The organism is Paenibacillus amylolyticus, from assembly GCF_036894225.1.
GTDB classification, from domain to species: Bacteria; Bacillota; Bacilli; order Paenibacillales; family Paenibacillaceae; genus Paenibacillus; species Paenibacillus amylolyticus.
Map to the genome: position 1 here is coordinate 2652887 of NZ_CP145892.1, position 57671 is coordinate 2710557.

Annotated in this window: 67 protein-coding genes and 1 pseudogene (2 of these 68 running past the window's edge); 61 read left to right on the top strand and 7 right to left on the bottom strand. The window is 42.2% G+C overall.

From position 1 onward, the window contains the following. A protein-coding gene (gene hrpB, locus V6668_RS12020; RefSeq protein ID WP_338708517.1) for an ATP-dependent helicase HrpB crosses the window boundary here: on the top strand, positions 1-1478 show its 3' portion. 1042 nt of this gene lie to the left of the window's left edge; only the last 1478 of its 2520 coding nucleotides appear in the window; its start codon lies off the left edge, out of view; it ends in the stop codon at positions 1476-1478. A gap of 868 nt (positions 1479-2346) precedes the next feature. Next, on the top strand, positions 2347-2952 hold the full coding sequence (locus V6668_RS12025; protein WP_017689064.1) for a general stress protein: 606 nt from the start codon (positions 2347-2349) through the stop codon (positions 2950-2952). Positions 2953-3129: 177 nt separating this feature from the next. Here the strand turns inward: V6668_RS12025 and V6668_RS12030 are convergent, their stop codons facing one another. Continuing rightward, positions 3130-3522, bottom strand: a complete 393-nt coding sequence (locus V6668_RS12030) for a YidH family protein (protein WP_289392078.1) — start codon at positions 3520-3522, stop codon at positions 3130-3132. Between the two features lie 72 nt (positions 3523-3594). Between V6668_RS12030 and V6668_RS12035 the strand changes: the two genes are divergently transcribed. The 7 genes from V6668_RS12035 to V6668_RS12065 all read left to right on the top strand — a co-directional run bounded on the left by V6668_RS12035 (position 3595) and on the right by V6668_RS12065 (position 10020). Next, the gene (locus V6668_RS12035) at positions 3595-4743 is read left to right on the top strand and encodes an acyltransferase (protein WP_338708518.1); all 1149 of its coding nucleotides are present in this window, start codon (positions 3595-3597) and stop codon (positions 4741-4743) included. A gap of 514 nt (positions 4744-5257) precedes the next feature. Then, on the top strand, positions 5258-5632 hold the full coding sequence (locus V6668_RS12040; RefSeq protein ID WP_036609188.1) for a helix-turn-helix transcriptional regulator: 375 nt from the start codon (positions 5258-5260) through the stop codon (positions 5630-5632). Positions 5633-5634: 2 nt separating this feature from the next. Continuing rightward, on the top strand, positions 5635-6642 hold the full coding sequence (locus tag V6668_RS12045; RefSeq protein WP_076249771.1) for a Gfo/Idh/MocA family protein: 1008 nt from the start codon (positions 5635-5637) through the stop codon (positions 6640-6642). A 269-nt stretch (positions 6643-6911) separates the two neighbouring features. Further along, a complete protein-coding gene (locus V6668_RS12050) occupies positions 6912-7352 on the top strand; it encodes a ribonuclease (protein WP_036609184.1) in 441 nt (146 codons plus the stop codon). Between the two features lie 14 nt (positions 7353-7366). Beyond that, positions 7367-7642 carry a barstar family protein gene (locus V6668_RS12055; protein WP_076249770.1) on the top strand — a complete coding sequence of 92 codons (276 nt, stop codon included), beginning with the start codon at positions 7367-7369 and terminating at the stop codon, positions 7640-7642. 262 nt (positions 7643-7904) lie between these two features. Continuing rightward, positions 7905-9194: an MFS transporter gene (locus tag V6668_RS12060; protein ID WP_338708519.1), complete on the top strand. Its 1290-nt coding sequence runs from the start codon at positions 7905-7907 to the stop codon at positions 9192-9194. Positions 9195-9327: 133 nt separating this feature from the next. After that, positions 9328-10020, top strand: coding sequence for an ArsR/SmtB family transcription factor (locus V6668_RS12065; protein WP_076326798.1), 693 nt, complete (start codon positions 9328-9330; stop codon positions 10018-10020). A 189-nt stretch (positions 10021-10209) separates the two neighbouring features. On the opposite strand, the gene V6668_RS12070 is transcribed toward V6668_RS12065, so the two are convergent. After that, positions 10210-10776 carry a TraR/DksA C4-type zinc finger protein gene (locus tag V6668_RS12070; protein WP_036609176.1) on the bottom strand — a complete coding sequence of 189 codons (567 nt, stop codon included), beginning with the start codon at positions 10774-10776 and terminating at the stop codon, positions 10210-10212. Between the two features lie 199 nt (positions 10777-10975). Here V6668_RS12070 and V6668_RS12075 point away from each other — a divergent pair, with 199 nt between their 5' ends. The 20 genes from V6668_RS12075 to V6668_RS12170 all read left to right on the top strand — a co-directional run bounded on the left by V6668_RS12075 (position 10976) and on the right by V6668_RS12170 (position 29748). After that, positions 10976-11353 (top strand): DivIVA domain-containing protein, encoded by a 378-nt coding sequence (locus tag V6668_RS12075; protein ID WP_017689054.1) that lies wholly within the window; start codon positions 10976-10978, stop codon positions 11351-11353. 42 nt (positions 11354-11395) lie between these two features. Then, positions 11396-11830, top strand: a complete 435-nt coding sequence (locus tag V6668_RS12080) for an Rrf2 family transcriptional regulator (protein WP_076208829.1) — start codon at positions 11396-11398, stop codon at positions 11828-11830. 59 nt (positions 11831-11889) lie between these two features. Further along, complete coding sequence (locus V6668_RS12085) at positions 11890-12387, top strand: metallophosphoesterase family protein (RefSeq protein WP_221825166.1); 498 nt, start codon at positions 11890-11892, stop codon at positions 12385-12387. Positions 12388-12734: 347 nt separating this feature from the next. Continuing rightward, a complete protein-coding gene (locus tag V6668_RS12090; protein ID WP_338708929.1) occupies positions 12735-13649 on the top strand; it encodes a sugar phosphate isomerase/epimerase family protein in 915 nt (304 codons plus the stop codon). After that, positions 13646-14818, top strand: coding sequence for a Gfo/Idh/MocA family oxidoreductase (locus tag V6668_RS12095; protein ID WP_338708520.1), 1173 nt, complete (start codon positions 13646-13648; stop codon positions 14816-14818). The genes V6668_RS12090 and V6668_RS12095 overlap by 4 nt, the downstream gene beginning before the upstream one ends. A 61-nt stretch (positions 14819-14879) precedes the next feature. Beyond that, the gene (locus V6668_RS12100) at positions 14880-15977 is read left to right on the top strand and encodes a Gfo/Idh/MocA family oxidoreductase (RefSeq protein WP_338708521.1); all 1098 of its coding nucleotides are present in this window, start codon (positions 14880-14882) and stop codon (positions 15975-15977) included. 391 nt (positions 15978-16368) lie between these two features. Next, positions 16369-17055 carry a hypothetical protein gene (locus V6668_RS12105; protein WP_338708522.1) on the top strand — a complete coding sequence of 229 codons (687 nt, stop codon included), beginning with the start codon at positions 16369-16371 and terminating at the stop codon, positions 17053-17055. A gap of 266 nt (positions 17056-17321) precedes the next feature. Continuing rightward, entirely contained in the window at positions 17322-18293 is a 972-nt protein-coding gene (locus V6668_RS12110) for an HNH endonuclease (RefSeq protein WP_338708523.1), read from the top strand. Between the two features lie 185 nt (positions 18294-18478). Then, on the top strand, positions 18479-19270 hold the full coding sequence (locus tag V6668_RS12115) for a GNAT family N-acetyltransferase (protein ID WP_338708524.1): 792 nt from the start codon (positions 18479-18481) through the stop codon (positions 19268-19270). Between the two features lie 174 nt (positions 19271-19444). Continuing rightward, positions 19445-20164, top strand: coding sequence for a ferritin-like domain-containing protein (locus tag V6668_RS12120; RefSeq protein WP_051449699.1), 720 nt, complete (start codon positions 19445-19447; stop codon positions 20162-20164). Positions 20165-20403: 239 nt separating this feature from the next. Next, entirely contained in the window at positions 20404-21063 is a 660-nt protein-coding gene (locus tag V6668_RS12125; protein ID WP_338708525.1) for an HAD hydrolase-like protein, read from the top strand. A gap of 355 nt (positions 21064-21418) precedes the next feature. After that, entirely contained in the window at positions 21419-21904 is a 486-nt protein-coding gene (locus V6668_RS12130; protein WP_338708526.1) for a hypothetical protein, read from the top strand. Positions 21905-22520: 616 nt separating this feature from the next. Further along, a complete protein-coding gene (locus tag V6668_RS12135) occupies positions 22521-22898 on the top strand; it encodes a hypothetical protein (protein WP_338708527.1) in 378 nt (125 codons plus the stop codon). A gap of 805 nt (positions 22899-23703) precedes the next feature. Next, a complete protein-coding gene (locus V6668_RS12140; RefSeq protein WP_036670460.1) occupies positions 23704-24180 on the top strand; it encodes a GNAT family N-acetyltransferase in 477 nt (158 codons plus the stop codon). 263 nt (positions 24181-24443) lie between these two features. Continuing rightward, entirely contained in the window at positions 24444-25079 is a 636-nt protein-coding gene (locus V6668_RS12145) for a Type 1 glutamine amidotransferase-like domain-containing protein (protein ID WP_338708528.1), read from the top strand. Positions 25080-25290: 211 nt separating this feature from the next. Beyond that, complete coding sequence (locus V6668_RS12150; RefSeq protein WP_338708529.1) at positions 25291-26070, top strand: Cof-type HAD-IIB family hydrolase; 780 nt, start codon at positions 25291-25293, stop codon at positions 26068-26070. 201 nt (positions 26071-26271) lie between these two features. Then, the gene (locus V6668_RS12155) at positions 26272-27042 is read left to right on the top strand and encodes a nucleotidyltransferase domain-containing protein (protein ID WP_338708530.1); all 771 of its coding nucleotides are present in this window, start codon (positions 26272-26274) and stop codon (positions 27040-27042) included. A 550-nt stretch (positions 27043-27592) separates the two neighbouring features. Next, positions 27593-28138, top strand: coding sequence for a hypothetical protein (locus V6668_RS12160; protein ID WP_036670465.1), 546 nt, complete (start codon positions 27593-27595; stop codon positions 28136-28138). Between the two features lie 224 nt (positions 28139-28362). Further along, entirely contained in the window at positions 28363-29016 is a 654-nt protein-coding gene (locus V6668_RS12165) for a lysozyme inhibitor LprI family protein (protein WP_338708531.1), read from the top strand. A 240-nt stretch (positions 29017-29256) separates the two neighbouring features. After that, positions 29257-29748, top strand: a complete 492-nt coding sequence (locus tag V6668_RS12170) for a GNAT family N-acetyltransferase (protein ID WP_338708532.1) — start codon at positions 29257-29259, stop codon at positions 29746-29748. 22 nt (positions 29749-29770) lie between these two features. Here the strand turns inward: V6668_RS12170 and V6668_RS12175 are convergent, their stop codons facing one another. Beyond that, a complete protein-coding gene (locus V6668_RS12175) occupies positions 29771-30058 on the bottom strand; it encodes a hypothetical protein (protein WP_036609138.1) in 288 nt (95 codons plus the stop codon). A gap of 153 nt (positions 30059-30211) precedes the next feature. Between V6668_RS12175 and V6668_RS12180 the strand changes: the two genes are divergently transcribed. The 15 genes from V6668_RS12180 to V6668_RS12250 all read left to right on the top strand — a co-directional run bounded on the left by V6668_RS12180 (position 30212) and on the right by V6668_RS12250 (position 39369). Beyond that, a complete protein-coding gene (locus V6668_RS12180; protein ID WP_179086413.1) occupies positions 30212-30433 on the top strand; it encodes a helix-turn-helix domain-containing protein in 222 nt (73 codons plus the stop codon). Between the two features lie 133 nt (positions 30434-30566). Further along, on the top strand, positions 30567-30968 hold the full coding sequence (locus tag V6668_RS12185; protein WP_036670471.1) for a GNAT family N-acetyltransferase: 402 nt from the start codon (positions 30567-30569) through the stop codon (positions 30966-30968). Between the two features lie 100 nt (positions 30969-31068). After that, on the top strand, positions 31069-31272 hold the full coding sequence (locus V6668_RS12190; protein ID WP_338708533.1) for a helix-turn-helix transcriptional regulator: 204 nt from the start codon (positions 31069-31071) through the stop codon (positions 31270-31272). Positions 31273-31472: 200 nt separating this feature from the next. Next, entirely contained in the window at positions 31473-31997 is a 525-nt protein-coding gene (locus V6668_RS12195; protein ID WP_338708534.1) for a DNA topology modulation protein FlaR, read from the top strand. Between the two features lie 190 nt (positions 31998-32187). Continuing rightward, positions 32188-32616 carry a hypothetical protein gene (locus V6668_RS12200; protein ID WP_338708535.1) on the top strand — a complete coding sequence of 143 codons (429 nt, stop codon included), beginning with the start codon at positions 32188-32190 and terminating at the stop codon, positions 32614-32616. Positions 32617-32668: 52 nt separating this feature from the next. Further along, the gene (locus V6668_RS12205; protein ID WP_338708536.1) at positions 32669-33070 is read left to right on the top strand and encodes an NUDIX hydrolase; all 402 of its coding nucleotides are present in this window, start codon (positions 32669-32671) and stop codon (positions 33068-33070) included. A 181-nt stretch (positions 33071-33251) separates the two neighbouring features. Continuing rightward, positions 33252-33779, top strand: coding sequence for a YfiT family bacillithiol transferase (locus V6668_RS12210; protein WP_338708537.1), 528 nt, complete (start codon positions 33252-33254; stop codon positions 33777-33779). Positions 33780-33963: 184 nt separating this feature from the next. Then, entirely contained in the window at positions 33964-34518 is a 555-nt protein-coding gene (locus tag V6668_RS12215) for a helicase (protein ID WP_338708538.1), read from the top strand. A gap of 39 nt (positions 34519-34557) precedes the next feature. Further along, positions 34558-35211 (top strand): DUF4367 domain-containing protein, encoded by a 654-nt coding sequence (locus V6668_RS12220; protein WP_338708539.1) that lies wholly within the window; start codon positions 34558-34560, stop codon positions 35209-35211. A gap of 30 nt (positions 35212-35241) precedes the next feature. Continuing rightward, the gene (locus V6668_RS12225) at positions 35242-35724 is read left to right on the top strand and encodes a DinB family protein (RefSeq protein WP_338708540.1); all 483 of its coding nucleotides are present in this window, start codon (positions 35242-35244) and stop codon (positions 35722-35724) included. A 54-nt stretch (positions 35725-35778) separates the two neighbouring features. Beyond that, positions 35779-36318: a phosphotransferase-like protein gene (locus tag V6668_RS12230; protein ID WP_338708541.1), complete on the top strand. Its 540-nt coding sequence runs from the start codon at positions 35779-35781 to the stop codon at positions 36316-36318. Between the two features lie 84 nt (positions 36319-36402). Then, positions 36403-37200 (top strand): AAC(3) family N-acetyltransferase, encoded by a 798-nt coding sequence (locus V6668_RS12235; RefSeq protein WP_338708542.1) that lies wholly within the window; start codon positions 36403-36405, stop codon positions 37198-37200. A gap of 36 nt (positions 37201-37236) precedes the next feature. Further along, complete coding sequence (locus tag V6668_RS12240) at positions 37237-37716, top strand: DinB family protein (RefSeq protein WP_338708543.1); 480 nt, start codon at positions 37237-37239, stop codon at positions 37714-37716. Between the two features lie 87 nt (positions 37717-37803). Beyond that, positions 37804-38739, top strand: a complete 936-nt coding sequence (locus tag V6668_RS12245; protein ID WP_338708544.1) for an acetamidase/formamidase family protein — start codon at positions 37804-37806, stop codon at positions 38737-38739. 48 nt (positions 38740-38787) lie between these two features. After that, complete coding sequence (locus tag V6668_RS12250; RefSeq protein WP_338708545.1) at positions 38788-39369, top strand: haloacid dehalogenase; 582 nt, start codon at positions 38788-38790, stop codon at positions 39367-39369. A gap of 59 nt (positions 39370-39428) precedes the next feature. Here V6668_RS12250 and V6668_RS12255 read toward each other — a convergent pair whose 3' ends face one another. Continuing rightward, the gene (locus tag V6668_RS12255; protein ID WP_076249741.1) at positions 39429-39878 is read right to left on the bottom strand and encodes a DUF1569 domain-containing protein; all 450 of its coding nucleotides are present in this window, start codon (positions 39876-39878) and stop codon (positions 39429-39431) included. 157 nt (positions 39879-40035) lie between these two features. Between V6668_RS12255 and V6668_RS12260 the strand changes: the two genes are divergently transcribed. The 9 genes and pseudogenes from V6668_RS12260 (at position 40036) to V6668_RS12300 (ending at position 44971) form a co-directional block, all read left to right on the top strand. Further along, entirely contained in the window at positions 40036-40203 is a 168-nt protein-coding gene (locus tag V6668_RS12260; protein ID WP_338708546.1) for a hypothetical protein, read from the top strand. Further along, complete coding sequence (locus V6668_RS12265; RefSeq protein ID WP_338708547.1) at positions 40200-40811, top strand: class I SAM-dependent methyltransferase; 612 nt, start codon at positions 40200-40202, stop codon at positions 40809-40811. Before V6668_RS12260 ends, V6668_RS12265 begins: the two co-directional genes overlap by 4 nt. Positions 40812-40855: 44 nt before the next feature. Further along, a complete protein-coding gene (locus V6668_RS12270; protein WP_338708548.1) occupies positions 40856-41683 on the top strand; it encodes a methyltransferase domain-containing protein in 828 nt (275 codons plus the stop codon). 34 nt (positions 41684-41717) lie between these two features. Further along, on the top strand, positions 41718-42650 hold the full coding sequence (locus V6668_RS12275) for a hypothetical protein (RefSeq protein WP_338708549.1): 933 nt from the start codon (positions 41718-41720) through the stop codon (positions 42648-42650). A 75-nt stretch (positions 42651-42725) separates the two neighbouring features. Continuing rightward, positions 42726-43553: a phosphotransferase family protein gene (locus V6668_RS12280; RefSeq protein ID WP_338708550.1), complete on the top strand. Its 828-nt coding sequence runs from the start codon at positions 42726-42728 to the stop codon at positions 43551-43553. Positions 43554-43732: 179 nt separating this feature from the next. Further along, positions 43733-43867, top strand: a complete 135-nt coding sequence (locus tag V6668_RS12285; RefSeq protein WP_338708551.1) for a hypothetical protein — start codon at positions 43733-43735, stop codon at positions 43865-43867. Further along, a complete protein-coding gene (locus V6668_RS12290) occupies positions 43864-44034 on the top strand; it encodes a hypothetical protein (protein WP_338708552.1) in 171 nt (56 codons plus the stop codon). The genes V6668_RS12285 and V6668_RS12290 overlap by 4 nt, the downstream gene beginning before the upstream one ends. Positions 44035-44151: 117 nt before the next feature. Further along, on the top strand, positions 44152-44403 hold the full coding sequence (locus V6668_RS12295; RefSeq protein WP_338708553.1) for a hypothetical protein: 252 nt from the start codon (positions 44152-44154) through the stop codon (positions 44401-44403). 38 nt (positions 44404-44441) lie between these two features. Continuing rightward, positions 44442-44971 (top strand): annotated as a pseudogene (locus V6668_RS12300) (GNAT family N-acetyltransferase). Between the two features lie 150 nt (positions 44972-45121). Here the strand turns inward: V6668_RS12300 and V6668_RS12305 are convergent. The 3 genes from V6668_RS12305 to V6668_RS12315 are packed head-to-tail and all read right to left on the bottom strand — an operon-like array spanning position 45122 to position 49486. Further along, positions 45122-46072 carry a sugar ABC transporter substrate-binding protein gene (locus tag V6668_RS12305; RefSeq protein ID WP_338708554.1) on the bottom strand — a complete coding sequence of 317 codons (951 nt, stop codon included), beginning with the start codon at positions 46070-46072 and terminating at the stop codon, positions 45122-45124. Continuing rightward, the gene (locus V6668_RS12310) at positions 46065-47654 is read right to left on the bottom strand and encodes a response regulator (protein WP_338708930.1); all 1590 of its coding nucleotides are present in this window, start codon (positions 47652-47654) and stop codon (positions 46065-46067) included. Before V6668_RS12310 ends, V6668_RS12305 begins: the two co-directional genes overlap by 8 nt. A gap of 5 nt (positions 47655-47659) precedes the next feature. After that, positions 47660-49486 carry a sensor histidine kinase gene (locus V6668_RS12315; protein ID WP_338708555.1) on the bottom strand — a complete coding sequence of 609 codons (1827 nt, stop codon included), beginning with the start codon at positions 49484-49486 and terminating at the stop codon, positions 47660-47662. A gap of 228 nt (positions 49487-49714) precedes the next feature. Between V6668_RS12315 and V6668_RS12320 the strand changes: the two genes are divergently transcribed. The 8 genes from V6668_RS12320 to V6668_RS32215 form a co-directional block, all read left to right on the top strand. Next, positions 49715-50737, top strand: coding sequence for an ABC transporter substrate-binding protein (locus V6668_RS12320; RefSeq protein WP_100528760.1), 1023 nt, complete (start codon positions 49715-49717; stop codon positions 50735-50737). An 85-nt stretch (positions 50738-50822) separates the two neighbouring features. Beyond that, a complete protein-coding gene (locus V6668_RS12325) occupies positions 50823-52334 on the top strand; it encodes a sugar ABC transporter ATP-binding protein (protein WP_338708556.1) in 1512 nt (503 codons plus the stop codon). Positions 52335-52338: 4 nt separating this feature from the next. Next, complete coding sequence (locus V6668_RS12330) at positions 52339-53382, top strand: ABC transporter permease (protein WP_081745908.1); 1044 nt, start codon at positions 52339-52341, stop codon at positions 53380-53382. Beyond that, complete coding sequence (yjfF, locus tag V6668_RS12335; RefSeq protein WP_017689006.1) at positions 53372-54346, top strand: galactofuranose ABC transporter, permease protein YjfF; 975 nt, start codon at positions 53372-53374, stop codon at positions 54344-54346. Before V6668_RS12330 ends, yjfF begins: the two co-directional genes overlap by 11 nt. A 108-nt stretch (positions 54347-54454) precedes the next feature. Then, positions 54455-55507 carry an ABC transporter substrate-binding protein gene (locus V6668_RS12340; protein ID WP_338708557.1) on the top strand — a complete coding sequence of 351 codons (1053 nt, stop codon included), beginning with the start codon at positions 54455-54457 and terminating at the stop codon, positions 55505-55507. A 221-nt stretch (positions 55508-55728) separates the two neighbouring features. Continuing rightward, positions 55729-56793: a polysaccharide deacetylase family protein gene (locus tag V6668_RS12345; protein ID WP_315371766.1), complete on the top strand. Its 1065-nt coding sequence runs from the start codon at positions 55729-55731 to the stop codon at positions 56791-56793. Between the two features lie 190 nt (positions 56794-56983). Then, the gene (locus V6668_RS12350) at positions 56984-57514 is read left to right on the top strand and encodes an AAA family ATPase (RefSeq protein WP_076249727.1); all 531 of its coding nucleotides are present in this window, start codon (positions 56984-56986) and stop codon (positions 57512-57514) included. A gap of 62 nt (positions 57515-57576) precedes the next feature. Beyond that, positions 57577-57671, top strand: the 5' portion of a protein-coding gene (locus V6668_RS32215; protein WP_143781349.1) for a DUF952 domain-containing protein. Its footprint extends 55 nt past the window's final position; 95 of the gene's 150 nt are visible here — the first part of the coding sequence; it begins with the start codon at positions 57577-57579; its stop codon lies beyond the right edge, outside the window.

The following is a 57671-nucleotide window of genomic DNA, read 5'->3' on the forward strand; positions in this document are numbered from 1 at the left end:
TGCCTGAGGCAGCTCGCCCGGAGATCACCTCCGCGGATCTTGCGCCGCTGGCGCTGGAGCTTGCCGTCTGGGGTGTCCAGTCCCCAGCAGAGCTGCAATGGCTGGACACCCCGCCTGACGCCGCCTACGGCCAGGCTCAGGCGCTGCTGCGCCAGCTGGGCGGCCTGGACGACGCAGGCCGCATCACGCCCTTCGGGCGGCGGATGAACACGCTGGGCGTGCATCCGCGACTGGCCAGCATGCTGCTCCGCGCAGCGGAGCTTGGGCTGGCCAGCTACGCCAGCATGCTGGCGGCACTGCTGCAGGAGCCTGCCGGCCTACGCAGCAGTGGCAGTGCAGGCGCGGGCACGGACCTCCGCCCGCGCGTAGAGGCGCTGCTGACCGCGGACAGCAGCGGCATGCCGCAAGCGGCAGCGGCTGTCGCAGACGGCGCGGCCGTGCGGCGCATGCTCCAGGAGAGCCGCCAGCTGCGCTCGGCGCTCGGCCCGGCGGCCGATCCGGTACGGCCGGATGAGGACAGCTGCGGATTGTTGCTGTCCTTCGCCTATCCGGACCGGATCGGGCAACGCCGGGAGGACGGCCGCTATCTGCTGAGCAACGGCCGCGGCGTACGGCTCGCAGCGACAGAATCGCTGAGCCGTTCAGCGTATCTGGTCGCAGCCGAGGCAGACGACCAAGGCGCAGATGCGCGCATCCTGCTGGCTGCGCCGTTGCAGGAGCAGACCTTGTTGCAGGCAGGACAGCACTTGTTGCACAATGAAGTGCAAGTGGCTTGGGATTCCAATACCCGCAGCGTGCGGGCACATAAGAGACTTCGTATTGGAGCCCTTGTGATTAAAGAGAGCAGTATTGCACAGCCGCCTGAAGATCAGGTGCTGGAAGCACTATTATCCGGGATACGGATGGAAGGGCTGGATTGTCTGCCCTGGACAAAAACGTCCAGACAACTTGCGGACAGGCTACGGTTCCTGCATCTCCATTTACCTGAGTGGCCTGACCTGATCGAAGATGATCTGACCGAAGAGTTGGCAGAACATCTTACCCCTTATCTGACAGGCATGCGATCGGCAGCCGACCTGAAGAGATTGTCAATGCAGGATGTATTACTGGGTGGATTGAGCTGGGCGCAACGACAACAACTGGACGATGAAGCGCCGACGCATATACAGGTGCCCAGTGGCTCACGTATTCCTGTGGACTACAGTCGTCCAGAGGACCCGGCGCTGGCAGTAAGATTACAGGAGATGTTTGGACAACAGGAGACACCGCGTATAGCGGGTGGGCGAGTCCCGTTGACCATCCACTTGTTATCGCCAGCTCAGCGACCTGTACAGGTTACACGAGACTTGGCCAATTTCTGGCGAGAGACGTACTTTGACGTCAAAAAAGATCTGAAAGGTCGTTATCCGAAGCACTACTGGCCGGATAATCCACTTGAAGCGGTCGCCACAAATCGAGCCAAACCACGGGGCAAATAGATGAATTATTTCGTTTTTCAAATATCAACGATTTGGTTCCCAAAGGGCGCGTATCAGGGTTAGACTCTGCTGAACAACAGTCAGTTTTGTAGCTGATCGAATCATTCTCTGTCTTAAAGAATCACCCTTTAACCAGGACGTGTCTCCAAACTCGCTAACGTGCATCTTCTACTATCTTTTCGCTCCATGTTACGTCACTTTGCCTTTTCGTCCCATGCTGCGTCACTTTCCCTTGACGTGCCCCGGCACGCCTGCCGAAAACTTCCGGCATGGGACGAGAATTCGGCAAAATCTGCTTCTTTAGAGGTCGAAGGCACACCCCAGAGCGTATCTTCAAACCTGCCGAAGCCAAAGCGTAACTGCACGTGCCTGGGGAGCTGAACATGGAGCAAGAACCATGGAGCGGAGCGCTAACGAACTTGTGACGTCTTATTCAGCGATTTGAAGCGCCCACAGTAACCTAAGGAATCTGAAACACGCTATATTTGAATAACCAGCCATTTACAACGGGTTTGTCAGGTGATTTTGGTAAATAACGTGTCTCATGTTCCTTACAAAATATAAGGAGGGCCCGAAGGCTAAATAAGACGTCCTCGGTTCCTTAGAAAATTGTCTGGGACAATCCGCCAGGATCAGCCAGCCTAGACTTCAAGATGTTTTGGACCCCACGTCCTTCAACGTAGAGTATGCCTGACAACAACGTTCACATACCTGGGTTTGAAAGCACACCCTGATGAGGAGTAAAAAGGAATGAACCTCAGCAATTTTTTACTATCAACACATAGTATATTGACTTGCAAACGTTTAAAAGAAACTTAGGCGGGTAATAACATAGCGAACCACTCAATAATATGAGGAGGGATTCACTATGCAGAAGAAAATCGTAGGTGTGTTTAATACAGAACGTGAAGCATCGCAGGCTATCGAGGGTTTGAAAGCACAAGGATTCACTTCAGATGAAATCTCCGTTGTTACACAAGATCGGGATGAACTGAAGGCAATTCGGGAAGAGACAGGTACCAAAGCCCCTGAGGGCGTGGCTGCTGGTGCAGCAACAGGTGGTGTCCTTGGTGGCGTAGCCGGTCTGCTCGCAGGTATCGGTGCACTAGCCATACCCGGCATAGGACCGATTCTGGCCGCAGGCCCTATCGCGGCAGCATTTACCGGTGCAGCTGTGGGTGCAGGAGCTGGCGGATTGGTGGGTGGACTTGTGGGTCTTGGTATTCCGGAAGAGGACGCTAAACAGTATGAGGAGTATGTACAGAATGGTAAAATCCTGCTGCTCGTAGATTCTACGGATCGGGACTCCGATGTGTACGATGTGTTCAGTGGCAACAGCCAGCTTAACCGAGACAGAGCCGAAGCAGCTCATCGCGGAGATGTGCCAGCCGAACGTCCGGATCTGGATATGGAAGAACGCAGATTGGAAGCCCAAAACAAGGCAGCGCGATTCGGTAACAATACATTCCTGTAATCTTGCCGCGAATTTAATCAATATGAAATAAAACCCAATGACTTATTATCTGTAAAATGGAATGACATATATGATCCACCAGATGGTCATTAGCCGGTTTCCTTAAGGGAAGCCGGCTTTTGTCCCTGTGTTGCATATAGGTGGGTGTCAATAACGTCGGATGGTGTTTTTACCCAGTCAAGCAGGGAATAACAATACATATAACAGTACAGCCAAAGCGAGTCCAATCACCAGTAGCATCATGGTAAGAAACCGGATTAATCCGGTCGATGCCTGAAACGTCTGTTCATTGATTTGTGTACGCTTCCGATGATACGCTGCTGCCGAATACACAATGATGGATATGCCGCCAATCAGAGAAGTGATACCCGTAATAATCGCCGCAACATGTGCAAGTTGATCATACGCCGACGAATTGAAACCAAATCCGGCAGCAAGAAAGCCTATGCCCGCCATGGCAATACCCGTGCGCACCCAGGCCAGAAAAGTTCGCTCGTTAGCCAGATGTTGCTGGACATACTTGGAATCGGTAGTGGTTACGTCTTTGTCTGTTAAAGAAATGTGAATCAACTCCGTTCAATAAATATACGGCTTCATTGTACTTTGTTTTTATCGCAAAACCAAGAAAGGATGGCTGAATATATGCCTCGCAAAGAACGAATTACAGAAATAGAGAGCTTAAGGGGAATTGCCTTTGGAGCGGTGGTTCTCCAGCATTCCATCGCACATTACTCATTGGTCCCGGAAACGAGACTGGAGGATGGCGTGTTACTGGCCATACTGCTGATGCTCTCCAAATTTGCAGTTCCTTTATTCATATTCATAACAGGTATGGTGCTCTTCTATAACACGGGAGACAAGCTGAATTACGGCAAGTTTATGAGAAAAAGAGTAAACGACGTGATCGTGCCTTACCTGATCTGGTCACTCATTTATTTTACACTTGCACCGCGGGGCTGGACCGGATTTGGATGGAATGACATCCCAGACCTAGGCCTGAAGTTGCTTACGGGCAAAACGACTTCACACTTTTGGTACATCATTATGTTGATTCAGTTTTATCTGTTATTTCCGCTCTTTTTGCGAGCCATTCGTTATGTATATAACCGATATGAGGCCAAGGGGCGCTTGATCGCATTATTGATTTCTGGTGTGGTGTATCTTGTACTTGCGGATCAATTAAGAAACATCGCCAAGTTCATGGAACAGGTGAATATCCCGGTGCTGACAGATGCTTTTACAACGTATGCAGACCGTAATTTCCTCTATTTCTTTATTTATTTTGTACTTGGTGCAGCAGCAGGGTTATCTGTCCAGCACTGGAATGAATGGACTCATCGATTGCGCTGGATATACTGGACAGTGTTTATTGTTCTGGGTCTGCGGTTTACTTATTTATTAATGCTAGAGTTTCAGAAGCCGGAGGGAATCAAAATTACGTTCTACACGGTCAGCTTGATCCGCCCTGATATGGCAATCTTTCTGATCGCTTCCATTATGGTCATGTACCAGCTGGCCGGAAAACTTCATAACCTCAGGGCTACACGATTGCTGGGATGGATTGGTGGTGTATCGTATGGCGGTTATCTGATGCATATGTTGATGCTGCGGTATAGCTACATTCCGGATGAGTTGTTTTATGTTGCTATGGGCTGGAACCCTGTCGTCCGAATGATCATCACCTGGTTGTTGGCTCTTACATTATCCTGTGTAGTGACATGGCTTATCTCGCGTGTAAGCTGGGGCAAATGGATTGTGGGAGCCGTACCGAAATCTGTCCGCAATAAATGAAAACATCAACATATGAAAAATTCACAATAGATCACCACAGCCGCACAGAAGTGTACGGGAGTACGAGAGTATACGAACACAAGATACAGAGCACAGGTATTACAGCTTTTACAGCTTTTGCACAGACTTTCTTGTCATTAACATTCGATCTCACGACACCCTGAGCCCTGAAATAAACAACTTTTGAATCAATTTCATAACTCACTAAAAATGAATTTCTGTAACTGGATATAGACAAATTGAACCGTTTCGATCTATATCCAGCCTTGATTGAAGCAGCTAAAGGTATTATGAAATTGATTCTTTTGAATAAAAAATAAAATTTCATTACATGAAAAATTCACAACAGAAAACCTTTTTCCGTGCTTCCCCTAGGTTAACGCGTATTCACACGATTTCTTGCTCGCCCTCCTTGAAGATGGATAAAAGGGAGGCAAAGCGGAGAAAGATGGCAGAACCCGAACATAAGTTTTATAATACTAGATATATAGGTTCTGACAGGAGGGGAATGAACGTGGCTTTTATGATTGCACAGCGGGCATTTATCAAGCTGTATCTGATTACGATGGTTGAACAGCACAGGGGGTACGGTTACGAGATGCTGGAGGCGATGAAGCAGGAATTCAAAGACTACGGTTATGTACCACCCCAGAGCGAGGTATATCGGGCACTGCATGAATTGGTACAGCAAGGTGTTTTTTATCGCACAAAGAAGCTGAAGGGCAATGATCCAAAGGTCGATTTTCAGGAAATCGTTTTATATCATTTCACGGATGATGGTGCGGAGAAAGCCGAATTATACAAGAAACAGGTCAAAACGGACCTGGATCGTTGTCTCGGCATGTTACACAAGGCAGAAGAGGACAATTACGGTACGAAAGGAAGATGAGCATGAACAGACAGTTACAGTGGGGTGTACTCGGTACGTCAACCATTGCCAAAAATGCAGTCATTCCGGCGATCCAGCAGTCTGAACGTGGTGAGGTGTTGGCAATTGCCAGCCGCAGCAAAGAAAAGGCAGAAACCCTTGCCGAAGAACTCGGCATTGCCAGATCGTATGGCAGTTATGAAGAGCTCATCGCTGATCCGGACATTGAAGCCGTCTATATTCCTTTGCCTAACCATATGCACAAAGAATGGACCATCAAAGCGGCACAGGCTGGCAAACACGTGTTGTGTGAGAAACCGGCTGCCTTGAATGCAGATGAATCGGCAGAAATGATCGAGGTATGTCATCAGCATGGTGTTCTTTTTGCAGAAGCGATTATGTATCGATATCATCCCAAGCACAGACGTGTGCAAGAGATTATAGCTAGTGGAGAGATTGGCATCGTCAGAGCCATCCATGGTAATTTTACCTGTAATACCGCTGATGACAAGGAGAATGTAAGGTTCAAAAGAGAGATGGGCGGCGGATCATTATTCGATCTTGGCGTGTATCCGATCTCGGCGGCCCGGATGTATCTGGGACAGGAACCGGAAGCGGTGACAGTTCACGCTCTATTCTCGGACGAGCATGATGGCGTGGATATGATGGCGTCGGGACTGGTAGAGTTTCCGAATTCGGTAGCTTTAACTTTTGACTGTGGCATGTGGGCTTCAGGTCGAGCGGAGATGGAGATTCTCGGGACGGAAGGGCGGATTGAACTGCCAAAAGTATTTGGCTGGGAGAACAGCGATATTCCACCTCAGATTATTGTGCACACCGATTCGGTCAGCCGTGAGGAACGTGTATCCGTGTCGAATTCCTATGTGCTTCAGGTGGAGACGTTTGCAACGGCTGTGCTTGAAGGAGAGGCCTTACCTTTCAGTCCGGAAAATACCATTCAAAACATGCGCGTTATTGATGCGTGCCTGGAATCGGCTCGAACTCGTCAACGTGTGCAATTGATCGGTTAGATTAGGTCAGGTCAGTTTAAACATACTAGAAAAGTAGACTCCATCTTCAGGGATGAGAGTCTTGTTTTCTGTCTTAAAATGTTACCATTATAATATTTTACAAATTCAACGTCTTTATTTGATATTTCTACCAAAATGATGTGATATAAATAGTCATGAGATGACTTGTTTACTATAATCTAGCAGAACATACAACTAGACCATTACAGCTTGCAGAACGCATATCGTGACAACGTTCATCTACTTTGAGGGATCGGGAGGCCGGATTGATGAAAAAATTGATATCCACCGCATTACTGGCATTGTTGTTAACGTTTGTTTTCCTCACAGGTTCACAGTTCACTCCAGTCGCACAGCAGAAGGCATCTGCTGCAACATGTACCATCATCAATACGTTTACAGGTGTAGCAAATTATTTGAGTGCAAATGGAACGTTGCCATGTAACTTTATTACCAAATCACAGGCAACAGGACTTGGCTGGGTAGCGTCAAAAGGAAACTTGGCTGTAGTTGCTCCTGGGAAAAGCATCGGTGGGGATACATTTGGCAATCGGGAGGGGCTTCTGCCTTCGGCCAGCGGACGTACATGGCGCGAAGCGGATATTAACTATACTTCCGGCTTCCGTAATTCGGATCGAATTGTGTACTCCAATGATGGACTCATCTACAAAACGACAGATCACTATGCATCATTTACACGTTTGAAGTAGAGGAAGGAGCAGCCATGAATACCGTGATTCTGGATGGAGAAGGCTTTACGAGTAGCGCTGAACTTCATCAACAATTAAAGGACAAGCTGAAGCTACCGGATTTTTATGGCGGTAATCTTGATGCATTGTGGGATTGTTTGACGGGTACGATTGAACTGCCACTTGAGCTAAAATGGACCAACTACCAAATCAGCGAAGAACGCCTGGGGAATGAAGCAAACCGGGTACGTGATTTGATGTTGGAGGTACAGGCTGAACAGGCTGGATTTCAATTGCTTGTTGAGAAGTAGGCAGCAAATAAAGACAGTTCAAATACAATACGTCCAGCCGAGCAGACCACATGTGGTCTGTTTTTTTTTTGTTATAGGAGGTTGTTCAAAAAGGTTGTCCCAAAAGTCCCTGTGTTGATTACGAATTCTCTGAAAGAATAGCGAGCTATAACTTTGCTTATTTATCGTTAAAATTATTTTCACGGAGGTATTGATTTCTGCATAACTTACGTTAAAATAAAATTAACATGAAAAATATTTTAACGTTGAGGAGTGAAAAGGGATGAGTGATAACACAGCAGTTGGCAAGCAAGGTATGGGTGAGTTAATACGAATCAGACCGTACATGCAATTTATGCTTAGTAAAGTTGTATCCAGATTTGGTGATTCGATTGACTCGATTGCCTACAGTTGGATGGTTTACATTCTAACCGGTTCGAAAGTGTTGATGGGTACGTTGCTGGCGGTGAATTTTTTGCCCAATATCCTTCTGGGTCTGTTCGCCGGGGCTTTGGTTGATCGCATGTCTCCCAAAAAAGTGATTGTGATTACGAATACCGGTCGCGGGTTGTTGGTGGGTATTACAGCTCTGCTGTTTGGATTGGGCCAACTTGAAGTCTGGCATCTGTTTGTCATTACAATTCTGAATTCTTTGCTGGAATGCTTCACTAGTCCTGCAGAAGTGTCCAGTGTCCCCCGATTGCTTCCCCCATCAATGCTGCTTTCGGGTAATGCCATGTCCTCTTCCGCAACCAGAGTGGCCGAACTCGCAGGACTTGCAGTGGCGGGTGCCCTTATTGCTACAATAGGGATTGCCTGGACGATCTTGATTGATGCGGGGTTGTTTGCGCTAAGTGCTTTAATTATGAGCCGAGTAGGCTACCCTGAAGCCTTAACAGCTGCTAACAAGGGATATAAAACATCAATTGAAATGGATTCTCTTCCATCCGACAAAAGTAGTATATTCTCCGAAATGGCGGAAGCTTTTCATTTTCTCCGTAAACATGCCTTATTGTTAATTGTCTCCATCCTGTTTGCTTTCGTTAATTTCTGCCTGATGCCGTTTAATGTTCTTCGTACACCCTATGTCATTGAAACGTTGCATGCTGGCGCTGGGGGATTAAGTCTGCTTAGTGGGCTGATGGTGGGAGGTATGTTGCTTAGCGGTGTATGGTTGACACAAAGGGGAGCGAATTATCGTAAAAGTGTGCTGGTCATCAGCGGTATTGTCATGTTGGGTCTCAGTTATGCGATGACGGCACTACCCGCTTACATGACTTCCTTCCAACTGCCGGTTGCAGCGGCCTTTTGTCTACTGATGGGTATGGGGATTCCGCTGGCTACAACACCGCTGGCCACCTATCTTATGGAAGTTACCCCTTCGGAGATGCTGGGTAGAGTGTATGCCCTTCAAAGTATGCTCGTCTTGAGTGTTGCACCCCTTGGAAGTCTGGCTTCGGGAGCACTTGCAGATTGGATGACCATGCCTGTTCTGTTTATCGTCTTTGGTATTATGCTTGCCATGTCAGCAGGTATGCTGTTATTTAGCAAAAGTTTTCGAAGTGCTCTGTGAAGATATTCAGATGTGATCATTAGCCAATTTTCTGTATCAAGTCATTTCTCGCTCGTTTTGACCGAAGTCCTGACGCAACGTTATAATAGAGATATCGATGGACAACAGGTACCCCGGAAATGAGGATACAGGGATGGCGCACAAGGTTCTTTCAACAATTGAAGAAATTAAAATCTACTCCGATCCGTATCGGATACAGATCATGAATATGTTTAACAAGCAGGGCAGACCATCCACTGTCAAAGAGATCGCCGACCAGATGGGTGAGGTGCCAGCCAAAGTTCACTATCATGTAAAAAAGCTGGAGAAAATCGGTCTGTTGACCATCGTTTCCACGCGTGAGATTAATGGGATTATCGCCAAATATTATGAACCATTCACCGGAGAGATCCATCTCCGTCACGAAGATGAAGACAAGGAAAACTCTCCATTGAAACAGGTGTTTCGGTCCGAGACGCTCAAATTATTAAATGAAATGTTCGAACAGAGTCGTCAGCGATTCATGCATCAGGCGGAAAACGAAGATCGGATGTTTCTCTCGGACATCACGCTGTATGCAACCCGTGAGGAAGTAGAGCAGCTGTATAAAAACATCATAAAACTCTGTGAACCCTATACTACAAAAGAGAATCGACAAGGGGAACATGAGGTCTTTCAGTTATTCTCTGCTCTCTCTAAACCTATAGTGAAAATACCTGCTTCTAAGACAGATGCAAAAGAGAAAAAGAAAGCTACGTCCAGTAAGGGTAAAGCAACTCCGAAAACGTCTCGATCTGTGTCTAAGCGGCAGGAATCTGCATCATCTGGTAGTGAGTCGGAAGAATAAATGGATGGAATACATGGGTTTAGCGTTATCGCAGGAAGCAAGTAACGGCAAATGTGAGAGACTGCTATGGAGAAAACTAGAAAAAGCCGCCCAATGGCGGCTTTTTAATGCGTGATAAGGAAGGCTAATGGTGGAGCGGTCTATGGAATCAATCAATTTTGACGCTTAACGTTTCGGTTCATAACAAAGTTACATGTTCTCATCGTAGCCCTTCACATCACGTTTAGCTGCGGTTGCGGGGGAGTTGGATGTACCATATTCTTCGACCGCTTCCCAGGCATCTGCGTTGTCGAACTTGCCGGCCCGCTGCTGTCTTCCTTCTCCAGCACCACTCGGAGGCATGGTCATTACCTCTTCTTCAACGGGCCGATCGTTGCTGATCTCCCGGTTAGGCGTGTCGTCAATACAGTAAGCGGTATAAGGGATAGCCTCAAGTCGTTCGAAGGGAATATCTTCTCCGCACGTTACACAGGTTCCATATGTACCTTGCTCCATACGTTCCAATGCGTCGTTCACTTGATTGAATTCGTCTGTTAATGTATCGTCAATCGCCAGATCACGGCTACGTTCAAATGTTTCCGTACCGGCATCTGCCGGATGATTATCATAGGAGGACAGCTCACCGGTTGAATCTTTCAGCGACTCGACTGGAGCACCGTCTTCCATGCTGGATTCAAAATGACGCTGCAAGTTTTCACGTTGCTCCAAAAGGGCGTTTTTCAGTATTTGATGTTGATCTTTAGTTAATGTACTCATAAGGACATGCTCCTTTCCCGTTGTGGGGTGTAGTGTGTCTTTACCCGAATTGGAAGAAAAGCAATCATTTTCGTGAGGAATAGGGCTGTATCGTTTTATATCTGACGGATTATGTGTTATAAAAAATAGAGAGAGAAATTGCCGTGTGTTCTTCCCAGGAACTAGAACTACGGCTTGGCTTATAATGGAGGTTGTCAATATGGATGAACATATGAAACGAAGATTGGATAAACAAAGACAATTGTTCAAACAATTGGGTGTGCAGCTAGATGCGTTATCGATACATGAAAAACAATTTAATTATAAACTTCGTGGTTATGATCCGGATGAGGTAGATGCTTATCTTGATCTGGTCATCAAAGATTACGAACGTTTCTATGCCAATATTGCAGATCTGATGGACAAATGGCAAGAACAGCAGTTAACGATCCGCGATCTTAAGTCGTCCGCAAAACCGGTGGAAGATCCGACCAAGATTGATCGCAAACAACTGGATGATATTGTGAAACAACTGGAATACAGTGTGCGACAGCTCAAGATCAGAGCACGTCCCGAAAAGGATCTGTTCTCTGAATAAGGTCGGCATGTCCTGGATTATATTAAATAAAGGTGGTTAATCATGAGTACTCATTTTTCGGTCAGTGTGCATTGTTTGTTGTTATTGTCACTCAGCGCGCCTGAACGAATCACGTCTGCACATATTGCAGGTAGCGTGAATACCAACCCTGTCGTCGTCAGACGTATTCTGGGCGGGCTGAAAAAGGCAGGATTGGTGAATTCCTCTCCTGGAACAAGAGGTTTCTACTTAGCGAAGCCATCAAGTGAAATCACATTAGCCATGATCTATCAGGCTGCCAAGGACGAAGGTCCATTGTTCCCGATTCACGGCAATTGTAACCCGGATTGTGAGGTAGGCTTGCATATAGACGGCTTGCTGACTAATCTGTATCAGGTTGCCGAGGCGAAGGTGGAGCAGTTCTTTGCATCCATTACACTCGAAGATATGGAACGTTCCTGTACTCAGATGCAAGCTGTTCCATCACAGACAGAATAGATTGCAACAAGACTTAAAGTGCATGTTCATAAAGGCTTAAAGGAAAGGTGGGTTGTTATATGAAAATTGTAGTCATCTCTGACACGCATTGTTCACGTAAATCACGGAAGTTACCGACTAGGCTCTTGGATGTATTGCCGAGTGCCGATCTCATTCTTCATGCCGGTGACTGGTCGGATTGGAGTGTGTACCCATTGCTTAGTGAGTATGCACCAGTTGAAGGGGTAGCGGGTAATACAGACCCGTCCGAAATCGCTGAAAAACTGGGATATTCCCGTATTGTTGAAGTGGAAGGACTTCGTCTGGGGCTAGTGCACGGTCATCTGGGATCAAAGGGTACGGAGCAGAATGCAATTCATACCTTTGCAGGCCAGCATGTGGATGCTGTGATCTACGGACACTCACATATCCCGGTGATGCATACCGTGGACAACACACTGGTATTTAATCCGGGGTCGCCTACGGATCGGCGTTTTCAGAAACAATACTCATTTGGCATCATGACAATAGATCAGGGGAAAATACAGGCTGAACATGTGTTCTTTGATCGGGATTAGAGAGATAAGCGCTGGTTGCAAGTTGGACGAGTACAAGAGCTAGAACCAGAACCAGCTACTGAAGTGGCGACTTGATAACTGAGAGGGAACCTTCTCCTTAAATTTCATCTTATATATATGATTATTGTACAAGGCATCTTTGAGCAGAATTCAAATCTGTTCCAGGGATGTCTTTTTTGATTTCTGATCACATCATTCTCTTGGAAGTTATCTCTGAATGGGGAATGTGCTCTGTTCGTTATCTGTCATTCATCTGTTGGCGTTTTCCCCTATGGTGACGTTCAGTGGAGTGATACAATGCCTTTACGACATGAAATGAATACGTTTACATAAGGAGATGGATCATGATGAAACTGTCTGTATTCACGGTGGCTACCCCTGATCTGAATGCAGAAGAACTGGCATCGGCTGCGGCAGCAGCGGGAATTGATGGAATTGAGTGGAGATTCCGTGGAATTCCTGAAGATGCTATATCTGAAGAGCCTTCTTACTGGAGAAATAATCGATGCTCGGTAGATCCGAGCCGCTGGGAGGAACAGGTTCCTGTTTTTCGTGAAGCAGCGTTAGGGAAAGGTAGAAAATCGATCGCACTTGTACCGTATCTGAACTGTGAAGATCTGTCTGCCACCAAGCAAGCGTTTCAGGCTGCGGCTGGTTTAGGAGCATCTATGATGCGTGTGGGTGTTCCTGGATATGATCGCAAGACCAGTTATCCTGAGTTGTATCGTAAAGCCGTTGATTACCTGAGTGAAGTACAAGATCTGGCCAAACAGTACAACATCAAGGCGATTGTAGAGACACATCACCAGACGATTGCACCGACGGCATCGCTGGCCTATCGACTTGTGCAATCGCTCGACCCGCAGCATGTTGGTGTATTGTACGATCCAGGCAATATGGTGCATGAAGGATATGAGAATCATCGGATGGGACTTGAGTTGCTGGGGCCTTATCTGGCTCATGTACATGTAAAAAATGCCGGGTGGTTTGAACCAGAAGGGAAAGATTCACAAAAGGCTAATGTGACTGAGAAGAGCAGCGGAGTGGCTCTGAATACAGCCTGGAAATGTCACTGGACGCCGCTGACTGAAGGCATGGTGGATTGGGTACAGATGGTGCGGGATCTTCGTGCCGTCGGGTATGACGGATATTACGGAATAGAGGACTTTAGTGGTGCCTTGGAATCCAAGGCGATGTTACAGCATTTTGCAGACGTTTTCGCCGAAATTGAGCGTCGTGTGGACGAGGAGGAGCAGTCATGAGTATCGTACGAGTAGCGGTGATTGGTATTGGAAACATGGGAGCAGCACATGCCAGAACGTTGGTGGCTGGAGAAGTACCCGGTGCAGAACTGGTTGCCGTATGTGATGTAAGAAGAGAGATGGAGAGCTGGGTATCCAGTCATCTTCCGGCAACGGTAACCTATTGGCAGGATGCTGAGCAGATGATGGCTTCGGGTACGATTGATGCAGTCATTATTGCAACGCCGCATTATGATCATCCGGAACAAGCCATTCAGGCTTTCCAGCATGGCTTGCATGTCATGATCGAGAAGCCGGCCGGTGTATATACGAAACAGGTACGCAAGATGAATGAAGCGGCCGCAGCCAGCGGTAAAGTCTTTTCCATGATGTACAACCAGCGGACCAATCCACTCTATATTAAACTGAGAGACTTGATTGCTTCAGGGGAACTGGGAGAGGTACGGCGTACCAACTGGATTATTACGAACTGGTATCGATCCCAAAGTTACTATGATTCCGGCGGCTGGCGGGCAACATGGGCAGGTGAAGGGGGCGGTGTACTGATTAACCAGGACCCGCATCAACTGGATCTGTGGCAGTGGACCATCGGCATGATGCCGGTGCGAATGCGTGCTTTCTGTTCGTTTGGCAAGTATCGGAACATTGAAGTGGAAGATGATGTAACAGCTTATGTGGAGTATGAAAATGGAGCAACGGGTGTCTTCGTAACGACTACTGGAGAAGCACCGGGTACCAATCGATTCGAGGTCAACGGAGACCGGGGTAAAATCGTGATCGAAGATGGAAAACTTACGTTCTGGCGACTTCGGGAATCTGAACCTGAATTCAATCAGCGGTTTACCGGAGGTTTTGGACAGCCCGAATGTTGGAAATGTGAGGTTCCGATTACAGGTGTGGAAACGGGGCACCCTGGCCTGATTCGCAACTGGGTTGACTCGATTCGTACAGGCGCACCACTCATTGCTCCCGGTGAAGATGGTATACACGGATTGACGTTATCCAATGCGATGCTGCTGTCCACTTGGACGGATAACTGGGTGGATCTGCCGATTGATGAGGATCTGTTCTATGAGCATCTGCAGGAACGCATTGCTGGATCAACGACGAAGAAAGACAAGGCATTCAGTGGCAGTCAACCTGCTGATTTGAGTCAGACGTTTAAATGAAGACGATTTTATATAAAACGAGTTCATTGTAATCAACATTTTATAATAAGGATGGGATGACATGGCTAAAGATGGAATGTTCTATGCACCAAAAAGTGTTACAAAAGAGGTCGTATGTGGTCCGGGTGAGTTCACGATTGCTGCAGTTGCGCTGGATCATGGACACATCTACGGCATGGTTGGTGCATTGTTGGAGGCTGGAGCTACTCTCAAATGGGTGTATGATCCGGACCCGGCGAAGGTAGAGGCATTTCGGAAACAGTTCCCACAGGCTCAAGTTGCTGGATCTGAAGCCGAAGTGCTTGCGGATGATGAGGTGTTATTGGTGGCAAGTGCAGCGATCACTTCAGATCGTGCACCGCTTGGCATGAGAGTTCTGGCCGCAGGCAAGGATTATTTTACAGACAAAGCCCCGTTTACCACGCTGGAGCAATTAAAGCTTGCACGAGAAGAAGTGAAGCGAACAGGCAAAAAGTATATGGTGTATTACAGTGAACGACTGCATGTAGAAAGTGCGATTTATGCGGGGCAGCTTATCGAACAAGGGGCAATCGGCAAAGTAGTGCAAGTTATGGGCACAGGCCCGCATCGCTTAAATGCCGGAGGAAGACCCGACTGGTTCTTCAAGCATGAGCAGTATGGTGGCATTCTCTGTGATATCGGGAGTCACCAGATCGAACAATTCCTGACGTTTGCATCATGTTCGGACGCTGAGGTAAGGTTCAGTCGTGTGCATAACTTCAATCACCCGCAGTTCCCGGAATTGGAGGACTTCGGCGAAGCATCCCTGATCGGTGACAACGGAGCGTCCGGTTACTTCCGAGTGGACTGGTTCACACCGGATGGTCTGGGTACATGGGGCGATGGGCGTACAGTTATTCTGGGAACGGACGGTTATATCGAGCTGCGGAAGTATATCGACATCGCCAGGGAACCTGAGGGGGATCAGTTGTATCTGGTCAATCATGAAGGGGAGTACCGCTACAATGTAAAAGGCAAGGTTGGTTATCCTTTCTTTGGTCAACTCATTCGCGATTGTCTGGACCGGACCGAGACCGCTATGACACAGGAACATGCATTCAAAGCGGCAGAACTCTGCCTGATTGCACAGCATAAAGCGATGAGTGAGCGCGTGGTGTGGAGCAGCGGAGCGAAGTAAATGTTAGGTGAAGGAGCGCAAGGGGAGAAAAGTTTGATCACTGAAGGTTATCGGCATTCTTCTATTGTTCAGTGAGGAAAGAGCAGCCCGGGTGTAAACTGCATCCTACGTGTTAGTTATGGCTAACATATAGGACAGTTTACTCGGGCTGCTTTTTTGAGTACGTTTGTGACTTCGCAGATGGATTATTATGGGTTATATTATATGTAGTTCGGATGATGTTTGAAAAGAGAGGTATTTACGAAGTTCGTAGATATGATGTTAACTGAAATCTCCGAAACCAACGTAAAACTTCTTTAATATTGTTGTTATTGTTAATGAATTAGTTCAAGAATTAATAATTTAGTGCAAGTGAATAAGATTATTAATTTATTCAGAGAGGAAAATTACTGTGGAGATATTACAAGATGAAAAAATGATAATTAGAATTGGAGAGACTTTATTGCCTGTTTTGCTAACAAACTTAATTCGTTCTGGCGAGCTCGATATGGATAAGATTGACGATTCTGAGTATAGAACAGAAATAATAGAAAAAGGCATAGCATTAGTAGCTGAACTTCAAATTCAGATGCTCAATTATAGCGAATTTATTGAAGCTACCGAATCCGAAATAAAGTCAAAGAGATTTAAAAGTGCATTTATCATGGCAGGAACTTGTATAGAACATATCCTTAATCATTTTTATCGCGAGGTACTTTCCGTAAAGCAAGGGCTCGAAGCAGATGAAATTACAAAAGCTATCACTGGACTAAAGATTCCAGACAAAATAGGATGGTTTTTTAAAATGACAACGGGTGAAACGCTATCAGATAAAATGATTAATCAAATACGAGAGATAATAAGTATTAGGAATAAAATAGTGCACTATCAAGCGCTTCCAGATGATATTAATTTTACTGGAGGAAGTAGTCATAAATTAGAGGTTATTATAAATGGATTTAATTTCAACGAACTAGTACCTTTTCTGAATGAATTTGACTCTACTCTGGAAGGAATATTAAATAAGGTGATTCCGGAAATTGGTATTGGTAACGAAGTATTTGAAAAGTATTTTAAGAAGAATAAAACTCAGAATTAAAACCTAAGAAAACTAAAAAAATGTTTGAAAACCTTTATTAGAAATTTTGTGGGCAATTCAGGAAGTCGGAGACATCAGTTAACATAATATTCACGCTGCGGCTACTGTGGTGCCTTGGTCTACTCGATGGATTTCGAAGAAGAATTTCAGCAGACAACCACTTCGGGGTTCATGAACACAAGAACGTTATCCGAAAAAACTTAAATACTTATTAATAACAAAAGTGAAGCGAAAGCTATATCAGCTTGGATTAGGAGCAGAAGATTATGATGTGGATTGAAATGTCAACAGACGAAACACATGGAGGAAAAGGATGGGGATTTTCTCAATGTCTATGGTCTCCAGCATATAAGATCGTTAAGAACTCTAGAAGACCTTGGCCGTATTGGAATAGCTTGATACGTGTTAAAGAGGGAGACGTTATTTTACATCTTAAAGGTAATGCAGAGCCTGGATTTGTAGGATATTCTATTGCTGAAGCTGATGGCTTTGTTACAGATCTCAGACCGCCTAATCCCGGAAGCCAATGGGATTATGCAGAAAAGTTTAACAGAGTAAATTTAAAAGACTTTGAATTATTTACTAAAAAAATTTTGCTCAGTAAATTATTCAGTCAAAAGGAAAGTCAGCTTAGATACTATTTCAATATAAATAAAATCAAGAAAGGCAATGAAAAAAAACTTTTGTTTTATGTAGTTCAAAACGATAGTTTACGTAGGCAGAATGGAGCTTATTTGTCAGAGTTAGATAGGATATTAAGTGATATTCTATTTGATGAAATTACAAGCTATACAAACGTTAAAGAAACTAATATCAGAAAACAGGTAAAAGCATATGAAAGTCAATCAAGTTTAGCAATTCGAATCGGACAAAATGAATTTTCGAAAAATGTTAAAGAAAACTTTCACAATAAATGTTGCTTTCCTAGTTGCGAAATTAGCGATAAAAACTTTTTGATAGGGTCACATATAGCACGATGGTCGGACAGACCGGAATTAAGAGGAGAAATAGATAACGGTTTGTGTCTTTGTTTAATGCACGATAAAGCTTTTGAAATGGGCTTATTTACTTTAGATAGTGATTTGCTAGTATCAATAAATACTGAGCGCTTAGCCAATTATGGTAATCCAATAAATCGAATAAAAGAATTTAATGGTTATCCTATCAAGCAAGCGCAAACATGCGTTAACACTGATTATTTAGAACATCACTGGACAAGAATTGGTTTTAGACCTTGAACAAAGAAGTATAGCTGTTTCAAAGAAGCCTGTTTCTTCGGATAACATAATATTCACGCTGCGAGAATTCGCTCTTGGTCCGGCTTTCGCCGGACACCCGACATACGTCGGGTCGTGAATACAGGAACGTTATACGCAACCACCCAGGAGTAATTGTATGCGGATCAAGGAAGGGGATAAATTGAATGATATTGAATTTGGAACTAGCGGATATTTTAGAAAAATCTGAAATTAATTATATGGTTGATCGAATGACTGCAATTAGAGAACGAGAAGGAAACCCTGAGGGAATTGAAATAAAACGATTCGGGGAGAGCACGGCGTTTTATAGTAAAACCATGCCATGGGGTCTTTTTAATAATGTAAAGGGGAGGATTTCTGATGATGTCATTGAAGATATCCTAGACTTTTATAATGAGCGGGAAAGGAATTTTGAGATTCAAGTCATCCCGGGTAATATAAATCAAGAAGTTATGAAAAAACTCCATAATAAAGGCTTTTATCAATCAGGATTTCATACAACGCTTTTTTGTGAACCTGGAAATCTAAATTCGTTTGATCATCATAAACTGGAAATTCGTGAACTACTCGAAGATGAGTTCGATACATATGCAGAAATTCATTGTTTAGGTACAGGATTATCTCTTGATGGGAAAGAAGACGTAGCTGCAAATAACCGAGTACTGTTTTCCCGTCCTGGATGGCACTATTATTTGGGTTTGGATCAGGGCTATCCAGTTGCAGTAGCTGTAATGTATATAGAGAACAATGTTGCTTCATTAACATTTGCGACAACACTACCTGAATATCGAAATAAAGGATTTCAAACAAATTTATTACTTAGACGAATTCATGATACCTACAACAATTGTAATCTCGTTGTGAGTCAGTGCTCATTTGGCTCGCAAAGCCATCGGAATATGGAAAGAGTGGGTATGAGAATTGGATATACCCGGGCAACATGGACAAGGAATTAATTGTGAGGGGGAATTTAGGCTGGCATCGCCTAACATAATATTCAGGCAGCGGCCCTTCGGAGCCTTGGTCTGCGGGGTGGATTTCGAAGAGGCTTTTCAGCAGACAACCCCTTCGGGTTTCATGAATACTGAAACGTTATTTGACATAAAACTATTACATTTTAGGAGAAAATAATGAATATCACTTTCTCGAAATGGGTGCAATATTATCGAAGAAATAATCAAAACCTCAAATATATTCATTGGGATGACAACTATAAATTAACAACTAATGAAAGAGAAATAATCATTAAGTCAATTCAACAGTTTCAATTAGGAGAAAACTCTGAAGGTAAATATCTAATTAAACGTGCGCAAGAATATGTACATCAGACGCAAGATCAGGATTACTATGAAGCGCTTATAGAATTCATTAAAGAAGAACAGAGGCACGCTAGAGATCTAGGCAGATTTATGAAGGTACAGGGAATCCCACTCCTTCGTAGACATTGGGTGGACAATGTATTTAGAAGATTACGTCGATATGCGAGTTTAGAACAATCAGTCATTGTTCTATTAACTGCTGAGATTATTGCTAAGTTGTACTATAAAGCCTTGCAAAAATCTACAAAGTCAGAAGTATTAATCGATTTATGTAATCAGATTTTAAGTGATGAGGAGAAACATGTTCAGTTTCAATCTGAAACACTTCATAAATTTGCTCAAAATAGAAGCGTTCTCTTTAACAGAATAGTTCATATCCTTCGTAGAATCCTTTTTGAAGGAACGCTAATTATAGTGTGGTATCAACATAAGCCAGTATTTAAAGCTGGGGGATATAAACTCAAAAGTTATTACTATGAATGCCGTCATGAGTTTAACTTAACGAAGAAGATTATAGCTAATTCACAGTAGAGGTTTACGTCAGATAACATTATATCCAAGCTTTGGGTCCTGACGCTCCCTCGGTCAGCCCGAAGGGAATTGGCAGGGAAGTGGAATCTGGCGGACACATCCGCACCGACTAACCGCATCGCGGCCGTCTTTTGACGGAGCCTTAATTCGGTGGGACGTCGTGAATACAGAACTTTATAGGTGATCAGCGTAAAAACAGTATAACAATTCATTATTTTATTTTGAATAGGAGTGAAATCATGCTGGAAGCGGTTATTTTCGATATGGATGGTACACTATTTCAAACAAACAAAATCTTAGAGTTATCGTTAGAAGAAACATTTACTATCTTGAGGTCTCTAAATGAATGGTCGAGTGAGACTCCAACTCAAAAATATCGTGAAATAATGGGTGTTCCTCTACCAGTAGTTTGGGAAACGTTATTGCCGAACCATTCAAATGAAATCAGACGAATTGTGGACGATATCTTCCTAGAGAAGCTAATTGCAAATATTAATAATGGCAATGGCGCCCTATATCCGCATGTCAAAGAAATTTTTAATTACTTGAAACATGAAGGCTATTTCATTTTTATTGCAAGTAATGGACTAAACGAATACCTTAATGCCATCGTTAACTGCTACAAATTAGATAAGTGGGTGGCAGAAACTTATAGCATCCAACAAATAGGAACTCAAAATAAGGATGACTTAGTCGGTCATATTCTTAAAAAACATCACATCAGCAATGCAACTGTAGTTGGGGACAGGATTTCTGATTTCAATGCCGCAAAAAACAATGGGTTGAAGGCTATTGGTTGTCGATTTGATTTTGCTCAAGAAGGGGAGCTTGCACAAGCGAATTTTATTATTGACGACTTACTTGAATTAAAAAATATATTTAAACATCAAAGAAAATAGAATGCTTTTGTAATTATATCGAAGAAGACGCTGAAATCCTATAACACCATATTTAAGCTGCGGTTACCCCTTGGTCACAATGATGTTTTTGGCAGGGGAGTTGATTCATGTGACAACTTGCTGCGCAAGTTCGTGAATACAGAACGTTATACGCAACCCCTTAAGAATGTTAAACCATGCAACCAATTAATAACAGATCATAAATATAGGTGAAAGAATACATTTACAAGGTAGCAGTTGAAAACCAGGATGAACGGAATATTAGAAGGTGTACCATATAACAATAAATTTCCACATCGTTAGTTATGCTCCTTGGTCATCAAGAGGGATACCAGAGAAGCGGGTTCATAATAAAGTGCAAACTAAAGAATATTTTTTATTATGCGAAAGAGAGGATCAAATGAATTATCATTTTGGTTTTTCATGGAAGGGTCTGATAATCTTTTTATTGCCAATGATACCAAATATATTTTATTTTTTAATTCCTTCGTCAGATATATCAGGAAACCATGCAAATAGCCATTTGATTTTAGATGTTTTGGAGCACGGAAGTCAGGCGATATTTTTCTTTCTTCTGATATTTGTTGTAAGAAAACAAGCATCTGAAGTGCGATGTCCTTATATAATTGGTATGGCAATAATGTTGATTTTTTATTATGGGCTATGGATATTGTATTTTACAGGCAACGCAAACTCGATTATTTTTTTGGGGATGGCCGTTCTCCCGGTAGTATATTTTATATTAGCTGAGATTTGGCTTCAAAATTATTTGGCTATTATACCAACAGTACTTTTTGGTATTGTGCATGTCATTAATACATATTTGTCTATTGCGAATTAAAGGGAAGACAACAATTCTCTTAAATTTTGATTGTGCGTTCAGCATGTATTCTATATCAAGGATTAAGTCCTGAATGGTAAGGTTAGAAGTAAGCCATAGCTTAAGGCAGGGGTGTCCAACGTGAGCAGGAATCTGATTGAAGCCATCGGCAAATCTCCTGTCCGAGGAACACGAGCCTCTTATAAGGCTAGCGTTCATTGGATGAAGTTACTACACAAACCAAAGTTGATACTGCTGAAGGCGTACGAGAGTAAATGAGGGGATCTTTCCTATGCGGAAACGGATTTGATAGGAGCAAAAGATAGAATCCAAAAGATAAAACACGTAAAGACATATTAAATACATAAAACACACAAGACATATAAGGATGTGGAATCGAAGAAAAAGGGGCAGCGTATAACAATGCATTTTTGCTTCGTCGCTGACGCTCCTCGGTCTTCAAGAGGGATTTCGGACACATCCAACCAGCTAAGTGGCAAAGCCATCCGGACCTCCGGTCCTTAATCCGTTTGGACGTCAGAAATGCGCAACGTTATACGCAATACCCTAAAATTAAGAAGAAACTAAAGAACAATAAAAGAAGAAACATAATAAAACTTAATTGAAGGTGATAATTATGAAAGAATGGGACTACAGTAAGCCTTGGTTTCATGGCTCGCCATTATTTCTAAATGAATTACTAGTCGGAAGCACAATAACCCAAGATCGAGAGTTAGCAAGAATCTTTTCGCAGAAACCATCTATTGTTTCTTTTGATGAGAATGGCGCAAGATTTCATAATGGTAAGTTATGTGGATACATTTACATAATTGATGAGGAAATTATAAGTGAGGATGTATATCCACATCCAGCAACTACCATGAAACCTGGTGAAGAATGGCTCATAAAAAGAGGATTAAAAGTTCGAAAGATAGATGAAACAAAAACAAGAGCGGAAGAACAACTTTCAGAGGAAGAGGAGGTAGAATTATTGGAAAAGCTAAATAACAGATAGCCCATAGCTTAGTCACAGAAGAGGGCACTGCGTATAACAATATATTCACGCCTCGGGCCATTCGGCCCTGGGTCAGGCAGGGGAATTGGGAGCAGCCGGACAACCCTGCACTAGCTAAGTCCGTCAGACCCGGCTGTAGCCCTTAAGCCAGTGAGGGTTCGTGAATACAAGAACGTTATCTGTAAGATTGAAAAATGATTAAAACTGTAAAAAGAAAAAGTATATATTATCTAATTATAGAGTTAATTCAATTGCAACGTTCTGTTGCTAGAGGGGGAAGTGATCAAGATGCTAATTTTGATCCTGCTTATAATTATTGTTATGGGAGTAGCAATTATAGATGGGAGATTAAAAAAGAAACTTGAAAATGATAAAAGAATTATTGAAAGATTAGATGTGTTAATTAATGAAGTGAGAGATATCCGTAAAAAATAGAGAAATAATAATCACAAAAGAAAATAAAGGTTTATTGTTAATTGTAAATCGCTGAAACCTATCAAATTCAAATCAGATGGAAAATAGGATTAAGTGGACTTGTTCACAAAATGTTAATAAGAAATATTATGATTATCAATAAATAAGTTATAATTCAACGTGTTATTTCTGCTCGAAGAAAGTCAATCCATCAGATAACATAATATTCAAGCTGTGGCTCCGATGGAGTCTTGGTCTGCGGGAAGGAATTCAGAGAGGCAATTCAGCAGACAACCGTTGGGGTTCATGAATACAGGAACGTTAGATGAAATCCCCAATCAATAAAGACTAATACTTTTGAGTGCATTTCATTTTTAAGGGGGAAACATAAATGATAGAACTTAGGAAAATAACATTTGATAATTTTTCAGAATGTCTGGACTTAAGAGTTGAGGAAGAGCAAGGCAGATTTGTAGCATCTATTATTTATACTCTTGCGGAATTATATGTTGTTATAACAAATAAAAGCAGTTTTATTCCAATGCCATATGCGATTTATTGTAATGATAAGATGGTTGGATTTATCGCAATGTCATATGTTATTTCTGAGAGTGAAGATTCTGAAAATTATTATGACATATATAGATTTATGATAGATAAACGATATCAGCGCAAAGGATATGGCAAAAAAGCAATAGAAAAGTCAATTGAGTTACTTCGAACTTTGCCGCATGGAAAGGCCTCAGAAGTCGTGATTCTTTATTCGCCCGAGAATAAGGTAGCAAGGAAACTTTATTCTTCTCTTGGTTTTGTAGAAACAGGGGAGTTAGATGAAGACGGCGATATTTTCGCAAAACTGATCTTATAAAGCAAGCAGGACTTCTATGTAGTAATTCGAAAAAATAAGGTGAATCATCTAATATCATATTAACGCATCTGGTATTCGCCCTAGGTCGCTGGGAGGGATATCGAGGGAGATGGGTCAGGCGACAATCCTGCACTGACTAAGTCCGTCGGACCCGTGCTGTCGCGCTTAAGCCAGTGAGTGTTCGTGAATACAAGAACGTTATAGGAAATCAAGAGAAAGCCTAAATAAATTATAAAGATTAGATAAATCATTAGTTAAGGACGGTGATTTCAATAAGTAGCTTGTTACTAACCTCTTGTGGTTTTTATACTGAAGATATTAAAAATCAATTTCTGGATTTTATTGATGGAGATATTTCTCAATTAAAAGTCTCAATTATTACAACAGCATCCCCTAGAAAAGAAACTAATAGATATGCACAAAGAGCAATGCAAGAGTTTAAGGACATGGGATTTCAGCATATCAATTTTGTAGATATTGAATTTGATGACCCGCAAATACTCTTACATAGAGATGTTATATATATTAATGGTGGGAATCCATTTACACTATTGTATTACGCTAAGAAAAGTGGTGCTGATGAAATTATCAGAACACTGGCCGCACAGAATGTAATTATAGTTGGAGTAAGTGCAGGAACGTTATTACTGGGGCCGAATATTAACATTGTCGATTTCTTTACTCCACAAATGAACACAATGAATTTAACGGATTTTAAGGCATTAGGAGTAACCGACAAGCTTATTTTTCCTCACTATGATAGAGAGGACATATTTAAAGATAGTACTAATAAAACAATTGAAGAGAGAATAGTAGAATTTGAATCCAATGAGAACTGTAAGGTGACAAGGCTTAAAGATGAAGAATATATCTCAATCTTAATGAACCAAGCACATTGAATCGAAGAAGCCCCTGAAATCTTGCAAACACCGTATTCACGCTGGGGCTACGCCCCTTGGGCTGTCAGTGGGGTTTCGAGGAAGTAGTATCCAGCAGACAACTCCTGTGAGGATAAGTCTTCGACCCAGTCGCTCCTTTAAGTCTCTCGGGTTCGTAAATACAACAACGGTAAATAAAATAACGAAGCAGTTTATATTGGGAGTTGATTCATTGAAGTATTCAACTGTAGTTCTTGACTTGGACGGAACATTATTAAATTCAAAAAAAGAAGTATCTAAGAGAAACGTAGATGCGGTCTTATCTTGTTATCAGAAAGGAATGAGAATAATATTTGCAACAGCTCGACCGCCCAGGGCGGTTAATTGTTTGCTTCCACAAGGATTAGTAGATATCGGGGCTTTTGTATATTACAACGGAGCTCAAGTGATATGTAAGGAAACCAAGATAGAAATTAATGAATCAATCCCTGCTAATGTAACTACAGAAATTCTTGATTACTGTTTGAAGTGTGACCCTCAAATTGAACTGACTATGGAAGTGAAGGATGAGTGGTTTAGTTTAAGAGAGCTTGATTATATGAGCTCAATGAACACACAATCAAACCCCATAGTAAAACCCTTAAAAGAATTAAAGCAATATGATGCCACGAAGATACTTCTGACTGGCAATAATCACAATTCTGGATTGTTTGAAAAATTCGAGGGTAGAGTGAATATACTAATTACGGATAATAATAAATTAGTACAAATCATGCCTCTTCTGGCATCTAAGGAAATGGCAATTACTAAACTCTGTGAATTATATAATGTAGAATTGGATTCCATTATTGTATTTGGTGATGATCATAATGATGTAGGCCTCTTTAAGATGGCGGGATATTCTATTGCTATGGGAAATGCGATTAGGGAATTGAAGGAAATCGCTGATGAAATAACCGTTAATAATGATGAAAACGGTGTTGCTGTAAGTCTAGAAAGATTTTGTGGGTAACTCAAGGTTACTTTATCTCACAGTACATTCATACACCATCGCACTTGCTCCTCGGTCGCCAAGAAGGATATCGGAGAAGTTGATTAAGGCGACACATTCAATCAGTTAAGTCTATTGACCCGTTCCCTACGTTAAGCTGCTTGAACGTCAGGAATACAAAAACGTTAGCCGAAAGAAGTTCTTTTTTTAGGAGGAGTCTATATGATATTAGAAAAAGTTATAAATAGAATTACAATACAAAGTGAATATAAGGATTTGGTTGATAAGTATGTGGATCATATTCTTAACGAATTCAAAGATAAGATTCATAGCATTTATATGTGTGGCTCGATTCCCAAAGGAACGGCTCAACCTTTTAAGTCAGATGCAGACTTTACTATTGTATGTGCAAATCCCGAAGATATTGATTACGAAAGATTGTCAATGATTAAAGACAGGCTTTTGGAAGAATATTCATTCGTCACTAAGATGGATACGATCATTTGCTCGATTGATGATGTATTAAGTAGACCGAACGATTGGGGTTTTTGGGTTAAGATCATTTGTGTGTGCATACATGGGGAGGACATTGGTGAAAAAGTACCCCCGATCATAATTTCTCCAGAATTCATTTTAGACTTAAATACAGATACCAAGGAGGAAGTAGATCGTGTACATCGATCACTTTCTAATGTTAGTGATCACTCAATGAAAACTAGATATATTAAAGGTTACTCTAAGAGATTAATTCGTGCATTATACTCTTTGGTTTTAGAAGATACAGGGGTATGGGAAGATGAAATCATTAAGATGAAGAATGCCATATTAAACTATTGTGAGATTAACGCCGCTTTAGTTGAGTATCTATATGCTTGTTACTTGGATTGCAGCAATGTACTTGTTGAAGAGTTTTTGAGAATTGCAGATGAAGTATATCGCTATTTTGAGAACGCTCTAAATACAATGGCTGCTTCCAGAAATTCATTCAACTGACACCATATTGACGCTCGGGGTCACTCTGAGAAGCGAGTGACCCTATCCAGCCCCCTAAGTCAGTCGGGACGTTACTTCATTAGGTGTTCGGCAAGCCTCACAACTATAAGTAGCGACTCTAAGGGGCCAGGACGTCGTCAATACAAAACGTTAGAAAATTGCTGTAATAAGAAATAAATAAGAGGTGCGGACAAATGGGGCAGACTAGTCCTAAGTTTGCTGATAAAGAATTAATTGAAGTATTATAAAGAAATTACATTTACCGCCACTTACTCCGTTTTCACAGGACTGGGAATATACGTTGGCTGATTCTTCGAAAGTAAATGAATTTATTACATATTATGAAAATAATAAATTTAACAACAAAGAGAAATTTATGCTGATGATAGTTATAATATCTTCATTTGATGATTATCTTTCCGAGGGAATAGGAACTGAAGAGATCAGAATTTGGAATCGAATAAAACAAAATATACTTAAAGACGATAAATTACATACAACAACGTTATATACAATCAGGCAAGAATTTACACCCCGAGGAGAGGTTTAGTTGTTCAATACAAACGCAATAACAAAATTTATAGGTTTATGTTTTATGTTCTTAGGCTATTGGAGATTAACTGATTTTGTAATTTTAAATCCGGTATTTACTTTTAGTTTCTCTATTGCTGGCTTCTTTTTCATATTATTTGATTTAACAACTCACCATTTTGAGCAATTAAAAAGGGAAAAAGAAAAATACTATAGTTGGAAAGGGAAGATTCTTAGATTTTTAAAACTCTCTCTACTATTCTTAACTGCATTTTCTATAGTAGCATTGCCTCATCTCACACTTGGTTGGGAACAGGAATTAATTTTGAAATTAAATGATGCAATTGTTCTTTTAGGTTTAGGTATTGTTGTTTTCCTAATCGGACTAAAATCAGACCAAGAAATAGATAACGTACTAGAGGTCTTTGAAGACGTAGAAAATAGATTGAAAAATATCGATGATAAATTTAGCGGTATAATAGCTAGTAAAGATGAAGAGATAGAAAAATTAAAACATGAACTTAAAGAACTGAGAGATGACTCAGGAAGCCCGGGAAGCATATAACAACACATTCAACGCTTCGGTCGCTGTCGCTCCCTCGGTCCGTTAGAGGCATTTCGAGGAAGCTTATCCAGCGATAACACCTGCGAGGCTAAGTCTTCGACCCAGCAAGGCGATTACTTCGTTTTATCGCCGCGGCAACCTTAAGCCTCTCGGGTTCGTGAATGCGGAGAGCGTTATGCGCCATTACCTGTAAATATTAAAGATAATATTTAAGGAGAAAACTTATGAAAGGTAAGATACTCTTATTAGTTTTTATTACAATAGTGTTTTCATCTTGCCAAAATAGTAGTCATTCGACTACCTTGAACAGCGAAACTAAATCAAAAATGAATTCTGAACTGTCTCCTGATGAAGTGAGTACAGGTAATGGAACAGAACCGAAAGAAATAACTGAAGGTCGATCAGATGCTTCTAACAATGAAGTGTTATCCATTAGCATTGGGAACTATGAATTGAAAGGAGAATTTTATGATGAAATGCTTCGAAATCCTATAGATCATGATTATGAAGTGGAATTTGATGAGGCTCAAAATTCAAAAGAGATTATTACAACAATGGGATGGGGGGCGTTGGAAAGCAAATATACAGAGATTTGGGATAAAGAGTTGAATCAAATATATAAAAAACTTCTTTCTAAGTTGGATAGAGAACCAAGAGAAGCACTAATCGAATCGCAGAAAGAATGGTTACAGTATCACTTAAAGGAAACAAAATTTGTAGAGAAGACATTTATTAATAATGGTTACCTTGGAACACAAGGATCGGTAAGCCTAGGCATGGTTATACGGGAGAGAATTAGGGAAAGAACAATGCAATTATTTGAATATCGATATTTGCTAGATGGTGAAGTTGAGTTTTTATACCAAAGTAAAAAATAAAGTTGGAATCTGGATCAAAGGTTTTTAGGTGATGCCTCGAAGCAGTAACGGCACATAACAATGTATTCAAGCTGGGGGGATACCACGCCTTGGTCGCCTGCGAAGTTTCGATGAAATGAATCCATACGACACTTTAATTTTACTTAAGATAAGAGCTATCTAAGGGGAATCAAAGTCAGGAATTGACATACGTTAGGTGAAACCGCGAAGTGCATTGAAAAAAAGGAGTTAGATGCAAACATGGAATTAAAACTTGTCCGAGTAAATTCTGAAGATAAAAGTATACTAATCAATTTATATGAATTGTACGAGTATGACTTCAGTAAATATACAGGTCGAGATATAGATAGAAACGGAAAATTCGAAGTAAACATAAATTATTATTGGGAAGGCGACGAAAGATGGAATCCATTTTTTATAGAAGTAGCAGGTAAACTCGTTGGTTTTATAGTAGTCCTTTTTGAGAATATGGATACTGATCCAGATCCGACGCATGTGATATACGATTTCATGGTTTTACAGAAATACAGAAGATCGGGCATAGGTCGTAAAGCAGCAATAGAAGCATTTAAGATGTACAAAGCGAATTGGAAGATTTCGCAAATGGAGAGCAATCTTCCGGCAAGGACATTTTGGAGAAGTGTAATAGAAAGTTTTAAAGGAACTAACTACACTGAACACTATGCACAAGATCGAAAAATATGTATACAAGAATTTAGTACAAGAAATTAGAAAAAGAGGGTCATAAAACCCTCTAAATACTAGAATTCTGCAATTCACTAAATAGTTGTAGGGCATCTTTGAAACCTTGTATGTAGATACTTCTTTCTAGGATGGATTGGAGTGAGATTTGTGCGTCTTCGTAAAGAAAAACTGTATGTTGAAGTTGATCGGGCAAAGCATCACGAAGTGTTTTAAAATATTCATCTGTCTCAGCAGAAAGCTGAGTGTACTCTCTATGACACTCCAGAAGCTTAGTATAGAGCAAATCTAAACGTATTCTTATCAGTGGTTCTGTTAATGATTCTACAGTATTAATCATATTTAGTTCCTCCTTTAATTAACTCTATAAAGTTATTATATGACCTCTTAGAGTTAATTGCAAGGTGAATATTTGACTTTGTAGAGTTAAAACTTCGCTTTCAGTTGATGATTGCTAATATGAAAGATAAGATAGAATTACGGAGGGGAAAAGATGAACATAATCAAGTGTAATATACGAGAACTCATGGCAGAACATCGAATAGATGATATAACAGAATTGATGGCAAAATCGGGCTTAAGCCGGAATTCGATCAATAAACTCTATAGGGAAACAAATATAGAAACAACAAAGCTGGAAACTTTATTCAAGCTATGCGATACATTTAATTGTAAATTATCTGATTTGATCGAATACGTACCAGGAGAAAAATAAATAGTGAAGGTCCGGAGCCTTGGTCTGTGGATAGATTTTGAGAAGGAATTTCAGCAGCTCCCCCTTTGGGTTCAAGAATACAGAAACGTTATCCAATACTCCCAATCAAAACAACAAGCATAGGAGCAATATTATGACAATCATTTTCAAAGAAGTAAAAGACATTGATACACAAGCAATTCAAGAACTGTTTCACTCGGTTGACTGGAAATCAGGAGATTTCCCAGAAGATCTTAGACAAGCAATAAACAACTCGCATACGGTTATTACTGCATGGGATGATAACAAATTAGTTGGTTTAATAAATGCATTGTCTGACGGCGTGATGACAGTATATTTTCATTACATGTTAGTACACAAAGAATATCAATCATTAGGAATTGGAAAGAGAATGATGGAACAAATGCTTAGTCGATATTCTAATGTCAAAACAAAAGTACTTATATCCTATGATAGTGCAGAAAAATTCTATGGAATATTTGGATTTAAGCCAGAAGAAGGAACTAAAGCCATGTTTATTTCAGATATGGTATAGCATTGAAGTAAAGATTCCGATCAGATGAGAATTGATTAGATGAATTTGTTTTTGAGAAGGTCCTATATAAAGCTTCAATTCGGATATGAAGGGATACCAGATGATAAGTTATAAACCATTTCAAAAATTATTGATTGACAGGGAGATTAAGAAGCAGGAATTATTAAAAATCCCGGGGATCTCATCGGCAACGATGGCAAAACTCAATACGAATGAGTATGTATCTTTAGAAGTAATTGATAAATTATGTACGGCATTGGGATGCCAGCCTGGAGATCTATTGGAGCATATAGCAGATCAATGATGGGATGATAACATCTGCTGTTAACCAAAATTGAGATTCCGTCGTATGACATAAAGCAACGGCTCCTAACGGAGCCTTGGTCTGCTAAATGGATTTCGAAGTTGATATTTTGGCAGACACCTCCGAGAGTTTGTTGAACTGCATAAAAAAAGGAAGGTGATTAGAAATCACTGCAATAAATTAAAGAGGAGAAGCTAATTATGTCTAGACCTTTAAGAATTCATATTATAGGTTCAACTGGTAGCGGAAAAACATACCTTGGTCAAGTTTTGTCAGAGAAGTTAAATATAAAAATTCACGAACTAGATACAGTCATGTGGAGCAGTAAAGTGGAGTTTTCAGGAAAGAATTCTCCAGACATGAGAGATAAATTACTACATAAAATAATTGATAATGATAGTTGGATTGTAGAGGGAGTATATTATAAATGGCTTTCTGATAGCTTTTCAAGAGCAGATGTAATTTATTACCTAGATACTAATGTATTGATTCGACATTTTAGAATTATCATGAGATTTGTTAAACAAAGAATAGGCGCCGAAAGATCTATATACAAGCAAACATTAAAAGGACTAATTGAAATGCTTATCTGGAATCATAAATTTAATAGTACAAATCGGAAAGAAATCTGTAGTTTCTTGTCCCCTTATAAAGACAAAGTGATAATCTTAAAAACCAACAGGCAAATGATAAGTTTACTCAATGAAGGCAGTGAAATCACATAACTCCGTATTTACACATCGGGATATACGTCCCTCTGTCAGCAGAAGTTTTGGTAGAGGACCAGAAGGTAATATAACAATTAAACGGTGGACATTGATCCTTGGGCCCAATAAGCAGTACACCCAGCCTACGCTGGGTCTTATATACAGATAAGTATGTGAAATCGACGAAACTATTTAATGAGGGTGAACGATGAAGATAATAAGAGATAGGGAAGAACTTGAAGGAACTGGTTATATTGAAGTTTTACCCGGAAAGTACCTTGGGCAATGTTGGAATGAGGACTCAATTTACTTTGATGAAGAAGTATTCGGCTTTGTAGAGAAAACAATAGAAAATATATTTTCTGGATATGATCATTATGCATTTAACGAAATACATCGAAAAACGTGGGAGGTGATCCTTGAGGATTTGAAAACGCTTGCTAATCTCCTTGATGAAAAAGTAACAATGGAATTAATAAATGAACATGTATATTTCTTCTTTGGCAGTTCTAAAGATGAGTTTCAACAAGATTTTCTCAATAGTGTTCAGAGACTTCGTGAATTAATCATAGAGTTTGTTGTATGGGTTGAAAAGCAATTAACAACTCAAGATTTTGTTTCAGTTCTAGGCATTTAGCTATTCCATTCGAGGAAGAGTGGTTATTTAAACCACCATAGGAGGAATTAGAATGAAATTTATCGTTTCTGCTAGTGTAATCGTTCTCAATGAACATAATGAGATTTTACTTATGAAAGGTCGAAGAGGCTGGGAAATGCCTCAAGGTTGTATTGAAGAAGGAGAGACTATTAGGCAGGCAGCAGTCAGAGAAGTGAAAGAGGAAACAGGGATTGACATTGAATTAATAAAATTTTGTGGTTTGTATCAGAACATAACGCGCGGTGTATGCAACAATATATTTACTGGAAAACCGATTGGTGGAGCTTTAACTACCAGTGATGAAAGTGAAGAAGTGGGCTACTTTACTTTAGAAGAAGCTGGGCAAATGATAACATGGGGGAATTTCTATGAAAGAATTCATAATGCATTAGATGAGAAAAGCCATCCTTTTTTGATTGAATTTTCAGAATAAGGACATCCATCAGATCCTAGTTTTCTAATCCAAATACAGATATGAGAGTAGTTTAATATAAGGAGCAGCCCGGGAACAAAGGTTGCTTCTTTTTTTGCTTTTACACTTCGCAAATGGAACATTGTGGGTTATATTGGATATGATTTGGTTCTATAGTAGAGAAATGGAGAGGTGGTCAACCTTGGATGAAAATGTACGCTTTCCGATAGGACACTTTGAGCCAAATCTTAAACTCTCTAATGAGGACAGAATCCACATCATTGATCAAATTCCCGGAATTACGAAGACCATAAGAGAGGTTACAGAACATCTCAATGATGATCAACGTTGTACTCCTTATCGTGATGGCGGTTGGACAATCACACAGATTGTGCACCATCTTGCGGACAATGACATGAACGCTTATATCAGATTTAAGAGAGCCTTGACTGAAGATGAACCGGTGGCAAGCTCATATCGAGAGGATTTATGGGCATCATTACATGATTACAGGAATACGCCCATCGAAGATTCAATTTTGCTGATGGAGATACTGCACAAGCGATTTCTCACGTTGCTACATGGTTTACATCCCGATCGGTTTAGACGAAAATTCCAAACAGAAGTGTTAGGTACAATTTCATTGGATATCGCGATTCAAAGATTTGTATGGCACGGGCAGCATCATATTGCTCAAATTAAATCTTGTATAACATCGCAGGGGTGGTAGGTCTTATACATCTCAAGTGTGGAGGTAACATATGTGTAAAAGTGAATTGAGTTTCTAATTAGAAGCCTTGGCCTGCTGCTACCACTTACTGAGCATTTGTATGTAAACGAATTCAGAACTAGATGAGTGACTACGTTTTAAATATAAATTCAAATAGAAGTAATCTTGATTTAGGGGGATACAAATGTTGATTGAAGATGAAAAAGTATACCCTGATTGCGCAGTTGAAATTAGAATAGTAGACGTTGGCGGTTTAACAAAACCAGAGCTTATTCAGAAACTGGACCAACACTCTATTTTATTGAATAAATATGGAGAACAGTTGTTAAATGATGAGAGATTTGTAGTTCCCGGCACAAAGCAAAGCTTGCAAACGGTTGAGTTGACCGTCAGACAACTTGGATTTTCGGATGGTGCTATGACTTTTCAGCTCTTTCGAAGAGCAAATGATCTTGGGCTAGAATGTTGTCCGGTTGAGTTAGGACCTTATCTAAGAATGCAATATTTGGATCAGCCTGAGATATGTTCTACCAATATTTCAGAGGGTAACAAAGCTCAGTCCGGCTCTATTACCATAGCATCTGAAGCTCTTACGGAGGAAAATGATTTTCCAAAAGGTTTTTATCTCAGACGAATAAACGACAAGTTATGGTTACGAGGATATCTTGCCGACCATTTGCATATTTGGAGTCCTCATGATCGCTTTATCTTTTGCAGGGCTCAGCTTCTATTGTATTAGGATCGGGAAGATGTTTTGAAAGGAAAGGAGTGAAGATCAATGGATATCAAAAACAAAAGCGGAGATGTGCTTGGAAAAATTCAAATTGAATCCTTACGCGATAATGCGATTGACCGAATCGTCATTGACTTAAAGCCTGGTGACGGGAAAGCGATATACACCGCAGATGTTATAGAGAACCAATTCACGCAACAGACCAATTATGCACCCATTTCATGGGGAGACGGTTTGGAACAATTGCAGAAACATTATTCTCCATGGCAGCCGAAATTTCCGATTGATTCTGATATAGATGCCATTCATGTATTTTATGGATTTGATAATTTAACTCCGCAAGAAATTGATGAAATGATTGAAGAAAGTAACAGGTCAGGCAGAAATGTAGTGATTCGAGACTTGAAGCCTAATAAGAAGGTTGTGGGCATCAGCCTCACGTATCAAGAATACGGTGGTTATAAACTTAATATTTTCGGGACAACAAAAAGCCGGATCGCATTGCCTGATCATGATGGTACTAAGGTTAAACAGGTAGCCATACGTGGCGTCGAAGCATTTTATATTTTCAATAACGAAACTTCCCAATTGATATGGATCGAAGAGGATGTGCATGGGAAGGCGCTACAATACGAGATCATTGGCGGAAACATGTCAGAAGATCTTGTGATGAAGATTGCGAAGTCAATGAACGGATAAATTTTATATTAATCAGAGTGAGGTGCAACGATGAGTTACAAAACTATTCTCATAGATCAATTAAATGCCTGTTATCATGACAAGAGCTGGTTTATACCGCTTCATGATATTTTGACAGACCTCAATGCGGCGGAGGCCGCTTATGTAAAGAATGAGGGGGAGCGCTCCATCTGGGCGATCGTCAATCATCTTATTTTCTGGAATGAGAAGTGGCTTGAGAGATATATTGCCGAACAGGTCAACGGGCAGAATTCAGTGAATAATGAGGATACATTTGACATAGATACGTCTAACCTGAATGATGTGGAGTGGCGCAAGACATTACATAGACTGAAAACCGTGTTTAGTGATTGGAACAGGGCACTCGAAGATAGTGAAGAACATAAATTAACCCGTGAAATCCCTACCTATTTCAACGCGCCATGGTGGGGAGTTGTATCAAATCTATGTATTCATAACGCCTATCATATTGGCCAGATCATGTTGCTCAAAAAATCAATGAAACACACGTAGTACACGCTGTATTACATTTATGAAATTATACTTAAGCAAAGGAAGATGACTATCATGGAAAAAGGCAAAATTATATTTTTGAACGGTGTAACCAGCTCTGGTAAAACTTCAATTGTAGAGGCGATGCAATCATACGATGATCCGTTTTTCTATGTTGTGGCTAATGATTTATTTGAAAATACGATCGGTGATAAACATCTTCAGACGGATTACTGGAAGTATCTGAGTGAAGCGATAGTAATGATGTATCATACGGCAAAAGTATTTTCAGACCATGGCAAGCATGTTCTGATTGATGGCATTCTTGTGGAAAGACCGGAGCTCGCGCCGCATTATGAACAAGTCAAACAGATTTTTGAAGGGTATCCACTGGATATCGTTGAACTGCACTGTCCTCTCGATATCTGTCGTCAGCGTAACATTGAGCGTGGTGATCGCAGAGAAGAGCAATCGGATGAGCAACATCAAATTATGGCTAAACACATCAACTATAGCTATTCGATTGATACAAGTATGAACACACCGGAAGAATGTGCGGAGAGGATCATTGCAGCGCTGTTCAAGACCAATCATGAACCATTGAAAAATATGTAAAGATTATATTTCGAAGCTGTAGTGGAATCGATATCTAGTAACAACTTTGTCTGCTTTGGTCTGGAGGATTAAATGAGGAATTCAATGGAGTTGCAAACAAGAAAAAGTGTAGTTAATGATTTAAGAGGCTTAGGTGTTAAGAAGGGCATGACGATAATCGTTCATTCCTCCTTCAAAGCAATAGGTAAGGTTATAGGTGGCCCGGTAAGTGTTATTTTAGCTCTGGAAGAAGCCGTTGGAACCAATGGAACCATTGTCATGCCCACTCAAACAGAACATCTTTGTGAACCTTCAGAGCATGACGCGAACCTGTCTTCAGAGGAAATTGAGTTCATCAAAGACAATATGCCTATTTATTATCCTGATCTAACCCCAACCTCGCATATGGGCATCATTCCTGAGGTGTTTCGGAGGCAAGATGGTGTGTTTCGAAGCTCACATCCGCACATGTCTTTTGCTGCCTGGGGGAAAGAGGCAAAACGGATAATGGAAGATCACAACTTGCATTATGCATTAAATGAGAAATCTCCGTTAGGAAAAATCTATGATTTGAGTGGATACATTCTGTTACTTGGTGCGCCTACAAATAGTAACACCTCCTTGCACCTGGCCGAATATAAACAGCAGAATTCATTTGTTAAGCCAAAAGTTTGGGGAGTAAAAATGCTGGTGGATGGACTTGAGCAATGGACTACATACGATGATATTAACAATGAATCAGATGATTTTGAATTGATTTTTAATGAGTTTAAGATCCAGACTAACGCTGTTACCGAAGGAATGGTAGGGGGAGCTGTGAGTTATCTGATACCCCAAAGAGAGATGGTTGATTATGCTTTGGGATGGATGAATCGTAACCGAAGAGAACATATCGAGCAGTGAATCATTTCAAAAAAGATAGAAGGGGGAAATGTAATCATGACTAAAGAGATTGAACATTTGCTTCAAACTTTTGAAGAATGGGCGTTGTTTGTCAAGACGGTGAATCATCTTGAAGAGAAGACCTGGAATTCCAGCATGGAAGAAGGGAAATGGACGATAAAATCCATCGTTAGTCATATCATGTTATGGGACCGATATTTTTACAAGGAAGCGATTGAGAAGATTGCTCTGAAGCAGCCAGTTACGTTGAAACATATGAATTTTGAAGAGTTTAATCGCAAAGCTATTGAATTTGGTAACCGCACAGAGACGTCCGAAATCGTAAATAAGGCTATCACGTACCGCCATAAAATTATGAATGACATTCGAGGGTTATCGGAGGAACAGCTTCATCAGACGTATTTGGACGCAGAGGGGAACGTATTTTATATTCCCCAATACCTTAAAGATTTTATATGGCATGACCAGCATCATATGGAACCGTTGAAGAAATATCTTGCCAACCTTGAAGCGTAAAGGATTTAGCAGGCAGGGGGTGACACGGAATACAGCATGTTGCTTGCTTTGAATATAATATGTATCCCAAACCAGGGAGGGATTGTAGTGAGTACTCATACAATTGAATTAACTCAGGAAAATCTGATCGGTTCATTTACTAATGAGGTAACCCCCATTTTGAGCGTAAAATCTGGTGATTCCATTCGTTTTCAGACGCTAGATGCGGGCTGGGGAACAGGTGTGAGTTATGTGGAACGCATGAAACCTTTTGATCGTCAAGGTGAAAAAGATGGAGGTCATGCCTTAATCGGTCCGATCTATATCGATGAGGCGAAGCAAGGACAGACGTTGGAGATTGTTTTTAATGAGATCGTACCCGGAAGTTACGGGTTTACTTCCGCCGGCGGATATCCGAACTGGCAGAACCAGAAGTTACATCTAACAGAGGTTGAAGAACTGTCGCTGAACTGGACACTTGATCGCCGAACGATGAGTGGAAGCTGTGAAATAAAAGGAAAGTCCTTCACTGTATCTCTCTCGCCGTTTATGGGTGTAGTGGGCATGCCGCCAGAGTCAGGTGGAATTCATACGACTTGGCCGCCTCGCTATTGTGGAGGGAACATCGACTGCAAGGAACTGGTGCAGGGAAGTAAATTATATTTACCTATCCCCGTAGACGGGGGTTATCTCGCGATTGGTGATGGTCATGCACGGCAGGGAGACGGTGAAGTCAGCTGTCAGGCCATTGAATGTCCGATGAAAGTGGTGGATGTCACGCTTAATGTGATTGATGATATGATTTTGACCAATCCTCGTGCACATACGCCATCCGGCTGGCTTACCTTCGGTTTTCATGAAGATCTTAATGAGGCTACGGTTCAAGCATTAGACGGGATGCTCAATCTGATGGGTGAGTTGTACGGACTAGATCGAGTGGAAGCGATTGCACTTGGAAGCGCGGTAATTGACCTGCGTATCACCCAAATTGTGAATGGCGTTAAGGGTGTGCATGCTGTCCTTCCGCATGACGCTTTTAAGTGACTTAAGGCCTGTTATACGTCGTATTAGTTGAACTCGGGGGTCGATAAAATGAAAGGCAGACCACAGATCGTTTTAGATATCGCAGGGGTTTTGTTAAGTAATATGTCGTTGACGTGCTGGAAAGATATGAGTGAGGAAACCAACCTATCGGCAGAATCTTTGAAAGTACATTTTGCAGGAATCAAACGAAAGCTCTGGACAGGAATGATGAGGGAAGAAGAGTTCTGGCAATCGTTGAAGGAGATGTATCCCGAATTATCAATAAGCCGAGCGAAGGACATCTTATACAATTCAATTGTTCCCTTACCAGCCGCTCAATACCTTGAGCGATGGAGTGAGTTCGCAGATATCCATCTACTCAGCAATCATTGTAAGGGATGGATTGAGCCGAATCTGAGCTGTTTAAGCTCATTTACCAAAAGTGTAACCATCTCTAATCAAGTGGGTTTATGCAAACGTGAGATTGAGATATACCAACGGGTCAAAACCCTCCTGGCAGCTGGAGAAGAGGTTCTATTTATAGATGATCAAGAGAAAAATTTACATTCTGCTAAGCTACTTGGTTGGAAGACTTTACTGGCTGACGAAGAAGGAGATTGGGTTAATGAAGTTGAGTCATTGCTAATTTAGAATGTAATCCAGAAACAGTAATAGAACAGCATGCATAACTGGCACACCGTGCATAACCGCTAAACTCCAAATTGCTTTAGATGATGATCTAAATGCTTGTATATGCCCTTACCCCATTGCTCGGCTGTTAATTTTCCGAAGAAGGGATGGGGGTGGCGGGAGAAATTTTCTGAAGCACCTTGTTGAAAGATATTAATCTGCTGCTCAAGCTTTTCTTTTTCTGCCATAAACTGTCGTTGGTCATCAATAATGATTGTCGGGATCGTAGACATATTATGGGGCAAGGGCTTGTCATTATAAAACATTGGTTTTGCGAACCGTCCTATAAGTCTTCCAAGTAATCCTCTAGGTGGAAAAGCATTTCCTAAGGGGATATCATGAAATGCTGAACAGTGAGCCAGCATTTGAGAGACCTGCATCGTGCCCCATTCAGGGATGGATTTTTCACTAAGTTGATCCATGCGCTCTGTAATTTCAGCAGCATTCATCGTATCAAATATACTTTTCACAAGAACACCTCATTCCTCCAGGATATAAAATTTGAACTTAAACTATCATCATTCTCTTATTGAAAGGTTTATCCTCTTACTATCAAGAATAATAAGATATGGTAAGTTTAGTCAATGTATTATAGGAAAATCACAATTGAAATCGGAGGATGCGAACTTGGAAAATAAGGAAACGTTTAATCTCGTAACACATGAATATGAACGATATAGACCCCTTTATCCGAGTGAAATGTTTGATGAGATTTTTACATACCTGAATCTTAGTAAAGAGGGTTCCATTCTTGAGATTGGCTGCGGAACGGGGCAGGCACAGGCGGATTGGTGAGCAAGGATTATACAAACATCACGTGTATTGAATTAGGCAACAACTTGGCACAGTTCACCGCAGACAAATTCAAATCATATCCATCGATTCAAGTAATCAACACTTCCTTTGAGGACTGGAATAACGAAGGAAAGCGATTTCAATTGATTGTGTCAGGAACGGCCTTTCACTTCATTGATCCGGAGGTCGGTTACCACCGGGCTTGGGAATTGCTAGAGAATACAGGCGGCATTGGACTTTTCTGGACGATTCATGTACCGGTCTATGACCAGCTGCACAATGAAATTCGTTCCCACTACACAGCATTATCCCCTCATCTCGATGATTCGCACTATCCTTCGCCAGATGAAGTTATCCAGGAGCGTAAAGAAATAACAGAAAAATCCGGCTTGTTCACGGATATTGAGGTTAAGGAGTATAACTGGATACAGACTTGCTCCAGCGAAGAATATGTCGCTTTATTAAATACCAACTCCAAACATCAGCAGCTTTCTATTGATGTTCGGCGTTCACTTCTAGAGCGAATCAAACATTCCATTGATGCTGCAGGTGGAACGATAGAGAAACAACATAAGGTTGCGCTTTTTCTAGGGAAGAAAAAGGTCTAAGAATATATGTTTTTATTATTCTACTTAAGAACAGGAGAGAATATATGAGTGATCCGCGTTCAACATACAGTATCCAAACGGCAGTGTTAAGCTTACAAGAGGAATTAGAGAGGTTAAAGATGCAGGCGATAATGGGGTGGTCCAAAGAATTCCGAAATCTAGAATGGTATGGTTTGAAAAATGGAATGCGTCTATTGGAGGTCGGAAGCGGACCAGGTTACATTACAGAGCAATTATTGAACAGCCTGCCGGACAGCGAGCTTACCTCGCTTGAGATTGATCATTCGCTGCAAGGACAAGCCAAAGAACGGCTGAAAGATATTCCTTCCAAGCGATTACAATTTGTAGAGTCTTCCATCTACCAGATGGATCTGCCTGATGATTCTTTTGATTTTGTCGTGGCAAGACTGATCTTTCTTCACTTGAACAATTCAAACGAAGCTGCACAAGAGATATATCGAGTACTGAAGCCTGGCGGCCGTCTTGCCATTATTGATGTGGATGATGGCGTTTTTGGAGCAGTGAATCCTGATGTTCCTGCTTTGCATACGGTATTAATGAAAATTTCGAACTATGTGGCACAACACGGTGGTAATCGCTTAATTGGTAGAAGTCTGCCGCGTCTCCTTTCTGAGAGCGGATACATCGATGTTGATATTGATTCTGTCCTTCAACATAGTGATCTGTTAGGCATAGAAGGCTTTAAGCACCAGTTTAATCTTAATCGTTTTGTACATTTTGCTGAAAAAGGTGTGATCAGTTCGGAGGAATTTGCTCAGCTGCAACAAGCTTCTGAAGCGATAAATCATTCGCCGGAAGCCTATGCCATGATGAATTTCATTACAGCTTGCGGCACGAAGCCATTGACATAGCTGAATCGAAACTAATTAAGGATGGAGGATGGGTATGAATATCGTTCATTCTTTTCAGGAATTAGTAGTTCGAGGGGATCATCAGGGTATGATTGAGTTACTGAAAAACTTCGAACATTCCAGGAAATTGTCTGTCCATGAACAAGGCTGGGTCTACTGGAATGTTTCAGATGGTTATGCCTTGTTAAGGGAGCCGGAACCGCTTTATGCCAATCACCGGGAATTCTTCAAATGGGGGAAAGAAAATCTCGCCCCGGAGCAGTTACACTGGATTGTTTCGGATTCAACACAAGCGTTGTCATTATCTCTGGGAAACTACTTTGATTATTGGATGGACTGGTACCAATATGCTTGCGATAATGCTCCGAAGTTGGATACCAATCGAGGTGTTCGATTCGAGAGCCATCGGGCTTTGGGTGGTTCGCTTTGGGTTTTGGAGAGATACAGTGAAATGGAGAGTGTGCTTGAAAATATGAACCAGCTCATACAAGAAGATGAGACATGGTCCAATATTTTTTTTGCCCGAATTACATACAACAAACAGCGTCTGGTCTATCTGCATCATGTTGGGGAGGTTAGAGAAGTAAATCTGCTTCTGGATGAAACGCTGAATTTGATAAACAAGATCGACTGGTCAGCATTAGATCAAATAAAAAATCAGGAAGTTGTAGGTAGCTGGAGACAATTGAATTCATCCAGTAACTCACAGAGAGATGTTCACATCGCGATGAACAATCTGGCATGTATTTTGACAGATATTGAAAAGATAGAGGAAAGTGTGGGGTTATTCAGACGGCTACAGGACAATGGATATGCTTTGAATGGGTATGCTTTTTCTAAATATGTCTGTTCGGTCTGGAAGTCAGAGGGGGTTGAAGCTGTTAGGGAAGTGTTAGGTGCCAATAAATCTTTTGAAATCGCTGAACTGATTAAACATAGCCCTATGCTTTCAGAGATCGAAGATTAGGTTTGAGGTTGTCTAAAAGAGGACTGAACTTCAAGGACTAAGAAAGAAGGAATGCATGAAGTGAACCATGACATCTTGTTAAACAGATTTCCGAATGTGAACATTGTTAAACTAACAGGTGGTTATACCAATACGACCCTTTTACTTGAGGGAACTGATCCGCAGATGATTGCTAAAATCTATCATGTAGAAAATACAGATGCAAGGACAGAAATAAGCGCGCTAAGGTTGTTGAATCATTCTGGCGTGACTCCGCGAGTGCATGATTGCTTTGAAAAAGAAAACTGGCTGTTTGTTATGATGGATTATGTTCCAGGAATAAACGCACAGAGGCTACTGGATCAAGATGGACGTGACCAAGGCAGGAAAATTTATGAGCAACTTGGTATATATCTCGCCAGAGACGTGCACACAATCAAACGAGGTGACTGCGAAGCAGAGCTGCCAGTCATAACGAAGTCCGCTAATGATGTGGAGGAACTTGAGTTTGTACCCTCCGGAATCAAAAGCATGGTAAAAGAAGTGTTGGACATTTCCGATCATGGGGAGCAAACTCTGATTCACGGAGATTACGGACCACATAATGTCATGTTATCCAACGATTCAATGTTCATTTTGGACTGGGAGTGGGCAGGATGGGGCAATCCGTTGTTTGATATCGCATGGGTGGTCTGGTTTGTGCATCTTCATTACCCTCACATGGCAAAGGATCTGTCAGAAGTCTTCTTAAATGCATATACAGAACGTACAAATATTGATGTAACAAATGATCTAATTCGGGCATATTCCACATCCAAAGTAATACAGATCATGAACCGAATCAAGAATGCTCATCCAGATGTACATAGGGAATGGCTCCGCAGATTAGAATGGACACTGCAAGCGAGCTTTAACAAGTCTTAATCGTGAAATTTCGTTGAAACGCTGAAATATACGTGAAAGGAGTGATGTGATATGAGAAACATTACAAATCCGAGTAGAAGAAATGAAGTTGCCAGAGGTGTTTTGTCTAGCGCAGAGGACCCAAGGAAGTCTTCAGTGGGATTCCTCTGTGTAATTTTCACTAGGAGGAGTTTCAATTTATGATTCAATTAAAAAGTGTGTCGGTGGATAATTGGTATGCATGTACTCAACTTAATGTAACGGAAGAACAGAAAAAAAGTTTTCCCGCGCCGGTTGTATATTGGATTGCAGAGGTTATGGAAGAGAAGCATTGAGGAAGTTAATTGATCTAATGAAAGAATCGCAGAATTGCAAACGCATCATGATTGGACACAGGCCGGAAAATGGTATCGCCGGAAATCTGTATGAATCACTTGGTTTTCACAGCGTAAGTGAAGGGCTGATTGATGGCGAAGTCGTTCGGCTTCTAAGATGCAAGTAGTGCCAAATCACAAGCGATTTGGATTGTAAAGGAGGTAATTTGTCTTTGAAGCGTGTACACATTATTTTCTCATTACTCTTTATCATGTTAGGAATTGTGATTATTACGATCTCGAAAATGATTGAAGAGGTGATTCCCAAGCTAGGCTATGCAGCATTCCAGTCAGCAGCAGCTGGCAGTTATACTCCGAGTGATTATCAAGTGAATTTTGCACTGAATTATTGGATAGGCGCGATATGTATTTTGGGTGGAGTTATCTGTTTAATTAGTACAATGAATGTTGTCAGAAACTACATTCGTGAAATGAATATAAGAAACAGAGCGTTTGATGAAACTCATAATTATGACGATACAAGAGAACTGAAATAGGTTATGATATGACATAAAAAAAGAAGGGGCAGATACACATGATTACATTCCAATACTTTGAACCGGAAGATTTTGATCAACTGATGGAATGGAGTGGGGATGAAGCATTTTTGCTCCAGTGGGCAGGCCCTCAGTTCCAATATCCACTTTCCAGAGAGCAGCTATTGGATTATTTGCATGGTGCCAATGATAAGAACACTTCAAATAAGTTCATTTATAAAGTGATGGATGAATCAACTCAGGAGATTGTGGGTCATATTGCTCTTGGCGGTATCGATCGATATAATCGTTCAGGGCGTATTGGTAAGGTGCTACTTGGCAAGCCAAGCCGTATCAGGGTAAAGGTTATGGGAAGCAAATGATCAATGAGGCACTTCGAATTGGATTTGAAGAGGAGAAGTTGCACCGGATCAGTCTGGGCGTATTTGATTTTAATGTCTCAGCCATCCGATGTTATGAAAAAGCGGGCTTTGTACAAGAGGGACTTATTCGTGATGCGAGAAGATATGAAGATACATTCTGGAATCTAATCGAAATGAGCATATTAGAAAACGAATGGAAAAAATGAATTCTCAAAAGCAATCATCATACTTGAGAGTCATCTTTCTTGAGAAACACCTCGATGAACGGATGTAATAACTACGTGTACGGAAATTTAGATGGGGATGTCCTCCAGTCATCAGAATGACACGAGGACATCCCCTTAATTACTTGCTTCCTAGTTTATTTCAATGATCCCCGTATCAATAAATTCCTTCACAGGCACACTGTCGCTAGCGAGTAACAGGGTCTCCATCATTTTGGCACCCCAGACTCCTTCATTCTGCGAAATAACGGCAGACAATTGACCGTTAAGTAACCCGTTTTCACTGGTTGGGCTATCACCGAACGCGATTAAATGCCGGTTAAGGCCTTTTGCTTTCCAGATCAGGGTAGAGGCAGAGACAGAAACAAAATCGAGCCCGATAATTGCATTGAAGTGAGGGTGAGCCTGAATCATGTTCTCCATATCGGACATGGCTTGATCTTCATTCCCTTGATGATAACGAACTTCCAAGATCTCGATGTCTGTTTCACTGCGGATGTAATCAATGAATCCATTAAGCCGCTGCTGCAAACCTTGCATCTCCTCCAAACCATTCTCGACAAGAATCATGCCTTGATTATGCAGAAGTCTTGTAGTCGTCATCGCGAACTGCTGGCCAGTGCGATAGTTATCGGCGCCCACATAAGCGATTCGATGACTGGATGGGACATCTGACTCAAATGTAATGACAGGAATACCTGCAGCTTGGGCTGCATCAATAACGGGTGTAAGTGCAGCAGCATCCACAGGAGATATAGCTATCCCGTCCACATGCTGTTTGATCATATTCTCCATGATACGGATCTGTTGTTCGGTATTGGCTTCATCAGGTGCGTTTACAATTAACGTAATATTGTGTTTCCCTGCATACTCCGTTGCATCCTTCGTGATCATCTCATAGGTTGGATACGTCATTGGATAAATAATACCAAAAGTTTTGCTCGCTGCAGATTTCTCTACAGGTGAAGTCGCAGGAAGTGCTGTAGCCATCTGTTGTGGGCGAATGTGTGCCGAACCGGATGAAATGATCATCGGGAACAGCAGTATTAGTGTAAGTAAAAGTGCAAATCTGGCTTTATTCATACATCGGCTCTTTTCTCATATCTGCTGGTCTGGCCTGCGATTCCTCGGTCCCTTGAGTTCGATATTCTCTTGGCGTAAAACCTGTTGTTTTCTTGAATATATTAGAAAAATAGTGAGAGTCATTGTAACCAACTTTGTAAGCAATCTCAAAGGTTTTGTTGTTGGTTGTTTTCAGCAGCTCCTTGGCTTTGCCGATTCGAATCTGGGTTAGATACTCCGTTATCGTTTGACCAGTTTCCTGACTGAAAATCTTGCTTAGATGACTTGGACTGATTCTGACGTGTGAAGAAATCATCTTCAACGAGACCTGTTCGTTATTGTATTCACGGGATACATAAGCTTTCACCTGATCAATGACATCACTGTATTTTCCAGAGCACGCTGCTCTTCTTTGCCATAACAGGTTAAGCAGGGAACACAGATATTGGGTACAATCCTCCCAGCACGTAATCTTCCGAATCGTCTGTTGCAGGGAAGTAATGTTCTCATCCGAATGGTCACTCATGCGGAACAACTGATTGGCGAGCCGAAACGACTCCAGCGTAAGATCATTCATCAAATAGAAGCCATACGAGGAGGACTTCCAGTCGAAGTACTGTAATGGAGCGGCAAACTCTTGCAAAAAATGGTCACGCAGATTGGGGCTGCCGATTTTGAGAAATTCAAGAAACGAATTCCTGTCGAGAAAAAGAGTCGTTTGCTCATCCAGGTTAATTTCATGTAGAGAAGCTCTGTTCTGAAGGGTGAGTCGATTAATATATTTATCCTCCTCCGCTTCCAGATACGAGACATGAATTCCTTGCAGCCGCTCCTGTTGACTGCCAATGCCCAGAATAATATTACATTTGAACGTATGCTCAAGTTCCATACGAACCCGCCCGCGAAGCTGCTCCAAATATACGGATATGCTGTCATCGGAGTGATACTTGAGCAGAAGCACCAACTCGGTCCGGCTTCGAATATAAGGAAGAAGTTCAACGTGGGGATCACGAGTTTCCTCCAGTATGGGAAGCAGCTTCTTCATCAGGGATTCCGGGTCCCGGGAGTCATCTGTTAATCGAACGTCGATAATGACAATTGTATAATACCGGGCCGAGAGTGGAAGTGAGAGTAGTTTGGCTGATTCAATCGCATCGGTTGTACCGATGAGTCCTCCGCACAGATCGGCCAGCAGTTTTTCTTTGGTGATCGTTCGGTTTGTCATGCGTTGATGTTCTTCATCCATTTGTTTGCTGACCTTATGAAGCATTTGGATTAGCTCTGCTGCACTAATGGGCTTTAGACAGTACTCGGTCACACCAAGTCGGATAGCCTCCTGGGCATAACTGAATTCATCATGACCGCTCATGATAATGATTTTGATATCAGGTTGTTGAGTGCGAACGATGGAGGTCAGTTCCAATCCGTTCATAAATGGCATTTTGATATCCGTAATCAGAATATCCGGAGCCCATTCATGAATTAGTGGTAATGCAAGCTCGCCGTCGGGTGCATCCCCGCAATAGTGAAAACCTTCCTTTTCCCAATCGATGCAGCTCCGTATATTCTCCCGAATTCCAATTTCGTCATCCACAATCATCACCTTTTTCAACGGTTAACCTCCTTGCTTTTGGGGATACGAATCATAAATGTGCTGCCTTCCATATAGGTACTTTCCATTTCAACGCCATAAGCTGGTCCAAAATAGAGTCGAATCCGGTGATGTACATTGAGCAGACCGAATCCGCCTTCCTGCTCGTCATCTTGGGGTGAACGGGAACCGGCCGGCTTCTCCAGCTCTTCACGTAATTGTGCCAATCGATCCGCAGACATGCCAATTCCGTTGTCCTGTACGGTGAGAATGATGCTATTGTCCTCTACATATCCGTGTATGGATATTAGCCCTTGACCGCGTTTGTTCTTGATCCCATGGTAGAGCGCGTTTTCAATCAGGGGCTGTAGCGTCATTTTCAAAATGGGATAATCCTGAAGCTCACGATCAACGCTGATCTCGTAGGTGAGAATATCGTGGTACCTCATCTGTTGAATAACCAAGTAACTCCGCGCATGTTCAAGCTCGGTTTGAATGGATACCCAGTCGAATCCTTTGTTCAGACTCAAACGAAAGAACTTCGAGAGGGCTTGCACAAGTTTGATTACATTTTCTTTTTTCTCTGCTTCAGCCATCCATAGAATAGATTCCAACGTGTTATACAGGAAATGAGGGTTGATCTGAGCTTGCAGCGTACGTAGTTCAGCTATTTTTACCTGTTCATTCTCTCGAATGCTCTTTTCGATTAGTGTTTTGAGATTATCCAGCATCACATTGAAACTTTTGCCCAGATCAGCAATTTCGTCCGAGCCGTGTGGTGTGACTTTGGCTTCTAAGTAACCGTTTGCAGCTTTACGCATCTTGTTCATCAGAATCCGAATGGGAAGAATCAGTCGATTATTCAGGAAAAAATATAACGATATCGCAAAGAAAGCACTTAACAAAACGGTAATGATGATCAATTGGCGAATGCTATTGGCCTCTGCAATGATTTCCTGATAAGGAGCTACCCCGATCATTTTCCATCCGGTCTGTTTTGAGGTGCTGTATACAACAAACTGGGGTTTGGATCCTGCAGACAGGATAAAGCTGTCGTGCTGTAGATGTAAAGGGACCGATCGGATCTGATCCATCATGGTTATGGATGCCGGGGTGACATCCGGCCTGAAGAGTGTATTTCCGTATTGATCACTAATATAGAAAAAACCGGAATCCTTAATGGGGGTATTCGTCAAAAAATCATCAATGAATGAATCATTCAAATCAATTACTATGAACCCGATGACCTCATGCGTAATTCGCTCTTTGACCGTGGTTATAATTGAAAGCGCATTCTGTTTGGGGTAAGCAAACCCATCCAGCCTGTTATATTCGGCATAGGCTGCAGAATGAGGGATGCGCAGAATGGCATCCGGATACTGTATCAGATACTTGAAGTACGGGTTACGCAGCGGATTTCGTTCCAGCTTGAACACGCCTTTTCGTTCACTTATGCCTTTTCCATAGAAATTCACGAACGAGATATTAAGTACCTTGTCATACTTGTAGGTTTCCCGATAAAGATTGTATGTCTGAAGGATGGCTTTGGCTTCTGGGTAGGACTCCGATTGAGAATACAAGTATTGAAGCACTTGCGGGTTCTTGCCCAGTTCGAGCAGCCGTTCCGTATCCTCAAACAAGATGTCAATGTTCCTGGCAAGCTGGTCGGCAACCAGCTGTGTCGAGGCCTTATTATGATTGGATACGACCGTATAGGATTTGTGGTAAGAAATCAATCCAACCACGATCAGTGGCACTGAACTGAGGATAATAAACATGCTGAGTAATTTAAGCCTGAGGCTTGAAGCAATCCATTGAATGAGTTTCAACGTATTCCACTCCATCTGAAGGGATCAAAAATGTATCATTAGTATAACATGATTTTCTAATATGTAAGAGAATCGCTAAATACTACACAATTAAACAAAGAAATTACACTTTTTAAACTCCATTTTTTGAAATTACTAAATTATTACATAAATAAAGTATGAGACTCCATATAAGCTCGGAATGAAAGCGTTCTATAATGTGGTCACACCACAAGGTGAAACGAAAAAAGGGAGGATCACAACATGCGAACCAAAAAAAAGTGGGGACTTGCCATAACATTGGCTATGGTGATGCTGGTCAGCACGGCATGTAGCAGTACCAATGGAGGAGCAGGCTCCGATAATGAAACTTCAACGAGTGGGAATGGCAGTACACCTGCCAGCGCCAAAACAATTACGCTTGGTTTTTCGCAGGTTGGTGCGGAGAGTGGCTGGCGTTCGGCGAATACCAAGTCGATTCAGGATTCAGCCAAAGAAGCGGGTTATGATTTGAAATTCTCCGATGCGCAGCAGAAGCAGGAAAATCAAATTAAAGCTTTGCGATCCTTCATACAACAGAAGGTGACGGTGATTGCTTTTTCCCCTGTTGTAGAATCCGGTTGGGATACCGTATTGAAGGAAGCGAAGGATGCAGGCATTCCCGTGATTTTGACGGACCGCGCTGTGGATTCCCCGGATAAAACCCTCTACAAAACCTTTATTGGCTCCGACTTTGTAGAAGAAGGACGCAAAGCAGGTCAGTGGCTTAGTGATCAATACAAGGACACACAAGACGAGATCAATATCGTTGAGCTGCAGGGTACAACAGGCTCCGCACCAGCGAATGACCGTCAAGAGGGCTTTATGGAATTGATTGCTTCCAATTCGAAGCTTAAAGTGATTGCTTCACAATCGGGTGACTTTACACGTGCCAAAGGCAAAGAAGTCATGCAAGCTTTCCTCAAAGCACATAAAAAAATAGATGTTCTCTATGCACATAATGACGATATGGCACTTGGGGCAATCCAGGCCATTGAAGCGGCAGGATTGAAACCAGGCGTAGATATTACCATTATCTCTGTGGATGCCGTGAAGGATGGTATGCAGGCTGCTGCTGATGGCAAAATCAACTTTATCGTTGAATGTAATCCGTTGTTAGGACCTCAATTAATGGAAGCGGTTCAATCGGTAGTGGACGGGAAAGATATCGAACCCCGAATCGTTACGGATGAGACGACCTTCACATCGGAGCAAGCCAAAGAAGCATTGCCATCACGTGAATATTAAAAGCAGATTCGTATAACACCGAAAAGTCATTTTTCGACCAGGCTGTCGCTAAATGACTTTTTTCCATAACAAAGGAGAGGGTTATATGGCCGAGCAAGCACCCATTTTGCAAATGACAGGCATCACCAAACAATTTCCCGGGGTTAAAGCGCTATCCAGCGTCAGCTTTCGCTTGTTTCCGGGCGAGATTCATGCCTTGATGGGTGAGAACGGAGCGGGGAAGTCGACGCTTATTAAAGTTCTGACTGGCGTTTATTCCATTGACGAAGGAACGGTAACCATGGATAACCGGGATCTTTCGATCTCCGGTCCGCTTGAAGCGCAAAAGGCGGGAATCAGTACGGTTTACCAAGAGGTCAATCTCTGTCCAAACTTAACGGTCGCTGAGAATATTTTCATCGGGCGGGAGCCGATGCGATTTGGCAAAATCAATTGGAAGCAAATGAACAAAGATGCGGAGAACATTCTGCGAGACAGATTACATCTGTCCATCGACGTTAAGGCTCCTTTACAGACCTACTCGGTCGCGATGCAACAACTGATTGCAATTGCAAGAGCACTCAGCATCTCGGCAAAAGTGCTCATATTGGATGAACCCACATCCAGTCTGGACAAAAATGAAGTTCAGCAACTGTTTCGTATTATGCACAAATTAAAGAGTGAAGGTCTCGCAATTCTTTTTGTTACTCATTTTCTTGATCAGGTATACGAAATGTCGGATCGTCTAACGGTGCTCCGTAACGGGGAATTGGAAGGAGAGTACATAGCCGCAGAACTTCCACGCATGGAACTGGTTCTCAAGATGATCGGCAAGGAACTCGAGGTGCTTGAGGAGCTTCCGAAGGAAGCGGATGCTGCCCAGGCGGAGTCGGGAGAACTGTTAATTACCGCTAAGGCACTTGGACGCAAAGGAGCAATTGAGCCATTTGATCTGGACATTCGCAAAGGAGAAGTCGTGGGCTTGGCTGGGTTATTGGGGTCTGGTCGTACCGAGATCGCTCGCCTTTTCTTTGGTGCAGATCGTTCAGATGTAGGCAAGCTGCTCGTTGTAGATACAGGAAGTACGGTCAAGTCGCCGCGTCATGCAATTGATCAGAATATTGCTTTTTGCTCCGAGAACCGTAAAACCGAAGGCATAATCGATGATTTGACCATTCGGGAGAACATTATTCTGGCTTTACAAGCGACACGAGGCTGGTCCAAACCCATCTCACGCAAGAAACAGGATGAGATCGCCGAAAAGTACATCAACCTGTTAAATATCCATCCGAAAAACCCGGAGCATTTAATTAAAAATCTGAGCGGCGGTAATCAGCAAAAGGTGTTGCTTGCACGGTGGCTGCTGATGAACCCTGATCTGATGATTCTCGATGAACCTACGCGTGGAATTGATATCGGTGCCAAGACTGAAATACAGAAGCTGGTGCTCTCTCTGTCGAAGCAGGGCATGGCCGTGCTGTTCATTTCGTCCGAGCTGGAAGAAGTGATTCGTGTCAGCCACCGGATTGCCGTAATCCGGGACCGCAAAAAAGTGCAAGAACTTAGCGGGGATCAGATCCATCAACAGCAAATCATGAAAGCAATGGCAGGAGGTTAAAGAGATGGCGGGCAAGATGCGTAAACATCATTTGTTTTGGCCGTTATGTATGCTTGGTTTACTTTTAATCTTTAATTTGCTGTACTCTCCGGATTTCTTCTCCCTCGTCATGCGTGAAGGGAATCTGTATGGCAGCTTGATTGATATTCTCAATTTTGGAGCGCCCTTAATTCTGGTATCGATCGGTATGACACTGGTAATTGCGACCGGAGGTATCGATTTGTCCGTGGGCTCCATTGTAGCGATCTCCGGTGCCGTGGCTTGTATGAGCATCAGCAGAGGAGTGGATCAGAATTCGCTCGGGCTTATGTTGGGCGCACTTGGATTATCTATAGGTCTCTCACTGATCTTGGGCATATGGAATGGGGCGCTGGTTTCGGTTGCCCGAATCCAGCCCATTATTGCAACGCTTATTCTGATGGTAGCTGGACGTGGGATTGCGCAATTGATTACGAGTGGACAGATTATTACTGTATCCAACGCAAACTATGCCTATATCGGGGCAGGTTCGCTTGCAGCATTGCCTTTTTCCATCTTCATCGTATTAACTGTGCTGCTTGTTGCCTCACTGTTGACGAGAAAAACGGCACTGGGACTGTTTATTGAATCGGTCGGAAGTAACGCAAACGCGAGCCAACTGGCAGGTATTCGTTCAAAAACGGTTATTCTCACGGTATATGTCTTCTGTGGTCTGTGTGCCGGCATTGCCGGGCTTATTCTCAGCTCGAATGTATCCAGTGCGGATGGCAATAACGCAGGTCTGTGGTATGAACTTGATGCCATTCTTGCTGTAGTCATCGGGGGTACTTCGCTCAATGGTGGTCGTTTCTATCTAATGGGTACCGTCGTTGGAGCACTCATTATCCAAACCTTAACAACGACGATCTATATGATTGGAGTCCCGCCAGAAGTTACGTTGGTTGTCAAAGCCTTTGTAGTACTGGCCGTATGTTTGATTCAATCCGATTCATTCCGCAATTCCATGGTGATCCGTTGGAAAAAACGGAAGTTTCCAGCCGAACAGGGGGTTAACCGCCATGTTTCTTAATCGTAAGTATCTCCCCGTCTTTGTCACCTTCGGTTTGCTGGCCGTGATGTTTGCCATAGGCTCTTTCCGGTATACGGGGTTCTTTTCCACACAGGTACTGCTTAATCTTCTCATTGATAACGCATTTCTGATTATCACGGCAATTGGCATGACTTTTGTGATTGTATCGGGAGGAATCGACCTGTCGGTAGGTTCTGTCATTGCGTTGACGACCATCATTAGCGCAAGTCTGGTCGAGAAGCAAGGGTGGTCGCCTGCGATCGTTATACCTATGGTGCTTGTCATGGGTGCGTTGTTTGGCACAGTCATGGGGGCGATCATCCACTATTTTAAAATTCAGCCTTTCATCGTGACACTTGCAGGCATGTTTTTGGCGCGGGGGCTGTGTTATGTCATCAGTCTCGACACCATTACCATTACGAATCCATTTTACACACAGGTTGCGCAGGCGAAAATTTCTCTGCCAGGGGGCAGCTTTGTCTCCATTAATGTGATAATTGCTCTGGTCATTGTACTACTCGCGATCTACCTGGCACATTACACCCGGTTTGGGCGCAACGTTTACGCCATCGGCGGAAGCGAGCAATCCGCGCTGCTCATGGGACTGCCGGTTGCACGTACCAAAATCCTGGTGTACACGTTCAGCGGTTTGTGCTCCGCGCTTGCCGGTGTTGTCTTTACCTTCTATATGTTATCCGGTTATGGATTACACGCCATGGGTCTTGAACTCGATACCATCGCGGCTGTTGTAATAGGAGGCACCTTGTTAACAGGTGGTGTAGGGTATGTGGCGGGAACCTTTATTGGTGTATTGATCCAGGGGGCTATCCAAACTATAATTAGCTTCGAAGGTACGCTCAGCTCATGGTGGACCAAGATTGTGATTGGCCTGATGCTGTTTGTTTTTATTTTGTTCCAGCGACTTCTTAGCGGGCGGCGAGTATCCTCGAAATCACTGCATTAAGTGGATCGAATGAAATGATATTGAACACGGATACCGAAACAATGATATAACAATATGCGCTCTGCATTGGTGAATGCTGAGCGTAACATGGAGATGGGGGATACGTGAGTGAGAAGACATGTGAACTGGTTGTGTTTGTTCATTCTACTGCTGCTTGTCGGCTGCACAACCCCTGAGTCTGAATCTGTTCCTCCTCCCATCTCGTCTAACAACTTCGAAACTCTTCCCTCCGTTGAGGAATGGATGGAATCAGCGGTAGCAAGGGATACCTCTACGAAACCGATTGTCTTGGGTTTTTCACAACTGGGCAGAGAGAGTGCCTGGCGTTTGGCAAACTCCACGTCTATTCGGAATGCTGCGGCTGAATCGGGGATCTCCCTTGTAATAAAAAATGCAGAACAGTCTCAGACGAAACAGTTCGAGGCTGTTCGGTCGTTCATCAGGCAAAAGGTAGATGTCATTGCCATTGCACCGGTCGTGGAATCGGGCTGGGATGGTATTCTTCAGGAGGCCAGGGATGCAGGTATACCTGTTATCATCGTAGACCGGTCAGTTGATGTCAAAGACACTTCACTTTTTGTGACAACGATTGGATCGGACTTTTATGAGGAAGGTGTGAAGGCTGGGAAGTACATTCAGGATCGGATGCGAAATCATCCGGGTTTGATACGGATTGCCGAACTGCAAGGCACGAGTGGTTCTACACCCTCTATCCAGCGTGGCGAGGGCTTTAGAAGCATTTTCGAAACCAGAGCAGATATCATTTTCTCACAAAGTGCTCCTGCCGATTTTACGGAGGACAATGGCAAACAAGTCATGAAAGAATTCCTTCAGGTCCCGGAAGACAAACGGCCGCAGGTTCTTTTTGCCCATAATGATGAAATGGCTTTTGGCGCCATACAAGCGATAGAAGAAGTTGGGCTGAAGCCGGGAGAGGACATTATCATTGTCTCGGTGGACGGCTCCCGCAAAGCACTTGAAATTCTGGCGAGTGGGAAAATCAACGCTGTGGTGGAATGTAACCCGCTGCTTGGTCCTCAGCTTATGCAGGCTACAAAAGAAATTATTGCAGGGCGTACACTCCCGAAGCGCATGGTGCCCCCGGAGGATATTTTTACAAAGGAGAGTGCTGGACGGGAGATGTACAACAGGCGATTCTAGAATTCGTGAAAAATTAGAACATTTTGGATAAGATTCAATTTACTTTAAATAGAGGTATCGTTTATACTGAACTCACCTTGAACTAAAAGCTCTTCTCTATGAGAAAGGACGTAGCGGATTACATACTTTTGAAAGCGCTTTTTTTCGAGGGGTGAGAGTTCGATAAAGAGAGGGAGTGTAGAAGGTAGTATGCTGTGAATATATTATGAGGAGGTAATTTTATGTTCAAAGTTAAGCTGGCAAAGGCGGTAATATCTCTCGCACTTTTCGGTACCTTGTTTTCTATTCAGGGGGTGCCTGATGCTCGTGCTGCAGATGCAAGTTGTCCGAATGGTTATGTAGGTCTGACCTTTGATGATGGCCCATCTGGAAATACAACAAACATGCTTAACGCACTGAAGCAGGCTGGCTTACGGGCAACGATGTTCAATGTTGGACAAAATGCACAAAATAATAAATCTCTGGTTTCTGCACAAGTAGCAGCTGGTATGTGGATTGGCAATCATTCCTACACACATCCAAACATGACTACATTGAACAGTTCTCAGATGTCGTCAGAGATTACTCGGACACAGCAGACGATCCAGTCTATTACCGGAAGTTCACCTAAACTGTTCAGACCTCCTTACGGTGCGACAAATGCGACCTTGAAATCCGTTGTGAGCCAAAACGGCCTGAAGGAAGTACTGTGGAACGTAGATTCCCAAGACTGGAATGGCGCCAGCGCAGCCCAGATCGTAGCAGCTGTGAATACGATGAAAAGTGGTGACGTCATACTAATGCATGATCAGTACCAGACGACACTTCAGGCCATTCCGCAGATTGCACAAAATCTGAAGAATCGTGGCCTTTGCTCAGGTATGATCTCATCAACTACCGGTCGGGCAGTCGCACCAGATAATAGCACTACCAATCCCCCGAATAACGGAACAAAAGTGGAAGCTGAGAACATGACCAAAGGTGGACAATACACCGGCAATATCAGTTCTCCTTTCAATGGTGTGGTCCTTTATGCCAACAATGATTTGGTTAAATACACTCAGAATTTTGCAACGAGCACTCATAATTTCTCGCTTCGTGGAGCTTCAAACAATGCCAACATGGCTAGAGTTGATTTGAAGATTGGCGGACAGACGAAGGGAACCTTTTACTTTGGCGGAAGCGCTCCAGCGGTTTATACCCTGAATAATATCAGCCATGGGACGGGAAATCAGGTCATTGAGTTGGTTGTAACAGCCGATGATGGGACATGGGATATTTATATCGATTACTTGGAAATACATTAACAAGCTAAGGTTGATTGAAAAATAATGCACTATAATGAAATCCCGTTGGGTTGACCCAATGGGATTTCATTATGTTTTTTGCCATTTTGTAACACAAAAGTGGAAGGAAAACATTTATAATGGATGAAATTGTATGTGAAGAATCTGGTTTCTATTGAAAAATTTCATTGAATGGGAGTGAAATCATCAAATGATCATCATGATTAATGGAGCGTTTGGTTCGGGAAAAACTTCTGCAGCAGAAGCACTTCAACCTTTGATTGCCAACAGTATGATCTACGATCCTGAAGAAATAGGTTATATGCTCAGAAAACTTCTCCCTGAGAATTGTAGAGAGGAAAGGGAACGTACGGATGATTTTCAAGATATCGATCTATGGAAAATTCTAACCGTAAAGACGGCAAAAGAAGTAAAGCAGAAATACAACAGACACTTAATTATCCCCATGACCATCTATAAAGAGGAAAACTTTAATTACATCTATAACGGGTTGAAAGAGATCGATCAGGACATTCATCATTTTTGCCTTACGGCTACAGAAGAGACGATTTATCATCGTTTGGCTAAACGTGGAGATGAGTATGGAGGCTGGCAGTATCAACAAGCACCAAAGTGTGTTGAAGCTTTCAAAGATGAAAAATTTCAAACTCGCATTATTACCGATCATCTGGAGACTAGTGAAATCATAGAACTCATATTGAGGAAGGTCCTATCCAAATAATTATCATTTTTTATTAAGGAGGATTTTAGGATGATGATTGTACATGTACTCTCAAGAAAAGAGTGGGAAGCCGCGTTGATCAATGGGATTTTAAAATAAAATCCAAAGTTATATGGGAAGATCTGTATAATGAAGGCAGGGAATATCCTCATATTTA

Bases quoted from the DNA above. Each gene is read 5' to 3' on its own strand.
- V6668_RS12025 (WP_017689064.1), top strand. From the start codon at position 2,347: ATGCAGAAGAAAATCGTAGGTGTGTTTAATACAGAACGTGAAGCATCG.
- V6668_RS12035 (WP_338708518.1), top strand. From the start codon at position 3,595: ATGCCTCGCAAAGAACGAATTACAGAAATAGAGAGCTTAAGGGGAATT.
- V6668_RS12045 (WP_076249771.1), top strand. From the start codon at position 5,635: ATGAACAGACAGTTACAGTGGGGTGTACTCGGTACGTCAACCATTGCC.
- V6668_RS12050 (WP_036609184.1), top strand. From the start codon at position 6,912: ATGAAAAAATTGATATCCACCGCATTACTGGCATTGTTGTTAACGTTT.
- V6668_RS12055 (WP_076249770.1), top strand. From the start codon at position 7,367: ATGAATACCGTGATTCTGGATGGAGAAGGCTTTACGAGTAGCGCTGAA.
- V6668_RS12060 (WP_338708519.1), top strand. From the start codon at position 7,905: ATGAGTGATAACACAGCAGTTGGCAAGCAAGGTATGGGTGAGTTAATA.
- V6668_RS12065 (WP_076326798.1), top strand. From the start codon at position 9,328: ATGGCGCACAAGGTTCTTTCAACAATTGAAGAAATTAAAATCTACTCC.
- V6668_RS12070 (WP_036609176.1), bottom strand. From the start codon at position 10,776: ATGAGTACATTAACTAAAGATCAACATCAAATACTGAAAAACGCCCTT.
- V6668_RS12075 (WP_017689054.1), top strand. From the start codon at position 10,976: ATGGATGAACATATGAAACGAAGATTGGATAAACAAAGACAATTGTTC.
- V6668_RS12080 (WP_076208829.1), top strand. From the start codon at position 11,396: ATGAGTACTCATTTTTCGGTCAGTGTGCATTGTTTGTTGTTATTGTCA.
- V6668_RS12085 (WP_221825166.1), top strand. From the start codon at position 11,890: ATGAAAATTGTAGTCATCTCTGACACGCATTGTTCACGTAAATCACGG.
- V6668_RS12090 (WP_338708929.1), top strand. From the start codon at position 12,735: ATGAAACTGTCTGTATTCACGGTGGCTACCCCTGATCTGAATGCAGAA.
- V6668_RS12095 (WP_338708520.1), top strand. From the start codon at position 13,646: ATGAGTATCGTACGAGTAGCGGTGATTGGTATTGGAAACATGGGAGCA.
- V6668_RS12100 (WP_338708521.1), top strand. From the start codon at position 14,880: ATGGCTAAAGATGGAATGTTCTATGCACCAAAAAGTGTTACAAAAGAG.
- V6668_RS12110 (WP_338708523.1), top strand. From the start codon at position 17,322: ATGATGTGGATTGAAATGTCAACAGACGAAACACATGGAGGAAAAGGA.
- V6668_RS12115 (WP_338708524.1), top strand. From the start codon at position 18,479: ATGATATTGAATTTGGAACTAGCGGATATTTTAGAAAAATCTGAAATT.
- V6668_RS12120 (WP_051449699.1), top strand. From the start codon at position 19,445: ATGAATATCACTTTCTCGAAATGGGTGCAATATTATCGAAGAAATAAT.
- V6668_RS12125 (WP_338708525.1), top strand. From the start codon at position 20,404: ATGCTGGAAGCGGTTATTTTCGATATGGATGGTACACTATTTCAAACA.
- V6668_RS12135 (WP_338708527.1), top strand. From the start codon at position 22,521: ATGAAAGAATGGGACTACAGTAAGCCTTGGTTTCATGGCTCGCCATTA.
- V6668_RS12140 (WP_036670460.1), top strand. From the start codon at position 23,704: ATGATAGAACTTAGGAAAATAACATTTGATAATTTTTCAGAATGTCTG.
- V6668_RS12155 (WP_338708530.1), top strand. From the start codon at position 26,272: ATGATATTAGAAAAAGTTATAAATAGAATTACAATACAAAGTGAATAT.
- V6668_RS12165 (WP_338708531.1), top strand. From the start codon at position 28,363: ATGAAAGGTAAGATACTCTTATTAGTTTTTATTACAATAGTGTTTTCA.
- V6668_RS12170 (WP_338708532.1), top strand. From the start codon at position 29,257: ATGGAATTAAAACTTGTCCGAGTAAATTCTGAAGATAAAAGTATACTA.
- V6668_RS12175 (WP_036609138.1), bottom strand. From the start codon at position 30,058: ATGATTAATACTGTAGAATCATTAACAGAACCACTGATAAGAATACGT.
- V6668_RS12180 (WP_179086413.1), top strand. From the start codon at position 30,212: ATGAACATAATCAAGTGTAATATACGAGAACTCATGGCAGAACATCGA.
- V6668_RS12185 (WP_036670471.1), top strand. From the start codon at position 30,567: ATGACAATCATTTTCAAAGAAGTAAAAGACATTGATACACAAGCAATT.
- V6668_RS12190 (WP_338708533.1), top strand. From the start codon at position 31,069: ATGATAAGTTATAAACCATTTCAAAAATTATTGATTGACAGGGAGATT.
- V6668_RS12195 (WP_338708534.1), top strand. From the start codon at position 31,473: ATGTCTAGACCTTTAAGAATTCATATTATAGGTTCAACTGGTAGCGGA.
- V6668_RS12200 (WP_338708535.1), top strand. From the start codon at position 32,188: ATGAAGATAATAAGAGATAGGGAAGAACTTGAAGGAACTGGTTATATT.
- V6668_RS12205 (WP_338708536.1), top strand. From the start codon at position 32,669: ATGAAATTTATCGTTTCTGCTAGTGTAATCGTTCTCAATGAACATAAT.
- V6668_RS12215 (WP_338708538.1), top strand. From the start codon at position 33,964: ATGTTGATTGAAGATGAAAAAGTATACCCTGATTGCGCAGTTGAAATT.
- V6668_RS12220 (WP_338708539.1), top strand. From the start codon at position 34,558: ATGGATATCAAAAACAAAAGCGGAGATGTGCTTGGAAAAATTCAAATT.
- V6668_RS12225 (WP_338708540.1), top strand. From the start codon at position 35,242: ATGAGTTACAAAACTATTCTCATAGATCAATTAAATGCCTGTTATCAT.
- V6668_RS12230 (WP_338708541.1), top strand. From the start codon at position 35,779: ATGGAAAAAGGCAAAATTATATTTTTGAACGGTGTAACCAGCTCTGGT.
- V6668_RS12235 (WP_338708542.1), top strand. From the start codon at position 36,403: ATGGAGTTGCAAACAAGAAAAAGTGTAGTTAATGATTTAAGAGGCTTA.
- V6668_RS12240 (WP_338708543.1), top strand. From the start codon at position 37,237: ATGACTAAAGAGATTGAACATTTGCTTCAAACTTTTGAAGAATGGGCG.
- V6668_RS12250 (WP_338708545.1), top strand. From the start codon at position 38,788: ATGAAAGGCAGACCACAGATCGTTTTAGATATCGCAGGGGTTTTGTTA.
- V6668_RS12270 (WP_338708548.1), top strand. From the start codon at position 40,856: ATGAGTGATCCGCGTTCAACATACAGTATCCAAACGGCAGTGTTAAGC.
- V6668_RS12275 (WP_338708549.1), top strand. From the start codon at position 41,718: ATGAATATCGTTCATTCTTTTCAGGAATTAGTAGTTCGAGGGGATCAT.
- V6668_RS12285 (WP_338708551.1), top strand. From the start codon at position 43,733: ATGATTCAATTAAAAAGTGTGTCGGTGGATAATTGGTATGCATGTACT.
- V6668_RS12295 (WP_338708553.1), top strand. From the start codon at position 44,152: ATGATTGAAGAGGTGATTCCCAAGCTAGGCTATGCAGCATTCCAGTCA.
- V6668_RS12305 (WP_338708554.1), bottom strand. From the start codon at position 46,072: ATGAATAAAGCCAGATTTGCACTTTTACTTACACTAATACTGCTGTTC.
- V6668_RS12315 (WP_338708555.1), bottom strand. From the start codon at position 49,486: ATGGAGTGGAATACGTTGAAACTCATTCAATGGATTGCTTCAAGCCTC.
- V6668_RS12320 (WP_100528760.1), top strand. From the start codon at position 49,715: ATGCGAACCAAAAAAAAGTGGGGACTTGCCATAACATTGGCTATGGTG.
- V6668_RS12325 (WP_338708556.1), top strand. From the start codon at position 50,823: ATGGCCGAGCAAGCACCCATTTTGCAAATGACAGGCATCACCAAACAA.
- V6668_RS12330 (WP_081745908.1), top strand. From the start codon at position 52,339: ATGGCGGGCAAGATGCGTAAACATCATTTGTTTTGGCCGTTATGTATG.
- yjfF (WP_017689006.1), top strand. From the start codon at position 53,372: ATGTTTCTTAATCGTAAGTATCTCCCCGTCTTTGTCACCTTCGGTTTG.
- V6668_RS12345 (WP_315371766.1), top strand. From the start codon at position 55,729: ATGTTCAAAGTTAAGCTGGCAAAGGCGGTAATATCTCTCGCACTTTTC.
- V6668_RS12350 (WP_076249727.1), top strand. From the start codon at position 56,984: ATGATCATCATGATTAATGGAGCGTTTGGTTCGGGAAAAACTTCTGCA.